The organism is Synechococcus sp. BMK-MC-1 (assembly GCF_014279955.1).
Lineage (GTDB): Bacteria > Cyanobacteriota > Cyanobacteriia > PCC-6307 > Cyanobiaceae > Synechococcus_C.
The window spans coordinates 1,072,125-1,126,018 of record NZ_CP047939.1; the positions used below are offsets into that span (position 1 = coordinate 1,072,125).

The window sequence follows — 53,894 nt, forward strand, 5'->3', positions numbered from 1 at the left end:
CAATCCCACCCCAACGAGTGCAAAAAGAGGTCTTGAAGACCCCATGAGCGCCAGGCCTGAAGCGAGGCTCACGAAGATCACAGCCATCCAAGCCAGGATTTGGACGTAAATGTCACCGAACGTGAGCGTGCAGCGAACGTGAAATGGGGTGTCGTTGCCTGACGTCATGATTCCAGGGCAGTGATCTCAGCTAAGCCGAAGGCGTGAGCTTTGTCCGCCGTTCATTGCGCAAGCGTTGCGTCAGGCCACGGATTCCAGCCGTTCCTCGGCCTGTTCCCGCTCCCAAAGACTGCGGTAAAGCCCCCTTTCTTGGATCAGCTGATTGTGATGTCCTTGCTGCACAAGGCGACCCTCTTCGAGCACGAGGATGCGATCGCATGCAGCAGCGGCAGAGAGCTGGTGGCTGATCATCACCACGGTTCTTTGGGTCTGACGGCGCACTGATGTGAGGATTTCAGCGGCTGTGTTGTTGTCCACGCTCGCGAGGGCATCATCCAGCACCAGCACAGGACAGTCCATCAGCAGGGCCCGTCCCAGGGCCGTGCGCTGGCGCTGGCCTCCACTGAGGGTGATCCCCCGTTCCCCGACCAGGGTGTCCATGCCGTCAGGGAAGCCGCGAACGTCGCTCATTAACCGTGCTTGCTCCGCTGCGGACTCCACCCTGTTCATGGAAGCCTGAGGCTCGCCGTAGCGGAGGTTGTCTGCCAGCGAATTGGTGAACAGATAGCCCTCCTGGGGGACGAGAGCGATCTGAGCACGCAGATCATCGAGGCGAAGTCTGGTCACGTCATGACCATCGAGGAACAGCTCTCCAGCTGGAACATCCACCATCCGGCCGAGGGCCCTTGCCAAGGTCGTCTTCCCGCATCCCACGGGACCCACCACAGCCACGAGTTCTCCAGCTCGAATGCGGAAGCTGAGGCCGTTCAACGTGTCCTTTGCACTGTCTTCGTATCGGATGTGCAGGTTGCGGGCCTCAAGCTCGCCACGCACTGGCTGTTGAAGTGGGGTCAGTTGGCCGCTGTCGCGAATCAAAGGTTCTCTTGAGAGGAGTTCCTCCACCCGCTCAAGGCTCACCTGACCGGTTTGAAAGGTGTTCAGAGTGAATCCCAACAACGCAGTTGGGAACACCAGCCGTTCCACATACAGAATCAGCGCCACGAGTCCGCCGATCGACAGCGTGCCCTGTTGAAGCTGCCCACTACCGAGGGCCAGCAGGAGGAGAAGGGAGATCGAGGAAATTCCCTCCAAGAGGGGAAACAAAGTGCTGCGGGTTTTGGCCAGTTGGATCGCGGAATCGCGGTAGCGGCGATTGCGAGAACTGAACGCATCGAGTTCCTGATCTTCCTGGTTGTAGATCTTGATCGCAGCGATGCCTGAGAGGTCCTCCTGGATCAGTTCGCTCAGTCCTGATAACGCCTCCTGTTGCCGGCGCTGCTGATGCATCATTCTTCGCCCGAACAGTCGGACGGATCCCAGCATCACCGGGTAAAGCGCAATGGCTGCCACGGTGAGTCCTGGGTCAATCGCCAACATGGCCGGCAGGGTGAAGGCGTAGGCCAACGCGGTGTTCGTGAGACTGAGCACGGCAAACCCCAGCAGCCGGCGAACGTTCTCCACATCACTGGTGGCTCTGCTGATCACTTCGCCGCTGCCGGTTTTTTGAACCCAGCCGGGCTCCTGTTGAAGCATCTGGTCAAAGAGCTTCTGGCGCAGCTCCACCTCCACCTGGCGCCCCACACCGAACACGAGTTGACGGGAAATCAACCGCACCACCGCCATCGAGCTCGCCAGGAGAACGATCCAGCCGGCCTGGGTCAGCACATCCGACAGCGCAAAATCGTTCTGAAGATCGTCCACGACCCGCCGGACTTCCAAAGGGATGGTGACGCTGAGAATGTTCACCACCACAAGAGCGATGGCGCCAAGCATCACCGTGCGTCGGTGAGGTTTCAGGTAGCGGCCGATCAGATCGAGGCGGAAGGCGGCCATCGGAGATCCTGAACAGACAACAACCTAGGCATCAGTCGATGCGTCAGGCTGCGGCCAATCGCGAGCGTGGCGTGTCCGATTCCGGTGATCAGAACCATCCTCTCGAGGCGATTGATCGCGACACCGTGGATCATCTGCTGGCTTGTGAACGCCCAGGCGATCAGGAAATCACAGACCTGGCGCGGCTTTTCATGCGTTATGAACCGTTCCCCGGTGCCGCTTCCCTTCGCAACGATCTCGATCGGGTTCTGACCTTCTGGGGGCTATCCCGCGAGGAGCTCAATAGCAAGGCGCGGGCGCTCTGGTCTGCAGGTTTCCGTCCCGGCCAATCCGAAGCGGACGGTGTGGGATCCGGTTTCGATGCTCAGCAATCCGACAGCCCGTAACGCTGAGACGAAGAGGCGCCGGAAGAACTGGCCAGCAAGCGCATTGTGGGTGATATTGGTTTATCCCCATCACCTGGCCCGGAGTGCTCAAGCACCCGGGTTTTTTTCTGCTCACGGGTCGCTGCAACGCGTCAGAGGCTCTGCTCCATGGTTTCTTCGCCCATGTCCTGGTCCAAGCGTCTTGATCACTTGCTCAATGGCGGTGTGTTCAGCCATGCCGAATCCACAGAGCTGATGGAAGCCTGGCTTGCGGAGGCGCTCACGCCTGTGCAAACGGGTGCCTTTCTTGCGGCCCTGCGCTCGAGGGGCGTGGATGGAACCGAATTGGGAGCGATGGCCGCAGTGCTGCGCCAGGCCAGCCCCCTCCCTTGCGAGCGACCGACTCTGCGCCTGGTGGATACCTGTGGCACGGGCGGAGATGGTGCGGACACCTTCAACATTTCCACGGCTGTGGCGTTCACGGCTGCCGCTTGCGGAGCCACCGTGGCAAAGCATGGCAATCGCAGTGCGAGCGGCAAGGTCGGCTCTGCTGATGTTCTCGAGGGCTTGGGTCTCCATCTCAAGGCTCCTGCCGCTCAGGTGGTAGACGCCTTGCCTGCCACACGGGTGACCTTTCTGTTTGCACCCGCTTGGCATCCCGCACTGGTGAATCTCGCTCCGCTGCGCAAGAGCCTGGGTGTGCGCACCGTGTTCAACCTGCTGGGCCCTCTTGTGAATCCCCTGCGTCCTGATGGCCAGGTGCTCGGCGTGGCGACGGATGACCTGCTCGATCCCATGGCCGAAGCCTTGCGCTCGCTGGGGCAGGACAGAGCTGTGGTGGTGCACGGATCAGGCGGTTTGGACGAAGCCTCCCTGGCGGGCCCCAACCCTGTGCGCATCCTGGAGAAGGGTCAGGTGCGCTCGGAATGGATTGCTCCGGAGGATCTGGGTTTGCAGCAGGCACCGCTCGATGCCTTGCGTGGAGGTGATCTGGTTTGCAATCAGACCATCCTTGAAGAACTGCTGAGCGGGCGCGGCAGCCAGGCGCAGAACGAGGTGGTTGCTTTCAACACAGCGCTTGTGCTCTGGGTTGCTGGTGTGGAATCCGATTTCAAGCAGGGTGCGCAGAAGGCTCTCGCAGCCCTGTCCCAAGGCTCTCCATGGTCTCGCCTGGAACAGCTGCGCACTGCGCTGTCCCCCGCCAAGGAAGAATGAACGTATCTGACGTGCTGAAGGGATCAGTTCGACAATGAATGCAGCCTCATCCGGGAACACGGCGATGCTGATGCTCGCTGATGGAACCGTGTTTCAAGGCCTGGCCTGCGGAGCTTTGGGGACTGTCGTGGGTGAGGTGGTCTTCAACACGGGGATGACTGGCTATCAGGAGGTGATGACCGACCCCAGCTATTCCGGTCAGCTGGTCACGTTCACTTACCCAGAGCTGGGCAACACCGGCGTGAATGCTCACGACCAGGAGGCTGATCACGCCCACGTGCGTGGATTGATCGCCCGCCAGCTGTCTCCGGTTTCCAGCAACTGGCGCTCCACCCAGAGTCTGCAGACCTGGCTGGAACAGCAGGGTGTGGTGGGTATCCAGGGAATCGACACGCGCGCTCTGGTGCGTCACCTGCGCGAAACGGGCGCGATGAACGGGATCATTTCGTCCTCAGGGCGCCATCCGGTCGATCTGCGCGAGGAGCTTCTCGCCGCTCCTTCCATGGAGGGGCTCAACCTTGCCGATCGGGTGTCTACGGCAGAGGCCTACACCTGGGAGAAGCCCTGCAGCGTGGCCTTTGACCGTCGTTTGCAACCCGGCCGACGCGATCACCCCTTCCGTGTTGTGGCGATTGACTTCGGCATCAAGCGAGCCATTCTCGATCGGCTCGTGGGCCACGGTTGTGCCGTCACGGTGCTTCCCGCATCGGTGGATCTGAACACCGTTCTGTCCCATGAGCCCGAGGGGGTTTTCCTGTCCAACGGTCCTGGTGACCCCGCGGCTGTCACGCATGGGATTGAGCTGGCCCGTGGCCTCCTCGCGCAGCAAACGCTGCCGTTGTTCGGGATTTGCCTCGGCCATCAGATCCTCGGTCTGGCCCTCGGTGGTGAAACGTTCAAGCTTGGTTACGGCCATCGCGGACTCAACCATCCCTGCGGCACCACTGGCCAGGTGGAGATCACCAGCCAGAACCATGGGTTTGCGCTCGACGCCGCAAGCCTTCCCCAAGACCAGGTGGACATCACCCATCTGAACCTCAACGACCGCACGGTGGCGGCGATGGCCCACCGCCATCAACCTGTGTTCAGCGTGCAATACCACCCGGAAGCCAGTCCTGGACCTCACGACGCGGATCATCATTTTTCCCGATTCGTCACACTGATGTCGGATCGCCGTTGATCCGTGGTCTGCACAGGTATGCATCCCTACACTTCGCACGACGCGATCCAAGGGGGTCTGTTCCCATCACTGAACTTCAGCGACTGACTGTTTCCCTTCGTGGCGGCTTTGAGCAGAAGGATGGGTGTCTGGTGTTTCACTTCACAGGACAGCTGGATGCCTATTCCGAGAAGCAGTTCCTCAGCTACGTCACTGACGTTCTCAAGGCCAATGCCTCCCCAACGGTTCTCGACCTGAGCAAGATCGATTTCCTTGATTCATCTGGTTTGGGGGCTCTGGTGCAGCTCGTCAAGCAGTGCAAAGACGCCAAACGCAGTTTCGTGATGGTGGGCAATGCCCGGGTCACCCAAACGGTGAAGCTGGTCAGGCTTGAAGAGTTTCTGCACCTGGTGAACGACCTGCAGACGGCCTTCACGCAGTTGGCTGCTTGAGCGACTGGATCCGGCTTCAGCAGGCCTTGCCTTCGCAAGCATCAGACCTTGGACCTCTCCAGCTCGCCTGGCTTGGTGATGCGGTTTGGGAACTCCATCAACGGCTGCGACATTGCCGGCGGCCTGGTCGTTCCGCCGACTTGCATCGTGCGGTTGTGTCGGAGGTTCGGGCTGATGCGCAGGCTCTTGCCCTGGAGCGCCTTCAGCCTCTGCTGACCGATTTGGAACGGGATCTCGTGCGTCGCGGTCGCAACCGTGCCGGTAAGGGGCCCCGTGGTGGGGACCCCGCGGCTTATGGGAAGGCCACGGGATTTGAGACAATGGTTGGCTGGCTCTTTCTTCACAGTCCCGCGCGGCTAGCCCAGCTTCTCGATCGCCTTGAAGAAACCGAATCATCCCTGTCATAACCATCGATCCCATGAGCTCACGCTTCGACCGCCGCCCGTCCCGTCCCCTTCGCGGCGGGGGTCCTGGGGGTGGGCGCCCGTCCCGAGGCGGACCGCGTGGCCGGTCGTCGCGACCGGATGAGGGAGGGACAGGACTGCGTCGTCGTGAGCAGCGCAGCGATGCGCGTGATGCGCGTGACGCCTCCCCCTGGCGCGGAGAGCGTGATGGTGGTGACGGCAGGCGCAGAGGTCCTTCGCGCAGTGACTCCCGCGATTTCAAGCGACCTGCAGGGCGCTCAGGGGCGCGCTCGCTCGACGGTGGTGGACGAGGCCGCCGCGATCAACGCACTGACGACCGACGTTTCCCTGAACGCAACCGCGCCTTGCCCCTGCGCAGTCGATCGCCGCGATCGGATCGGCAGGATCGTTCGGATCGCCCGGACCGTCGGTTTGAAGAGAAGCCCCGCGGCGAGTCCAGTTCCCATTCCGCCGATCCCGTCGCCGACGATCTCCTCTGGGGACGCCATGCCACCCAGGCTGCCCTTGAGGCCGGTCGCCCCATTCACCGCATCTGGTGCACCAGCGAGATGCGCAGTGCACCGCGGTTCATGCAGCTACTGAGAGACGCCAAGTCGTCTGGAGTGCTCGTGGAGGAGGTGACGTGGGCCCGCTTGGCGCAGATGACCGGTGGCGCGGTTCATCAAGGCATTGCCCTGCAGACCGCTGCTGCAGACACCCTGGACCTTGCTGATCTGATCGAGGGCTGTGCCGCCCTTCAGGAAGCTCCTCTGTTGTTGGCATTGGATGGTCTGACCGACCCTCACAATCTGGGAGCCATCGTGCGCTCCGCAGAAGCCCTCGGTGCCCACGGCGTGGTTCTGCCGCAGCGTCGGAGTGCAGGCTTGACCGGGTCGGTGGCCAAGGTGGCGGCCGGCGCTCTGGAGCACCTGCCCGTCGCGAGGGTCGTGAACCTCAACCGATCCCTGGAAACCCTCAAGGATGCGGGCTACCGGGTGGTCGGCCTGGCTGAGGAGGGCGACCAGACGCTGGAGGAGGCTGACCTCGAGGGTCCGCTGGTGGTGGTGACCGGTTCAGAAGGACAGGGCCTGTCGATGCTGACCCGGCGCCACTGCGATCAACTGATCCGCATTCCCCTGCGGGGCGTTACGCCCAGTCTCAATGCGTCAGTGGCGACCGCTCTCTGCTTGTACGAAGTGGCCCGTCGCAGCTGGATGAAAGGTCTGCGTGGACAGAACCCTTCACCCCAGATCGTGCGCCCCAATTTGCAGGCGGCACCGCAACCTGATGCCAGCGTTACGGCGCCGGAAACCGTGCTGGACCTTCAGCTTGAACGGTCCACCGAGCTGGCGACTCCGCGTTTCGATGGAAGTGTTGAACTCTGAAAGCCGACAGCTGTGCTGAATCGGGGCACAATGGCATCGACTTCATCGCTCCGCCATGAGCCCGCTGAACAGGCCGATGCGCTCCCTTGCCAACGGTCTTGGACTCGCCTGGTGGGCCAGGGTTCAAACGCAGAGCCCTGATGTCACCTACTGGTACGGCCCTTTCGTTCGCCGTTCCAGCCTTCAGGCAGCCCTTCCGGATTTTCTTGCAGACCTCGCCTCTGAGTCGCCTGCGGCCATCGAGCATTCCCTGATCCGTTGCCGTCGCACGGAGCCCTTCACGATTGAGTCCCAGTCCTGAGGGGATCACTGGTCTCTCGACTGGCTGATAGCGTCTCAACTGCACGAAAATCCTGACCATGGCGATCGCCGAATGGCGTCAGCAACTGGCGAACGGAGAGGTTTCAGCGCGGGAACTCACCGACCACCATCTGGCCAGGATTGAAGCGGTCGAACCCGGAATCCATGCCTTCCTCGAGGTCACCGCTGAGCGGGCCCGGGCTGATGCCGATCGCGTTGACGAAGCACGGGCCTCCGGTGAGGACCTGCCTCCGCTCGCAGGCATTCCTTTGGCGATCAAGGACAACCTCTGCACCCGCGGAGTGCGCACCACCTGCTCCAGCCGGATGCTCGAGCAGTTCGTGCCGCCTTATGAGTCCACGGTCACCGAACGTCTCTGGGCTGCCGGCGCTGTGTTGCTCGGCAAGACGAATCTCGATGAGTTCGCCATGGGTGGATCCACCGAGACGTCGGCCTTCGGTCCAACGGCGAACCCCTGGAACCCCGAGCATGTTCCCGGTGGCAGTTCCGGTGGCAGTGCCGCGGCTGTGGCTTCCGGTGAGTGCTTGGCATCCATTGGCTCCGATACCGGTGGTTCCATTCGTCAGCCGGCCTCGTTCTGCGGTGTTGTTGGTCTGAAACCCACCTACGGGCGCATCAGTCGTTACGGCCTTGTCGCCTTTGCCAGTTCCCTTGATCAGGTGGGCCCTTTCAGCCATTCCGTGGCCGATGCTGCTGAGCTGCTTCAGGTGATGGCCGGTGCGGATCCCCGCGACTCCACCTGCTTGAACGCTCCCGTTCCCGATTACTGCGCGGCCCTGGGGCGGCCTGTGGAGGGCCTGAAAGTTGGTCTGGTGAAGGAATGCTTCGAGCAGGAAGGCCTGGATCCTCAGGTGAAAGCATCCGTTCTCGCTGCTGCTCAGCAGCTTCAGGCTCTGGGAGCGGACCTCGTGGATGTGAGCTGTCCTCGCTTCAACGACGGCATTGCCACCTACTACGTGATCGCACCGTCTGAGGCTTCGGCCAACCTGGCCCGCTACGACGGCGTGAAATATGGATACCGGGCCGAAGATGCGGCCTCACTGGCTGCCATGACCGCCCGCAGCCGCGCTGAAGGGTTTGGCAGTGAGGTGCAGCGTCGCATCCTGATCGGCACCTATGCCTTGTCTGCGGGCTACGTGGATGCCTACTACAAGAAAGCCCAGCAGGTGCGCACGCTGATCCGGCGTGACTTTGATGCCGCGTTCCAGTCTGTGGATGTGTTGCTCACGCCCACAGCTCCCGGCACGGCCTTCAGGAACGGTGCCCATGCGGATGACCCCCTGGCGATGTACCTCTCTGATTTGCTGACCATTCCGGCCAATCTCGCGGGACTCCCAGCCATCAGCGTCCCTTGCGGTTTCGACACCGGTGGATTGCCCATTGGCGTGCAGCTGATTGGAAACGTGCTCGAGGAACCACTTCTTTTGCAGGTGGCGCATCAGTTCGAACAGGCCGCTGATGTGATGAAAACCCGTCCAGAAGCGGCGTTCATTCCCGGCTGAATGCACTAGATGCGGTGTCGGCATGTCGGCGCTTCCACTGCATGTTGCGCCGGCCCTTAGGCTGAGGGTATGGCTTTCGTCCCCCTTCACAACCACAGCGATTACAGCCTTCTGGATGGTGCATCCCAGCTGCCCCAGATGGTTGAGCGCGCCAAGGCGTTGGGCATGCCGGCACTGGCCCTAACGGATCACGGTGTGATGTACGGGGCCGTGGAGCTCCTGAAGCTTTGCAAGGGCGCGGGAATCAAGCCCATCATCGGCAATGAGATGTATGTCATCAATGGCTCCATTGATGACCCCCAACCCAAAAAGGAGCGGCGCTACCACCTGGTTGTGCTGGCGAAGAATGCCGTTGGTTATCGGAATCTCGTCAAGCTCACCAGCATCAGTCACCTGCGCGGCATGCGTGGTCGGGGAATTTTTTCGCGCGCCTGCATCGACAAGCACCTTCTTCAGCAACACAGTGAAGGCCTGATCGTGGCCACCGCTTGTTTGGGCGGTGAGATTCCTCAAGCGATCATGCGCGAGAGGCCCGATGTGGCCAGGGATGTGGCCCGTTGGTATCAGGAGGTGTTCGGCGACGACTTCTATCTCGAGATTCAGGATCACGGCTCTACAGAAGACCGCATCGTGAATGTGGAGATCGTCAAGATTGCCCAGGAACTGGGAATTCAGCTGGTCGCCACCAACGATGCTCACTACCTGACCAGCAACGACGTGGAAGCCCACGACGCCCTTCTCTGCGTGCTCACGGGCAAACTGATCAGCGACGAGAAACGCCTCCGTTACACCGGAACTGAATACCTCAAGAGTGAAGAGGAGATGGGTCGGTTGTTCGCCGATCACCTCGATCCTGCTGTGGTGCAGCAGGCCATTGCCAACACGGTGTCCGTCGCTGAAAAAGTTGAGGATTACGACATTCTCGGCCGCTACCAGATGCCCCGCTTCCCGATTCCGGAGGGGCATACGCCAGTCACTTACCTTCGCGAGGTCACCGAGCAGGGTCTGCGCGATCGGCTTGGACTGTCAGCTGACGGGACGATCGAGGCGACCTATGCCGATCGTCTCTCCCATGAGCTTCAGATCATGGAGCAGATGGGATTTCCCACCTACTTCCTGGTGGTGTGGGACTACATCCGTTTCGCCCGCGAGCAGGGGATTCCTGTTGGACCAGGCCGCGGCTCTGCAGCGGGTTCACTGGTGGCCTACGCCCTTGGGATCACCAACATCGACCCGGTGAGCAATGGCTTGCTGTTTGAGCGTTTCTTGAACCCTGAACGCAAGTCGATGCCTGATATCGACACCGACTTCTGCATCGAACGCCGGGGCGAGGTGATCGATTACGTCACGCGCCGTTACGGCGAGGAGAAGGTGGCACAGATCATCACCTTCAACCGGATGACGTCGAAAGCCGTGCTCAAGGATGTGGCCAGGGTGCTGGATATTCCTTACGGCGATGCCGACCGGCTGGCCAAGCTCATCCCTGTGGTGCGCGGCAAGCCAGCCAAGCTCAAGGCCATGATCGGCGATGAGTCACCGAACCCCGATTTCAAGGAGAAGTACGACAAGGATCCTGTCGTACAACGCTGGGTTGATATGGCGATGCGCATCGAGGGCACCAACAAGACCTTCGGTGTGCACGCTGCCGGTGTGGTGATTGCCGCGGACCCCCTCGACGAGTTGGTCCCCCTGCAGCGCAACAACGATGGTCAGGTGATCACCCAGTACTTCATGGAGGATGTGGAGTCGATGGGCCTCCTGAAGATGGATTTTCTGGGGCTCAAAAACCTCACGATGATCGACAAGACCCTTGAACTTGTCGCTCAGAGCAGTGGGGAGCGGATTGATCCCGACCAACTCCCTCCCCAGGATCAAGGCACCTTCGATCTTCTGGCCCGGGGTGACCTGGAAGGCATCTTCCAGCTGGAATCGACCGGGATGCGCCAGATCGTTCGCGATCTCAAGCCATCGTCGCTGGAGGATATTTCCTCAATCCTGGCGCTGTATCGACCTGGACCTCTCGATGCCGGTCTGATTCCCAAGTTCATCAACCGGAAGCACGGCCGGGAGGCGATTGACTTCGCCCACAGCACCCTGGAGCCGATTCTCAGCGAAACCTACGGAATCATGGTGTACCAGGAGCAGATCATGCGGATCGCGCAGGATCTCGCTGGTTACTCCCTCGGGGAAGCTGACTTGCTGCGCCGGGCCATGGGTAAGAAAAAGGTGTCTGAGATGCAGAAACATCGGGGCATTTTCGTGAAAGGTGCTTCCGAGCGCGGCGTCGACGAGAAGGTTGCCGATGAACTCTTCGACCAGATGGTGCTCTTCGCCGAGTACTGCTTCAACAAAAGCCACTCCACGGCGTATGGGGCTGTGACGTATCAGACCGCATACCTCAAAGCGCACTATCCCGTGGCCTACATGGCTGCGTTGCTCACGGTCAACGCCGGCGCCAGTGACAAGGTTCAGCGTTATATCTCCAACTGCAACGCCATGGGCATCGAGGTGATGCCTCCGGATGTCAACGCGTCAGGCACCGACTTCACCCCCCGCGATCAGCGCATCCTGTTCGGTCTCTCGGCAGTGCGCAATCTTGGTGATGGCGCCATCCGCGCCCTGATTCGTTCCAGGGAAGCGGATGGGCCCTTCGAATCCCTCGCCGATCTATGCGATCGCGTTCCCTCCAGTGTGATCAATCGCCGCAGCCTCGAATCCTTGATTCACTGCGGTGCCATGGATGCGCTTGAGCCAGAGGCCAACCGCGCCCAGTTGATCGCCGATCTTGATCTGCTGCTGGATTGGGCGACGTCCCGCGCTCGCGACCGCGCCAGTGGTCAGGGCAATCTCTTTGATCTGATGGCCGGCGCTGCCGGCGGCGAGGCTGATGCCCCCACGGATCTGAGCCTGGCGCCCAAAGCTGCACCGGTGAAGGACTATCACCCCAGTGAAAAGCTCAAGCTTGAGAAGGATCTGGTGGGCTTCTACCTCTCAGACCATCCGCTCAAGCAGCTCACCCCTCCGGCCCGACTGCTCGCTCCGATCGGGCTTGGTGGTTTGGAAGAGCAAGCGGATAAGGCCAAGGTGAGCGCGATTGCCATGGTGAGCGAAATGCGCCAGGTCACCACCCGAAAGGGAGACCGCATGGCGGTGCTTCAGTTGGAAGATCTCACAGGGTCATGTGAGGCGGTGGTTTTTCCCAAGAGCTACGCCCGGCTTGCGGATCATCTGCTCGCTGAGGCCCGTCTCCTGGTGTGGGCCGCTGTGGATCGCCGCGATGAGCGTGTTCAGCTGATTGTGGATGACTGCCGCGCCATCGATCACCTGCGCCTGTTGATGGTGGAACTGGACGCCGATCAGGCCAGTGATGTGGCGGTTCAACACAAGCTGAGGGAATGCCTCCAGGCGTATCGACCCGAACAGGATGAACTCGGCGTGCGCGTGCCGGTGGTGGCCGCCGTGCGACGGGGTTCTGATGTTCGGTATGTGCGCCTTGGGCCCCAATTCTGCGTTCGTGATGCCGCTGCGGCGCAGAAGCATCTCCTCGAGAGCTCCTTCAGGGTCAGTTGCAGTGACCCGTTATTGGTTTGATCACTCTGATTTCGTCCCCTACTGAGCGTCTGATTTCAGTTGAGCGTCTGAGTTCAGCTCTGCTTCTGCGCGCGGATTGAACTGCGCATTCTCTGCAGGTTGGGTTTGATGTGTTCGAGGCCCAGCAGCGTTCCGGGTTGGGGTTCCCAGCTCGCTGACAAAACCCCGTAGCTCAGTCCAACCAGGCCCAGAAGGAAAAACAAGCCTGAGGTGACCAGCGTTATTCCAGGCGGGATGTCCAGAATTCCGCGGCTCACCAGCAGATAGCTCCCCACAAACACGCCCATGCCCATCAAGGAGGGCAATCCGGTGGCGATGGCCACCCTGCGGGCCATGCGGTTGGCCACATCCTTGGGAATCGGCTGACTCGCCGAAGCGCTGCGTTCCGATCGCCGCGGTTCAAAAGGCAGGGGATCGCGTCGTTCGGCCATGGCTCAGAAAAAACTGGAACCGCGGATCAGCCGCGGATGCCCAGTTTGGCGATCAAATCGCTGTAACGCTTCTCGCTTTTGCCTCGCACGTAGCCCAGCAGGCGCTTGCGCCGGCCGATCATCTTCAGAAGTCCCTGACGGGAGGAGAAGTCGTGGATGTTTTGCTGCAGGTGGCTGCTGAGCTTCGAGATGCGCTCAGTGAGCATGGCCACCTGAACCTCGGCCGATCCGGTGTCGGTGGCGTGGGTCTGATGAGCGTTGATCAGTTCTTGCTTTTCGGTGGTATCGAGCGACATGCGCGGCGTCTGGCCCTGACAGTGCAAACAAACAATTTACTCTGCCGCCGGGCCCTAGGCCGATTGGCTTAACCACTTCAGGCTGGCCCGCAGCCAGGCGTCGCCGTCATCCTCCGCCGGAACGTCAGGACCTGAGGCCACCGCCCGCATGGCCCTGCGGATTTCAAGATCCTCATAACCCAGGGTCTCCAGCGTGATCTGCAGGTCCCGCAGGCATGGTTCGCCGAGGGGAATCGCCTTCACGTCGCTGCGGTCCACCAAAGAAAGGCTCGGTTCTTGCAACGGTGCCCAGTTGCCAAGGCGATCACGCAGTTCCACCGCGATCCGCTCAGCGGTGCGTTTGCCCACACCTTGCGCCTGGGTGAGGCGTTTCAGGTCGCCATCGACGATGGCAGCCACGAGCTCATGAACCCGGCAGCAATCGAGCAGGGCCAGAGCCATCTGGGGACCAACCCCATTGACGCCTATGAGCGTTCGGAACAGATCGCGCTCCTGTTGATCGCAGAATCCAAACAGCGTTGATCCATCGTCCCGCTGCACCTGGTGCACCCAGAGCGTGCAGGCGCTGCCAGTGCCTTGCCCGTTCTGATCCCGGGACGTGAGCTGCACTTCGTAGCCCACCCCGCCACAGGCGACCACCACGCCCCTGCGCCCGCCCTGCTCCCAGCTCTGGATTCGTTCTCCCTGCAACCAGCCGATCATGGGAGAGTTCCTGTTGAAGCCATGCTGCCTGATCTGTCGAGCCTGTCCTCCATGCACGTGCCGTTTCGTCGCTGGCTCCAGAGCGCGGTTTCAGTGCTGCTTTGTTTCGCGCTCAGCGCAGGCCTGTCGGCATGCGTTGCTTCCGATCAGCCTCCGCGCTCCGTTCTGCTCAGTGCCCTGAGCCAGCAGATTCAGCTCACGCAAACCTCGATCGCCCGCTCCCTGGATCTGGATGCCGCTGGCGTTCCCGAGGTCAGCCGGGTTCGGCTGGACGATCAGGACGCGATCCGCATCGGTGAGCAGAAAGGCATGCACCTCACCGGTCGCTTTGACTGGCGTCTGCCTGGTGATGCCGTGAAGGTCGACAGTGCATTTGAGCTGTATCTCGAACGGGGTGAACGGGGTGAAAGCTGGCGCCTGGCGATTCCCAGCGGCTCAGACGATGGGGCATCGCAGGCCTGGGTCACCTACCCCCTCGCCATCGACTGACGGGCACTCAAGCTGATCAGCGTGGCTCCAAGAACGCAGAGCGCACCAACAATCACAGTTCCGGTAACCGGCTCTGCGAAGAAGAGCACACCCCAGAGGGTGGCAAACACCACTTGGACGTAATTGATCGATGTGGCGCGCGCTGCCGGGAGTGCGGCCAGACCCTGGGTGAGCCAGACCTGCCCCACCTGCGTTAACAAACCAACCCCGATGAGCCAAACCCAGTCCATGGCACTCGGGAGAACCAGCTGGTTCACGAGAAGCGGCAGCGTGGCGGGCACAGACACCAGGGGGAAATAAAAAACGATCACCAGCGGATGCTCTCTGGCCGACAGTTGGCGCACGCTCACGTAGGACAAGGCCGTCATCAGGGCTCCGCCCAGTCCGATCAGCGCAGCCATGGCCGGCAGTCCTGCCACCGACTGCCCCATCCATTCGGGTTGGACCACCAGGATCACTCCGATGAGGCCGAGCACGATGGCCAAGCCGATGCGTTTGCGGATCGGTTCCTTGAGCAGCGCCCAGGCTGAGAGTGCTGTCAGCGTGGGGTAGGTGTATTGAATGAGCGTCGCTGCCGCGAGGGGCAAGCTGGCCAAGGCCTGGAAGAAGAGCAGCAATGCAATGGTGCCGAGCGCCCCGCGCACCAGGAGAAGTCCTTTCTGATGGCCCCAGGGGGAAATGTTCACTTGCGCCAGCATCGTGAGGGTGATCGCGATGCTGATCAGTGATCGGATCAACACAATCTCCGCCACGGGCAAACGGCCGCCGAGGTGCTTGACGCACACCGTCATCAGGCTGAAGGCCAGTGCTGCACCCAGCAGATAGGTGCAGGCTCTCCACTCCTGGGGCGACTGCGTTCCGCGGATCGCTGCCAACAGGCTCCGCATCAACACGTCCGCCATCACTGCAACAACCTTGCCACCCCTCGCGTCGACCGGTGTGAGGCGGATGTCTCGTCGCCAGCGCCTGGGTCTTTCACAATGGGTCCATGGTTAGTGCCCGCCTGCATCCCCGAACCATTGAGGCCGTCAAGGAGCGGGCCGACATCGTGGATGTGGTGGGTGAGCACGTGGTGCTCAAAAAAAAGGGCAGGGAGTTTGTTGGGATCTGCCCCTTCCACGACGACAGCAAGCCGTCGATGACGGTGTCGCCAGCCAAGCAGTTCTATTACTGCTTCTCCTGCGGTGCCGGCGGCAACTCCATCAAATTCCTGATGGAGTTTCAACGCCAGAGCTTCAGCGAAGTGGTGCTGGATCTGGCCCGCCGCTATCAATTGCCTGTGGAGACCGTGGACGGTCCCCAGCAGGAGCGGCTGAAACAACAGCTGTCGCGACGGGACACGTTGCATCGCGTGCTGGCGCTGGCGGCGGGTTGGTTTCGTAGCCAGTTGAAGGTCGCCTCCGGCGCCGAGGCGCTGCGTTACCTCCAGGACAAGCGTGGGCTCAGTGACGCCACCCTTGAGCAGTTTGAACTGGGCTATGCGCCTGATCAGTGGGACGGCCTGCTGAAGCATCTCCAGCAGGTAGAGGGATTGGATCCTCAGCATCTCGAGGCCGCAGGTCTGGTGGTGCCCAGGAAGGGCGGCAATGGTTTTTATGACCGCTTCAGGCATCGGGTGATGGTGCCGATCAAAGATCGTCAGGGGCGCGTGATCGGTTTCGGCGGCCGCAGCCTTGATGGCACCGAACCCAAATACCTCAACTCCCCCGAAACGGAGGTGTTTGAGAAGGGCAAGCACCTTTTTGGCCTTGATCGGGCGGCTTCAGCGATCCGCAAGGACGATCGTGCCGTTGTGGTGGAGGGGTATTTCGATGTGATCGCCCTGCACGCCGCCGGCGTGACCAATGCTGTGGCTTCTCTGGGCACGGCTCTGAGCAGCCAGCAGATCACGCAGTTGTGCCGCTGCTGCGATGGCAAGCGCATCGTGCTCAACTTCGATGCTGATGGTGCCGGTGTTCGCGCCGCCAATCGCGCCATCGGCGAAGTGGAACAACTGGCCCTTCAGGGGCAGCTTGAGCTGCGCGTGCTTCACCTTCCTTCCGGGAAGGATCCCGATGAATTCCTCAAGGGCCAAGGTGCCGGCGACTACAGGGCTCTTCTGGATCAGGCACCTCTCTGGCTCGATTGGCAGATCGAGCAGGTGCTGGAGGGGCGTGATCTCAGCAAGGCCGATCAGTTCCAGCGTTCCGTTTCGGCCCTTGTGGAACTGCTGGGCAAGTTGCCTCAGTCGGCGATTCGCACCCACTACATCCAGCAAGTGTCCGAGCGCCTCAGCGGCGGCCAGGGGCGCTTGGCTCTTCAGTTGGAAGAGGATCTGCGCCAGCAGGTGCAGGGCCAGCGCTGGCATGGGCGTTCAGCCCGTCATGAGAAATCAGGGGAAGCCAGTCAGCGAGAACGTTGCGAAGCGGAAATCCTGCGGCTCTATCTGCATTGCCCCTCCTACCGCGGTGCGATCCGCCAGGAGCTGCGCAAGCGTGAACTCGAGGATTTCGCCCTGCAGCATCACCGTCTGCTCTGGTCGTGCCTCACGGAGTTGGAGGAGGGAAACCTTGGCAGTGTGCGCCTCGAAGCGATCAGCCGCGGCGACGATCGCGGCGATGAATTGGCTGATCTGGATCTGCCCCGCCTGCTCACCGATCAACTGCTTCTGGAGAACAGTGCCCTGGTGACACGCCTCACCCCCTTGCTGGAACCCGGTGAGCTTCAGAAAGTGGCGCTGTCTCGGCCGATGGAACAGCTGCGGGGAACGGCCGCCATGCTCGAGCGTCAGAAAAGCAACAAGCGCTGCCGCCACCTGCTTGAGGCCTGGGCCGGGCAGCGGCTGCAGACGCTGGAACGTTGCATCGCCGTGCTGATCGATGAGGAGCGTGAGCAGCAGCAGCCCCAAACCGAGGACATGGAACAGCGCATTCAAGCCATGTTCGACGACCTCAATGCCGAAGCCTTGCGGTTCCAGGAGCTGTACTACAGCGAACGCCGTCACATCCTGCATCTTGATCAACAGCGCTGCGCTGGTTACGGCGACGGCGTGGCTCCTGGCGTCAGCGACAATCCCACCGAACTCCTCAAAGCCTGATGGGTGTTTTCGAGCGCTTTCTCAGTCTCTGGGTCGCCTTGGCGATCATTGCCGGCGTCGCCCTCGGTGCAGCGGTTCCGGCCTTGCCGGAGGCGATCGCATCGCTTGAAGTGGCAGGGATCAATCTCCCGATCGCCCTGCTGATCTGGGGAATGATCTACCCGATGATGCTGGCGGTGGATTTCTCCGCAATTGGAGGCCTCAGCCGTCAACCGCGCGGGTTGCTCATCACCGTTGCGGTGAACTGGCTGATCAAGCCCCTCACGATGACGGCGTTGGCCTGGCTGTTCATCCGCGGCCTGTTCTCTGCCTGGATTCCCGCTGAACTCGGTGATCAATACGTGGCCGGCATGATCCTGCTTGGTGTGGCCCCCTGCACCGCCATGGTGTTCGTTTGGAGTCGTCTCAGTGATGGAGACGCCAACTACACCCTGGTGCAGGTGGCAGTGAACGACCTGATCATGGTGTTTGCCTTCGCACCCATTGCCGCCTTGCTGCTTGGCGTGAGTGAGGTTCTCGTTCCATGGGACACCCTGATCGCTGCGGTTGGATTGTTTGTTGTGGTTCCGTTGGCGGCCGGCTGGCTCACTCGGGTTTTTCTGAACAACACAACGCGCATCAACAGACTTGAGCAGCGTTTGAAACCGCTCACCGTGGTCTGCCTCATCGGCACGGTGCTGCTGTTGTTCATGGTCCAGGCGGGATCGATCCTTGCGGACCCCCTGGCGATCGCGTTGATCGCCGTGCCCCTGATCGTGCAGACCTATCTGATCTTCTGGATCACGGCGCAGTGGATGCGTCTCTGGGGGCAGCCGCGTGTCATTGCCGCACCGGGCGCCATGATCGGCGCCTCGAATTTCTTTGAGCTGGCTGTTGCCGTTGCGATCAGTCTGTTCGGTTTGCAGTCCGGTGCTGCTTTAGCCACTGTGGTGGGCGTGCTGGTGGAAGTGCCGGTCATGCTGTCGTTGGTGGCGATCGCTAACCGCAACCGTCGTCTGTTTCCTGTTTGCGATGTCTGAATTTTTTGAGGCGATTTGGCACGGGGAGGGCATCGGTGATGGCGGTGACCTCGAGGAAGCTCTTCAGGCTTATGTGGCGGTGAAGCCCGACGACAACGACTGGATCAAGGCCTGTGCCGCCGAAGGCGCCGAGCCCCGCATCGAGCGTTTTGCATCGTTCGATGCCTACCTCGACAACAACGATGCCCTGGAAACCATTCCGGTGACGGCGCAGATGATTGTGGTGGCCATTGAGCAATTACCGGTCTGATGACGGGATCGTCCATTGATTTCAGTACCTGTGAACCTGTGAATGGTCTCTGGCCCTCACTGGTGGAGCGCTTGGGCCTTGAGAAGGCGCAGCGGGCCGCTCGTCAGGCTCTCGATCTGCAGCAGATGTCGGGCCATGGCGGCACGCTTCCGGTGCTCTTCTGCGAAACCTGTGGACTGGCGCTGGCCAGTACCGATCTGCTCCGGGAGCAGACAGGGCTCAATGCCCACGGGGAGCGCATGGTGCTTCTTTACAGCAGTCGCTCCCAGGAAGTGCAGCTGCTGCAGCAGGCTTGGTAACAGTGATTCTGACGATCAAGCTGAGCTATCGGCCATCCATGAGGGTGGCTGCTTCTGGAGTGAAAATATCACAGTCTCGACATCTTTCGGATCAAGCGTTGACACCGCTATCTCGATTCTCTAAAAAAATAGAGATTGATCCTTGATCCAAGGCATGAGCTTTTACTTCACTCCTAACCAGATTTCTGGATTCAAAGCGAATGCAAATTCGATTACGCTGAATAATCCCTCAGGGTTGATTTTCACACGGGTTGATTCTGGGCAAAATTCATATGAAATTTTCTTATCACCAGGAAAAGAGAAAATAAAGAAAGATGATGTGAAAAATTTGAATCCCATTGTCTTGGAGAGTCGTGGCGCAGATAGGTATTCCATTGCTCAAGCTAATTTTTCATTGGATAATTGGCTTGAAACCGAGGGTCGATCCATATCAACTTCGCAAATTGCTTTCAATGATGATACTGTTAATACTATTTTTGACCCTGGTGATTACACACTGATAATCAGAAAAGAAGGCACCTCCGAAATTATTAGAGCCAAAACATATGAATCAAGTGCCAATACTCTACTAGCTACTTTCGAAAACGGAGTTGAAATTCAGCTTTCATCTTTAAATACTGTCATTCAGCTTTCATATAAAGATGCTCTAAGCAAATCATGGGCAAGCGACCTGAAATATTCAAATGCCAATTATCTTACTGCTATTAATACGCTCAGCAGCAATGCCATCAACGTATCCAAAAATTGAACTGAGTCAGCCAATAACAGATACAAAGGGGCGTATCAAGGTTGCTTATCAATTCACAAAAGATGATGTTATCTTTGGCATTAATGGCATCAATCCAATTATTAAAACTGACGAGAAAAATCGTGCTATTCCCAAAACCAGCGATGAGATTTTAAGGAGTGCAAAAATCCCTTCCTATCATGATGTTCTCAAAAAAGATCCATCCCAAACTGGTGCCTTCCCTTGGTACGCTGCAGTTATCAATGATCCCACTTCAACAGCTGAGAATCAACAATCAGCATCATTCTTTTACTTAAATGGCAGCCTGAGGAAGGGTTTACCCGATCAATCTGATCAGTATGACTTGAATTTAGTCAATGGAACCAATAACAACGTAGACCCTTATGGTCGTTATCCAGATACTGTTGGAGTGCCTGGAGCAAAATTTACCGACTTCCAATTTGTTGTCACATTATGGGTGCCAGAAAGTTCAGTCTTTCGCCCTAAAGGAGGTGGCTTTAATCCTAATAATCCGTCTGACACAGACTTTCAAAAGCCTAGTAATACCCAATCCGGCGCTCTTGAAGGATTTGCAAAGCAAAAAGACGGTAAATTTAAAGGTAAATATACCTTCACAATCCCTGAAGGTAAAGATATCGAGTTCTACAATCCAGAGATAGGCGAAGGATTGCTCAACACAGTTTATCCTAAAGCAAAGGGCCAATCAACGCTGAGCTTCAGCGATTGGTACAAAAATTGGTGGGAACAAAATACTTTGAATGATGTGTTCCCGTGGACTGGTAATGGTTACACCTATGATTGGTATTATCCGACTGACAAGGATTGGTTTGATGATCCGCAGCTTGGGCCTGGAGTTGGTGAACTTGTGCAATCCTGGGCGCCAGTTAACCCCAAAGATATCAACGATTGGATGTATGAAGTTGTGGATGTCCAGACAATCCCTGAGGCTATGGGTGCAGAGTCAACGGCAGTTGGAGCGAATTGGCAATTAAATATCAAAAAATTGGGCGTTCTCGATGCCACTGTTCACATTTATGAAGCTGACTCTATAACTGGCGCGTTAAAAGATAAAGATATGAATCAATTTTATCCCGATCAAGATATCTATTTTAGTAAAGCCATCGAAAATGCTAAGCACACATTCGACCCGTCCAAGCTTCCTGCCTATGGTGGTGAAAAAACTTACGCTTTAGAGGAACTCGAAACAAATAAAAATTATGGCTTTGTTGTCGAAGTCAATGGAAATATTTTCGGAACTTATGGACCCACGTCAAGTCATTTTGTCGGCTTGTCCTCGTTAAACTCCGACAGTTCACTTTCTATTGGCTTTGAGGATACTGTTAATGGGGATAATGACTTCAATGACTTGATTTTTACTGTTTCAAATTTGATAGCTTAAAAAATTAAAAACTGGTGATTTTCTTGGCTTGCTAGTAAGTTGCTACAGGTTACTTCTGGTAATTATGTCTCTCTCGTTCTTCCGTTTAGCCCTACTTCGACTGTTTGGATCTCTTTCAATGTGCACCTGCATGCAAGCGATGATTCCCAATTTATGACACCTCTGGATTATTGGTTCACAGTTAAAGTCGAACCTATGTTGAGGCTTGAATAAGCCATCTTTGATGCCAGGCCATCCCCGCCGTGACCGTTCTTCAGCCGACGATGGTCTTTATCTCGTTCCCTATTGGGTGCAAGGTGGACGCCTGTGGACCTTGATCCTGGCTGGGCTCCTTGGTGGAGGCGTGATCTTGCCGATTTCAGCAGCCTGGTTCGGGCGTCGTGCATTCTCCAGCGGTTTCGGCTACGGAGCGGCGACCACCTTCTGTTCGCTGGTCAAGGATGGCAAGGTGTTGTCCCCTGAGGCGGCAGCATCCCAACTTCAGGCATTGAAAGTCAGTTTCGCCAGAACCGATGTGATCGATGTCAGCCTTTTTCAAGATGGAGTCAGCGAGGTGGTCGCCTCTCTCGAAGACTGTGCATTCCTCTCCCCTCGCTGACGTCATGTTCAGGCCCGACCACCGGCACATTGCCAGCTCGGATGTTGGCCTATGGCAGCCCATGAATGGTTTCCACCCATGCCGCAGCTGATCCCCTTGGGTCACTTCACACCATAGGACGCTTCACTGGGAACGTGGCTTACAGTGATGATTTAATCCACTGAATGGTTGATGGATGGTAGCGCGTTAATTGAATCCACAAGGGAAAGTCTGCACAAGCTTGCCAGCCTTGTCGTTGACTCTCGTTTGATGATTGTGGCTGGTGACCTTTCACCGGGCTTCATGGTTGTTGCTTATGAACGAATCAATCCAGGACTCCGCCTTGTGTCTTTGTGCACATGCGCATCAGAAGCTCATGATTTGATTCTGGAGCATCAACCTAGTCATCTGATTATCTGCAGTGATCTCGAATCCGGAGATGGATCTCAGCTTGCAGCAGAAATCAAACGTCAGTATGCTTCGAAACGCGTCATGCTGATCCAGCGTTCTCCCCATATAGGTGGGAGCAGAGAAGCATGGACGGCCGGTTGTGAAGTGATTGTTTTACGACGGAAGACAGGAGGTGGGCGACTATATGATGCCTACCGTGCCCTTTTTACCGACGGAGCCTACTGTGATCCTGATCTCCAGCGACAACTGCTTCGTAGTGACTGCCATCCTCAAGCAGAAAGAATAGAAAGCTTGACCACGCGGGAGGAGGAAGTTCTCGTCGAAATTGTCTACGGTCTCACGAATGGACAGATCAGTGAACGTTTGGGTATCAGTGAGGCGACGGTAAAACGGCATGTGTATAATCTGATGCAAAAGTTGAACGTCAGCAACAGGGCTCATCTTGCGACACGCGCCTTACGTACTGGCCTATGTAGTTGGGGACTGGCTGATAACGGCCCGCCGCGAATGTCACTAACATCAAAATAAAGCAATGGCCTTAACTTGGCACTCGTAAATATTCAGATACAGGGCCTACAACTTTTGATGGATGTCTCAGTACGACTCCAGTCGGACAATGAGGAGGCATGTACATCCTGTGTTCATCATTGAACGACCATTCGAGGATCTTGGCTGGTACCTCCGACTCTCAGCCACCAGTGCTATCGGCCTCAGAGAAGAGTTTCTGGAGTGGCAGAAGCGGCATTGGCTTCTCAGTGGATTCCTTGGGCCGATGGGATGACCAGGCGCGGCTGGAGTCAGCCCTGCAGGAAATCACTCGACTCGGGTTCGACACGATTCGCACCTGGGACACCAATGCCTACACGGGTCGAATCCTTCAAGCTATCGTTGATCTGGGCCTCAACCTGAAAGTTCAAGCAGGCATTTATCTCCGCAAAGATAGCGATGCGGAGCAGAAGATTGTCACTGCCTTGCAAACAATCAACTCCCACCCTGACCTGGTCATCGGAGTCAGCCTAGGGAATGAACAACTGGCCGACTGGAACAATACGGGCTTAACGGTTGCCGATGTGATTCAACACATTAATTTGTTCAGAGAGTTCAGCGAAATTCCGCTGACGTATAATTTTTCGGGAGAAACGCTTCGAGGTAACAGTAGCTTTTGGGCGCAGAATGGCGAAGAGTTGTTGAGAAAGCTTGACTATATTAACGTTCACTCCTATGCAGGCTTTTTTGATAATCGCTGGAACCCAGAGTGGACTCCAGGCAGGCAGATTGAAGTGCTGAAGTTGGACGAGGCTTTGTTTCGCAAGACTCTCGATAACTTTGGCTTGCATAGCACCCCTCTCATTCTCGGTGAGACCGGGTGGCAAAGCGTTGGAGGTGCCCAAAGTGTTACCAATGCTGAAAATATGGAGACTTACTTTCAGAGCACGAGAGACTATATTCAAGGAGATCTGGCACGCTTTGATGCCATGTTTTACTTTAACTTGAGTGATGAATCCTGGAAGGGTGGCGATAATCATTGGGGTTTGTTTGAAGAAGGAGGAAGTGACAGTCTTGGAGCGGCGAAGTTTGACATTGATCTCGACGTTGTCCCTGAGAGCCAGTTACTGCTGGTTGCGGATTCCGGCTCAGCACGCCTGCTTGTGGATGACACCACAGGACTCGCCTTCATCCAGCAGAACGCTTCTGATCAGCCCCTTCTGATTCGCCGCAACGATTCTTACTGGCAGGGGGATATTCCACTCCAGCGCGGCGATGCCGCACTTGTTTCCGCTGCCGTTGATGAAGACGGACAGCTCCGCGTTCTCGATCGCGGGCCCTGGGGCGACTTCAGCTGGATTCTCGATCCCTCTGGTCTGTTCATCGGAGAAGATGCTCCAGGTGTGCTTTCAGTACCGGAAACAGAAGAGCTCTTTCAGATTGACCTCGACGCAGACGGGATCATCCCTGCTCCCCCCAGCCCCGAGTCAGATGCACAAGACGAACGCGATCTCCGTGTGGTTGCGGATTCCGGCTCAGCACGCCTGCTTGTGGATGACACCACAGGACTCGCCTTCATCCAGCAGAACGCTTCTGATCAGCCCCTTCTGATTCGCCGCAACGATTCTTACTGGCAGGGGGATATTCCACTCCAGCGCGGCGATGCCGCACTTGTTTCCGCTGCCGTTGATGAAGACGGACAGCTCCGCGTTCTCGATCGCGGGCCCTGGGGCGACTTCAGCTGGATTCTCGATCCCTCTGGTCTGTTCATCGGAGAAGATGCTCCAGGTGTGCTTTCAGTACCGGAAACAGAAGAGCTCTTTCAGATTGACCTCGACGCAGACGGGATCATCCCTGCTCCCCCCAGCCCCGAGTCAGATGCACAAGACGAACGCGATCTCCGTGTGGTTGCGGATTCCGGCTCAGCACGCCTGCTTGTGGATGACACCACAGGACTCGCCTTCATCCAGCAGAACGCTTCTGATCAGCCCCTTCTGATTCGCCGCAACGATTCTTACTGGCAGGGGGATATTCCACTCCAGCGCGGCGATGCCGCACTTGTTTCCGCTGCCGTTGATGAAGACGGACAGCTCCGCGTTCTCGATCGCGGGCCCTGGGGCGACTTCAGCTGGATTCTCGATCCCTCTGGTCTGTTCATCGGAGAAGATGCTCCAGGTGTGCTTTCAGTACCGGAAACAGAAGAGCTCTTTCAGATTGACCTCGACGCAGACGGGATCATCCCTGCTCCCCCCAGCCCCGAGTCAGATGCACAAGACGAACTCAACAGCAACACAGTCAGCGCTTTTGAAGCAACCGGATTCAACCAGGGTGAATTTGTTTCAACAATCGCCTTCAGCCACCGGGCGACGGTTGATCCGATTGTGGCGCCTGGAAACACAAAGTTCATGCATGCCCATGACTTCTTCGCAAATCCAACAACCGGCGCGTCGTCCACGGTGGCATCCCTGATGGATGCTTCCGACACAGCGGCAATTCCGATCAATAATATCTCCACCTATTGGACACCTAGTCTGATTGATGAGGGCTCCGACGGCGTTGGCGGTGAACAGACCTATGTCACTCCTAAGGCAACATCCATCGCTTACTACAGCGTCCTGAAGCCGAACGAACCCAGTGAGCTCGTGAACATGCCTATCGGCCTGAAAATGATCGCTGGTTCGGCTCGCCCTCAGAATCGCCAGTCGAGGGCCCAGGTGTTCTGGAACTACATCGGCGAATTAGCTTCCTATGACCACATCCCCCTTGGCGATGAATGGCGAGATCTACCTTTGCAGGCAGTGATCATTTTTCCGGAATACTGGACTGGTCAATCCCTGGATAGCCCCGACCACAAAAGCCATGTCGCCTACGGAGATGGATCTGGGGTTGGCCCCAATGAACATCCTTTGCTGATTCCCCAGCTTCAACTCCAAATTCACTACGGCAGAATCAACAACAACCTTCACCTAGTTAGTTCCGACTACATGTCATTGCCAGAAGCAGGCGGTGACCTGGATCTGAGGTTGCAACGCGGCAATCCAGACGATCTCAGTTTCCGAAACGGTGAATCGGGATTTGCGCCGGGATGGAGCATGCATGCTGATCAGATCCATCTTCCGTGGGAAGAGGTTGCACCGAATGGTGAAACGGTGGATGGCTTCGCCAGACGCGAAACTGATGCACTCATGCTGCCATTATTCGCTGGAACGGACGGCAACTCTGTGCGAATTATCCCAACAGGTATCCAACAACCCTATTCGGCGGAGCGATCTCCTATGCCGATGCTTGGTAGCCCTGGCAATGACGTTCTGACTGGCAGCAGCTCTGATGACCGACTGGAATCACTGGAAGGAGATGACATCCTGATTGGAGGTGGAGGTGCCGATCGCTTGGTTGGAGGCGATGGTGCCGATCGGTTTGTGATTGAGTCAATCAATGAATCTACACTGCTCCGCCCCGATGTGCTCGTCGGTTTCGCTCCTGAAGATCGGCTGGATCTGAGAGGTCTGAATCTCAAGCGCGACGATCTCATTCTCCAATCCACTGGCCCAAGCTCCTGGTTCTTGACAGCATCAGACACTGATCTAGGTATCGTGGTCCGTACCGATTCAATCACCTTCGAACAGATCATGATTGATGGAGGTCATCTGTCTTGATGACGCATCATCGGGATGAATGGAAGATAAAGGTGCTCGTTCAACGCATCAGGTTGAATCAAGGTTCACGCCTCTACCCTTGCCTGGTATCAACTGCGTAGGGGCTTCCCTGGATAGTTGCACCCCATCAAGTTTCATCGCTGATGGGTTGCAACCTGATGCCTTGATCACCTGTGGTGCCTGTCTGCTGCTTGCTGGAGCTTCTTTTTGTCTTTGTCGCGGCTTTATGAGCGCCGCCCGTTTCTACTGAGAGGGAGTCAGCACGGTCACGTCCACCGTCGTTGCCCTTCAAGGTGAAGCTGGCTCAGGCCTGCACGATCGGCACATCACGCAGTCGGGTCGTGGCGGCCCGGCCCAGCCGTTCCCGCTGCATCGCCCAGCTCGGATCCAGGCCACAGGCGGCCCATTGCACCGTGCCACGGCCATAGCGCCGGTTCAGCGCATCGATCGTGGCCATCAGCGCCTGCCGACGCTCTTGCTCGGCGGCGCTGCAGGGCACCAGCAGGTGATGTTGGAGCTGGTCGGTGCTCTGCAGGTGCTGCATCAGCACGCCGGCTTTGGCGAGTTGGCGGTGCGGCTGAAAAATCCGCTCCACCAGAGGTAAAGCTGCGTTGAGCAGGGCCTGGGTGTCGTTGCTGGGTAGGTCCAGACGGGTGCTGGCGGTGTTGCTGTAGAAACCGGGGACGAAAGGACTGGTGCGGGTGTAAACGCTGAGGGCAGCGGCGCGCTGATGCTGCTGGCGCAATTTTTCCGCGGCGCGCACCACGTAGGTGGCCACCGCTTCGCGCAGTTCCTCCAGGTCGGTGATCGGCCGGCTGAAGCTGCGGCTGACGCAGGTTTCCTGTTTGGGTGCCGGGGTGAGATCGAGGGGGAGGCAGGCGTGACCCTGCAGTTCCCGTTGCAGGCGCAGCCCCACCACACCGGCTTTGGCCCGCAGCGGGCCGCTGGCCATGGCGGCACGCTGCCGGTGCTGTTCTGCGAAACCTGTGGACTGGCGCTCGCCAGTACCGATCTGCTGAGGGAGCAGACAGGGCTCAACGCCCATGGGGAGCGCATGGTGCTCTTGTACAGCAGCCGCTCCCAGGAAGTGCAGTTGCTGCAGCACGCTTGAGCTCAATCCAGCTTGACCCCCAGCTGCATGGAAACGCTGTTGTTGATTGTTGGACTCTGCAGTTCGTTGTAGATCGTCTGGCCATTCAGTGACGTGAACAGCCGTTGATTCCCCATGGGAAAGATCTTCAGGGCAACCGAAAAGGTGTTGTTCGTGGCGATGCCATTGACGTAGGCGCCTGTGTAGCTGTTGGTCACCGTGATGCTGGCGAGCGAGCTTGGTTTCCATTCCAGCTCTGCTCTGGCGGTTCCTGCCGCAAAGGCTTGTCCGCAGACTGGATCCGCTTCACAGCCTGGCCCTCCCCAGATCTGCTGAAAGGAGGGGCCCAAAGAGACATTCAGGGTTGTGGTTTTGTTCTTGATCAGGTCGTAGCCCAAGCCAGCGGACCCCACAAACACGTCGGTTCCGATGGTGTTGAGCGTGTCGTAATTGAAGTTGGTGGCTGCGTAGGCATTCAGGCGACTCCCCAGCCTGCGCGTGTAGCGCAGTTCGCCATTGCCTTCGTTGGTGTCTGTTGTTGAGGCGGTTTCTCCTTGATCGCGCGACACCTCATAGGTGGCACGTCCTTTCAAGGCCACCTTGTCAGCACCCTCGCTGTAGCTGGTGTCGAGCTGAAAGGTTCCACCAGCAGAGAGGTCATCGTCTGTGTTGTTGGCAGAGAGTCCTCCGGACACACTCAGCTTCCATGGTTTTGCTGGTGGTTGAGGGATCAGGGCCGTGGCAGGGATCCGTAAGCGACCGAGCACCGGATGCAGAAGAATCGTGACGGCCTCTGTGCTCTCGTCGGGAACCAGCACGCCTTTCAGCGTGTCGCCGTTCTTCAGTTTGAGCGTGATCTGCTGCGCGCTGGCCGCTGGCGCAGCAATCACTGGAGCCGCTACGACTTGTTGACCAACCAGAAGCAGCGCTGCAGTGAATAACCGTTGGCGCAGCACTCTCTTACCTAAATTTGCGAGTGCCGATCCTGTCACAACACAGCTGTTCTGCTGTGTTTTCTGATGCCTGACGATCCCCGCCGAGACCGTTCACCCGCTGATGACGGCCTCTACCTCGTTCCCTACTGGGTGCAAGGTGGACGCTTGTGGACCTTGATCCTGGCTGTGCTTGTTGGCGGAGGCGTGATCCTGCCGGTTTCAGCAGCCTGGTTCGGGCGTCGTGCGTTCTCCAAGGGTTTTGGCTACGGAACGGCGGCCAGCTTCTGTTCGTTGGTCAGAGACGACAAGGTGCTGTCCCCTGAGGCAGCAGCGTCCCAACTGCAGGCGCTGAAGGCCAGCTTCGCCAGAACCGGCGCGATCGATGACCGTCGTTTTCAAGCTGGAGTCAGCGAGGTCGTCACCTCCCTTGGTGATTGCGCGTTTCTTTCCCCGCGCTGACATCCGGTTCAGGCTTGCACGATCGGCACATCGCTCAGGCGGGTGGTGGCAGCGCGGCCAAGCTGCCCACGCCGCATCGCCCAGCTTGGATGCAGGCCGCAGGCGGCCCACTGAATGGTTCCCCGCCCATGCCGCTGGTTGAGCTGATCGATGGTGCGCATCAGCACCTCCCGGCGTGCCTGATCCACCGCGTTGCAGGGCACCAGCAGGTGGTGTTGCAGTTGCTCGGTGCCCTGCAGGTGCTGCATGAGAACTCCAGCTTTCGCCAGTTGCCGATGGGGTTGAAAGATGCGCTCCACCAGGGGAAGGGCTGCCTGCAGCAGCACCTGGGTGTCGTTGCTTGGCAGGTCGAGCGAGGTGCTGGCGCTGCGGCTGTAGAAGGCGGGCACGAACGGACTGGTGCGGGTGTACACACTCAGGGCCGCGGCCCGTTGATTCTGCCGGCGTAGTTTCTCGGCTGCTCGCACCACATAGGTGGCCACGGCTTCGCGCAGCTCGTTCACACAGGTGACCGGTCGACTGAAGCTGCGGCTGACGCAGGTTTCCTGTTTGGGAGCCGGGGTGAGATCGAGGGGGAGGCAGGCGTGACCTTGCAGTTCCCGTTGCAGGCGCAGCCCCACCACACCGGCTTTGGCCCGCAGCGGGCCGCTGGCCATGTCGCGCAGCTCCCGCGCATTGCGGACTCCCCGCAGGCGACACCAGTGGGCCAGCTTGCGGCCGATTCCCCACACATCCTCAATGGCGATCGTCTCCAGCCAGTGATCCCGGTCGTTGCAGTCTCCGAGATCGAACAAGCCGGCATGGCTGGCCTCCACCTTCGCCAGGCGGTTCGCGAGCTTCGCTTGGCCTTTGCTCGCTCCTAGCCCGATGGCGATCGGCAGCCCCAGATTGCGCCGTGCCAGGGCTCGCAAGCGTCGGCCCCAGGGGCGTAAATCGCCAGTCGCAGGACGGCTGATGCGAGCGAAGGCCTCATCGATGGAATACACCTCGAGTTCTTCCACCTGGCTTTCCAGCAGGCTCATCAGCCGCTGGCTCATGTCGGCATAGAGGGCGTAGTTGGAGCTGCGCACCACAACGCCCTGGGCCTCCAGGGTCTGTTTCGCCTTGAAGTAAGGGGTGCCCATGGCGATGTCGAGGGCCCGGGCTTCGGCGCTGCGGGCCACGATGCAGCCGTCGTTGTTGGACAGCACGACGACTGGGCGTCCCAGCAGGGATGGATCGAGGCTCTGTTCACAGGAGGCATAGAAATTGTTGGCGTCGATCAGGGCGGTGACCCGGCTCATGGTGTTTAGAGGGGGTGAATCACATGGATCGCCACCCCCCAGATCTGCACATCACCGCAGCGGTGCAGATCGAGGGGTGGATAGTCGGGATTGGCGGCCTCCAGTCGCAGCTGGCCGCGATGGCGTGCCAGGCGTTTGAGTGTGAAACCGCCATCCAGCACGGCCACCACGACCCGACCCGGCCTGGGGTCGAGGCTGCGGTCCACCACCAGAAGGTCGCCGTCGTGAATCCCGGCACCGGTCATGGAATCGCCGCTCACGCGTAGAAAGAACGTGCTGGTGGGATGGCGGATCAGCTGGTCGTTGAGATCAATTCCCGCCTCCACGTAATCGTCCGCGGGGGAGGGAAAGCCTGCGGCCACCCGCTCGCCGGCCAAGGGCAGGTGAAGCGGAGGGCGCTGGCAGCGCAGGGGCAGCGGTACTGGGCTGAAGGAGTGATCGAACGCCACAGAGACGAAACGCACAAATCAGACTTCTAGACTAGTACGGATGTTCTAAGTGTCTGTGCTTGTGTGTTGCCCCAGGGTCTGGCGGATGCATGCAGCAAGCCCGGCGGCAATCAGCGCCTGCGACTGGGCATCGAAGTGCACGCCATCCAGGGTCGAGGGATTGGCGACGGGCTGCACGTCGAAACAGGCCACGTCGAGTTCAACGGCCAGTCGGCGGTAGTGCTCTGCCAGTGCCTGGGATTTGAGCTCAGCCCCCTCGAACCCCCAGGTCAGCGACTGGGGAGTGATCCGGATGGCCGGTGGTGTCATCAAAATGATCTGAGGAGACGACGGCGTGTCGAGGCGGGGACCGCAGTTCAGTGCTCTGCGGGTGTCATGGATCAGGATGCGAGCGCCTGCCGTGATCTGCTGGGCGGAGAGATTGAGATAGCCCTTGCAGTCATTGCAACCCAGCGCAAGGATCACCACATCAATCGGTTTGTGGCTGTGGAGAGCGGTCATGAGGCTTGATCGGCCGCTGCAGCTGTAGTCGCCGCCGTAGTTCGCGGAACCGATGGCATCGTCGTGCAGCCAAGTACGGGAATTGAGTCCTTCCTCGACGGTCCGCCAAGGCAGGTCGGGCTTGGTTTGGTTGAGTGCACGCTCCAGCTGATTCGGCCACCGTGTTGGCTGCGGAAAGCGTCCGCTGCCATCCGGGTTGAATCCCCAGGTGTTGGAATCGCCGAAACAGAGAATTGTTCGGGGGTCCTGGATGATTGCTGTCATGGAGGGCGAGGACACGCGTTGCGTCAGTTCAACGACACCCGAGAGGCGGTGCCAATGCGGTTCCAATCAGTGAGGATGCCTGGATTGCGGGCATACCCATGGCTGAGTCTCCCTATCTCATAGCTCTGGCTCTGATTGAACAGGGAGGGTCCAGAGCTCTCCCCCTTGCGGGTCGTTCACTCAAGGCCGATGAAGCCGTTGCCGATCAGCCAACACAAGCAGCCCACGGCCTGGCTCTGGAGCTGTTGCTGCGGGTCTGGCAACGCAGTGACAACGGCCCCTTGAAGCGAGCCTGCGGGGTGGAGAGTCTGCTGCTGGTGGAGCTGGCGATGGAGCGTTTGCCCGAGGATCTTCCAGCGTTGAAAGCAGCCTGGTTGAACAGCGGCGATACCGAGGCGTTCCGCGCCGGTTTACGGGCGATGGCTGGACGTGCCTGGACGATGAGCATCGCCAAATTCCAGCCGGTGACTCTGACGCCCTGGACTGTTTAGTTGCCACGGATCTGCTGGGGACCATTCATTCCCGGTGGTACGGGCTCCCTTGAAGAATGGCCTGCGCCCGGAACAGCTGCTCGAGCAGCAGCAGCCGGGCCAGTTCATGGGGAAAGGTCATGGGTGAGAGGCTCAGTTGCCAGCGTGCAGCAGCTTTGAGCTCATCGGTGAGTCCATCGGCGCCGCCGATCACAAAGGCCAGGCGTTCATTGCCGAGACGCTCGAGCCGTTGTGCGAAGGGAATGGAGGCCAGCGGCGTGCCCTGCTCCATCAACATCACCGGCCATTCGTCCGCGCGCAGCGTGGAGCGGATCGCTTCCGCCTCTTTTTCCGGTGTGCTGTCTTTGAGTTCCACCACCTGCAGGCCCTGGAGCCGTTTGAGGTAAAGGGCCACCCCTTCCTGCACCCAACCTTTGCGCACCTTGCCAACAGCGATGATTCGGCAGCGGGAGACGTTCATGCCGCCACGTCGAGAATCCAGGTGTCCTTGAGGCTGCCGCCGCGGTTCAGATTCACGATCGAAGAGCCAGGAGGTGCCACGCGGGTGAGTGCTCCTGGAAGCACCTGGGGCGTGTCTCCGAGCAATGAGACGGGCCGAAGATCAACGGCGCAGGGCTGGAGCCGTTCCCCAACCAACGTCGGCAGGGTGTGCAGCACCTGCGCTGGTTGGGCGATGAAACGCTCAGGTTGGGCCTGCAGAGAGGCGGTCATCGCATTGCATTCAGCTGCGGAGGCGGTTGGACCATGGAGCATGTCGAGTCCCCCGGCACCATCCACCGGCTTCACCACCAACTGATTGAGATGCTGAAGCACATGCTCCAGTTCTTTGGGATCTCGGCAACTGAACGTTGGCACCTGCTCGATCAGAGCCTCTTCACCGAGGTAGTAGCGGATCATGGCGCCAACGTGTCGATACAGGGCCTTGTCGCTGCCGATCCCGGCCCCGGGGAGATTGGCGATCTGCACGTTTCCCTCTGCGGCCACCCGTTTCAGGCCTGGCACGCCAAGCCAAGCACTGGATCCATCGGGCTCCATGCCGATGCGATCCTCGTTGCGGCGATAGATCACATCCACCGGCAGCTTCTGTTCGTGTTGAAGGAGCAACACCTGGTTTTGATCGCAATGCAGATCCTCTGGGCGCGCCAGGGCAATCCCCATCGCTGCAGCTAGATAGCGGTGCTCACTGATCTCGGTGCTCACGGTGCTGGGGGTGAGCAACACGATCAGCGGATCATCCTGGTGAGGGCAGAGCTGATGCAGCGCAGCGCGCAGCTGCTGCAGACCCTCCTGAACTGGACGCGGTTGATGCGCTGTGTTCTTCGCGAGTCCGGCCGCCCAGGAAGCCTCTCGGATGCTCGCGGCGTAGCCATGACCTCCGACCCGGCGGAGGTTGTCTTCCAGAACCCGCCAGCCCTGTTGGCTGCCACCGATCAAATCCAACCCGTTGATCAGACACCAGCAATGGTCAGGAGCAAAGAGACCGTGCAGGTCTGGCTGCCAGAGCGGTGACTCTTCAATCTCCTGCTTGGAGATGACGCCGTCCTGGAGGATCAGCTGGCGGCTGTACACGTCAGCCACAAAGCAATTAATTGCCTGGTGACGCTGCGAAATGCCTGCGCAGAGTCTGTCCCAGTCCGTTCCATGGATCACCCTGGGCCAGGGGTCATAAGGAACCACACGGTTCTGGATCTGCACCCCATGCCTGGCGAGGTGGTCATGGCCAGACGCCTGCAGCTCCTGCCATTGCGTCAACGCGATCTGCTGGAAGGGGGTGTGGATGGCCTCAGCCGGCGTCATCGTCTTCGAGCAGGAGCTGCCCGAAGGCCACATACAGGCTTTCCTCTTCGCTGCCGGGTGCCACGGCGGGCCGTTGCGGGCGGGTGTTTTTTCCGGGGCCAGCGTTGCGGGTCGGCGTTGGAGCCAGCGGGAAACTCGCCTCTTGGCGGGAGGGGCTCTGCGCTGGACCCCGCGGTTGTTGCCGCCGTTCCGCTTCAGCTTTGTTTTCGGCTTGGCGAAGGCGATCCATCAGGTGCTCGGGGACCGAGCCATCGGCGCTGACCTTCATCAGCTCATGGAACAGAGCCTGGGGGTTCTCTTCGGTTTCCACCTTGTGACGCCGCTCGCTGGCGCGAGGGGAATCTCTGGTCTTTTCTGTTGGGGTCGGCAGCGCTTGCGGCAATTCCCGCCCCAGTTTCTTCAGCCGTTCGAGGCTGCGTGGGTCAAAGCTCATCAGCAGCCCAGGGTGTCGCGGGTGTCCCGTCCGGTCACGGGGTTGGTGCCCTCAGCCGCTGCACAGAGGGTTTTGAGAACATCCCCTCTCAGGGGCACATTCGTGAAGTCAGCGCCGCTGATCGTCACGTCGATGAAACGGGTGTTGAACGCAAAGGCGTCTTCCAGAACGGCATCGGTGAGGTCCGTCCCGTTGAGCACAGCGGAATCCAGCGTGGCGTCGCGGAGATTGGTGCGGCTGAGGTTGGCGTCCTGGAGCTTGGCGCCGTACAGGCTGGCTCCTTGCAGGTCACTGCCCGAAAGGTCAGCCTCGCGCAGATTGGTGAGGTTGAACGTCACCCCCTGCATGTCCCGATTGGAGAAATCAGCTCCGATCAGCACCTGTTTGGCGTAATCCATCGCTGCCTCTGCGGAGGGAAGCAGCAGGCCGAACACCAGCAACAAGGCAAGCAGTGGAGCCAGCAGACGGCGGTGCATGAGTCAGAAAGGGGCTCAGCATCAGCCTAAGCGGACCGAGGCCAAGACCCTTCACGCCCCGATGGCTTGTTCAATCCGGTCAAGGCGCTGCTCACGGGACCCCCAAAGCTCGATCAATTGCGGTGCGTTTCGCGTGGGCATCACATTGAACCGCTTGTCGCGGTAGATCTGTTTGAAGATGGCATCAACGTCACTGCGGTAAGGAAGATCAATGGGACGGATTCCGTCGTCTTCCATGTTGACGGGCCATTGATCACTGATCGGTATGAAAACGATCAGATCGAGGTTCTGAAGTGTATTTCTCACCCTGGGAACCATGGCTTCAACGAATGCATCGTTGATGTCAGTGGTGCCGTAGTCGGCGGTGTATTGCGAGTATGCGATGTAATCCACTGGCGCGCGATCGAAGATCACGCATGCGTCGCTGGATTGATAGGCATTCACTCGGCTGGCGTTGTAATACATCTGAATGCCGTTATGCAGGCGATTGCATTCCTGGCGAAATTGAATCTCATAGCCCTCGCTGCGCAGCGCTCGAAAGGGCTCCTCTTCGCGCGTGCATTGGCTGCCTTTTGGCTTTTCTAGCGCTGAATCGCAGATGAGGCCGTTTCGCATCTCTCGTCTGCCACGGGAGATTCGTTCAGTTGTTTGGATCAGTGGCTTTTCTCGGTCAGCAACTGCTCTTCCAGCAGCATGTTGAATCCAAGCAGTTGTTCGTCACTGAGCTGCTGGCGGGACCCTACCTGGAAGTTGCTTTGGAGAAAGTCGCGGGCTTGCTGTTGCTGCCAATTGAGGCGCTTCAGGATTTCATCGCACTGGTTCACAAGATCTGAGCGCCGCAAGGGAATCGCTGCTGTTCGGGCGTCACTCGAGGCTGGAAGGTCCCGCAGGCGCTTGAGATAAGCCACGAGATCACTGAAGCGTGTGAGTCGATGTCTGCTGCTGTGCCCAAAGGCTCGCTCCAGATAAATGGATTCATGGGCTCGATCCCAGCCGATGCGTTGCAACTCAAGGTCGATAGCAGTGAGTTCTTCGCTCCAATCGTCTGGATCGGTGGGTGCTTCGTTCACCGCGTTCGTGGGAGCGTCTGGCTCTGGAGCGCTGACCGCCGGTGGAGAGGCTTGATCCCCCGCATGTTGGCTGGGTTCGATCGCCTTGGGTGGTTTCTGATCGGAAGCCGGTCTTGCGTTCTGTGCAGTCTGATCCTGGTTCTGGCTGCTGCGCCGCACGAGCTCCTTGTGGCTGGCTGCTGTTGCTTTGGGCGTGTCCAGTCGTTGCAGCAGCCTGGCGATGGCCTGATCTTCTGCATCCGTTGCCGTGGGCGCTTCGCCCAGGGCACTGCCCAGTGACCTGTCGCCGTCAAAGGCTTCCACGCGAACAATGCAGCGCTGGTCGTTGTGATGGCAAAGCTGGACTTGCGTTTTCATGCCACTGGTCGGCGCGTCCCATTTCTAGGCTGCGTTGATGGATACAGCTGCACTGACGTCCCTAACTCCCTGGCTTGATGGAGTCGATCAGCTCGGTGAGCTGCTTCCGTTGTTGCCGGTGCTTGTCAGTTTGGAACTGCTGCTTTCAGCAGACAACGCCATTGCTCTGGCTGCAATCGCCCGCAGACAGGATGACCCTGAACTGGAGCGCCGGGCTCTCAATTTGGGCGTGTTGATGGCGTTTGTGCTCCGCGTCGCTCTCATCTTGATGGCGCAATGGGTGCTGGCTTTCCCGCCGCTCCAATTGCTGGCCGCTGGTTACCTCCTGTGGCTCTGTTACCAGCACTGGCGCCCCGCTGCGCCCGAGGATGATGCCCTGGTTTCGCAGAACGCTCTGCCTCCGTTGAGTTTTCGGCGCACGGTTCTCACCCTTGCCCTCACCGATCTCGCCTTTTCGGTCGACAGCGTGGCTGCGGCGGTGGCCATCAGTGATCAACTTTTGCTGGTGATCAGCGGTGCACTCATCGGTGTGATTGCCCTCCGTTTCACGTCAGGATTGTTCATCCAATGGTTGAAGATCTATAGCCGGCTCGAGTCAGCCGGTTATCTGGCCGTGGCTTTCGTCGGCTGCAAGCTGCTGATCCAGCTGGTGTTCCCCACGATTGATATTCCTGAGTTGGTGACGCTCTTTGTGGTGACCCTGTTGATGATCTGGGGGTTTTCGTTGCGTCTGCCCCCCGTCGTCGAGGAGGCCTGAGTTGTGCTGATCGAGATTCGGCAGTTCGGCAGCGAGCAGCCGATCGACCGAGTGGAGATGGAAGACCCACCCCATCCAGGCCGTTGGTTTTCGGTTGATGCCAGAAGTTTTCTGGTGATGCAGAGACGGCATCGGTACCGGTTGTGCTCCGGACGCTACGAACTCCGTTCGGTGGTTCTTCTGGTGAAGACGCAGAAGCAACCAGAGGATGCCCGTTGGTTCCGTCATGGCTGGGTCATTGGAGATCCAAGTTGCCGCTTCAATGCCCTCAGCCCACTCCTGCGCTGCGCGGTGCTCCCAGAGGGTCCCTGTGAACGCTGCGTGCACCGTGAGGTCGCTCCGTCGCTTCAGCTTTCAGAATGAGGCGGTGAAAACAGCGTGGATCGATGAAACGCGAGCGATGCTGGGTCTGGTTTCGCGGTGGGTTGAACGAACGGCCGCATTGGGTGAGTGGCTTTTATGGCTCCACCGATGATCAGGAGGGCATCCTGATCCAGCATCCGAGCTATCGCGATTGCAGGTTGCCTGCCTGGAGAGTCACGCAGCAGGAACCCAGTGATGCCCATGCGGCACCCGACATACCCGACAATGCGGTTTGGCAATTGTTCTGAGGCCTCTGGGATGCAGCACTCCGCTCCACGGGTCAGAGCTGTGCTGCTGGAATTTCTCAAATTTCGTGTGCTTGCAGCTCAGCAGACTTTTTTCAGTGATGAGACCCCAGAGCACCGCCGCGCCTGGCTGGCGCGCGTTCACCCTCAGGCGCTTGTGCTCAGTGACCAACAGCTCGATGCGGTTTGGAACCAGGCGCAGCAGCTTTACGCCGACCATTAGAGCCGAAGGGTTGGCCCCGTAGGGTGAGGCTTGCGGCGGCACCACAATCAGCGCAGTTTCTGTCTCCACTGATCCTCAGGTCCTGTTTTCAGATCTGGGATTGGGTGAACCCTTGTTGGAAGCACTCCAGGCCAAGGGCTACTCCCACCCATCCCCGATTCAGGCGCAGGCGATTCCGGCAGTGATCGATGGCAGGGATGTGATGGCAGCTGCACAAACGGGTACGGGGAAGACAGCTGGTTTCACCCTGCCGGTGCTGGAGAGATTGCGCCATGGCAAGCGCGCAGGACGGGCCCAGATTCGCGCTCTTGTGCTGACGCCCACCAGGGAACTTGCTGCTCAGGTTCTGGAGAACGTGAAGGCCTACAGCAGGCATCTGCCTCTCCGCAGCGATGTTGTGTTTGGTGGCGTGAAGGCCAACCCACAGATTGATCGCTTGCGTGGGGGGGTTGATCTGCTTGTGGCCACCCCAGGGCGCTTGCTTGATCTTCACCAACAGGGGGCTCTGCGCTTTGACCAGCTCGAATGTCTCGTGCTGGATGAAGCGGATCGCATGCTCGATATGGGCTTCATCCATGACATCCGACGCCTGATCAGGCTGATGCCTGTGAAGCGTCAAACGCTTCTGTTTTCCGCCACGTTCAGTGCGCCGATCCGCAAGTTGGCATCTGGCCTGCTCCATGATCCTGTGCATCTTCAGGTCACGCCTGAAAATCAAACGGCGCGATCGGTGGAGCAAGTGGTGCACCCCTGCGACATGGCGCGCAAGAGCGATTTGTTAAGCCACCTCATTCGCACGGGCGAATGGCGTCAGGTGCTTGTGTTTTCACGCACGAAGCATGGCGCCAATCGGGTGGCCGACCGTCTCAACAAGGAGGGGCTTGCGGCGGCAGCCATCCATGGCAACAAGAGTCAGGGGGCGCGAACCCGTGCCTTGCAGGGTTTCAAGCAGGGAAGCGTCCGCGTGCTTGTTGCCACGGATATCGCCGCCAGAGGCATTGATATCCAGCAGCTCCCCCATGTTGTGAACCTCGATCTGCCGAATGTGGCAGAAGACTATGTGCATCGCATCGGCCGCACCGGCCGTGCCGGGGAAACGGGGCATGCCGTGTCCCTTGTGGCCGCCGAAGAAGCGCTACTGCTGAAAGCGATCGAGCGGCTGACGGGAGAAGAGCTGACGCGTCAGACCGTTGATGGCTTTGAGCCCACCGTGCTCAAAGCTCCCCCCCTGGATCTCAGCGGAGGCCGCAGGCGCTCACCTGGGAAACCCAGAGCGCGCAGGGCACCCTCACCCGTTCGTGGTCGTCATCGTTAAGGCTTCGCGGCCAGCCCCAAGATGTCTCCAGGCTGCGCTTGCAATTGTTGGATGAGAGCCTGGCCATGGCTGCGAGCTTTCCCTTCCAGTTGGGCTTCGCGAATCAGAATTGGGCAGCCATGGGTACTGACCACCAGTCCTGAATCGGCGCTGTGAAGCACCTGGCCGGGGGGATGCGCACCGGTGTTCCAACGCCCGACCAAGGCCCGCGCCTCATCAGACAAGTCATCGGCAAGACGTTCGATCAGGGGTTCTGTTGCCAGCACTTTCAGGCGCCGGTCTTTCCAGACCGTCACAGCTCCTGGATACAGACCCATCACCTTCCGATGAATCGTCAGGGCGGAATCACCCCAGTTCAATTGAAAGTCTTCTTTGCTCAGCATGCGGGCGTAGGTGCCCTCCTCTGGCTGATGGCGCACCTGGAGGCGCGACCATCGCTCCGCCTCGAGTCCTGGGCCTGCCGCCTCAATGGCAGGCATGGCTTGCAGCATCAGATCAGCAGTGAGCCTGCTGAGTCGCTCTCCCAGTTGATGGGCATTCTCGAGAAGGTTGATCGACAACCGTTGCTCCAGGAGTACGGGCCCTGTGTCCAACCCCTCCTCCATGGCCATGATCCCCACGCCGGTTTCTGGGTCTCCTTCAAGGATTGACCATTGAATCGGGCCCGCCCCTCGCCAACGGGGGAGCAGAGACCCATGCCCGTTCCAGCATCCCAAAGGCGGATGTTGAAGGATGTCCTTGGGCAGGATCTGGCCGAAGGCAACCACGACAGACACATCGGCATCCAGAGCATTGAGCTGTTGCTGACAGTCCAGGTCTCGTCGAATCCTCTCCGGGGTGAACACTGGGCAGCCGAGCTCCTGCGCCCTGGCCTTTACAGGCGAAGGCATCAATTGCTTACCCCGCCCACGGCGCCGATCGGGTTGGGTCACCACACCGACGATTTGATGCCCGGCTTCATGGAGTGTGTCGAGGGTTGGTACGGCGTAGGCCGGTGTGCCCCAGAACAGGATCTTCAAAGCCAAAGCGGTCGTGCGGTGAGTGACTCAGGCTTCGCCGGTGATGGCGAGACCATCCACCCATACATGGGGACACACCCCTTCATGGGTGACGATTGGATCGGCTTCGATCTGAACGATGGATCGAAGGAGCTCTCGGATGTCGCCAGCAACCGTTGCTGCCTCAACGGAAATGCGCTCACCTCCATTCACCAGCCAGCCGTCGAAGGGGAGAGAAAACGAACCCTGACTGGCCTTGACGCCGGCATGGAGAGCGTTGAGGCTCTCAATCAGCACGAAGGAGTCGCTGGTTGTGCGGTGATCTAGTTGATCGCCTGGGAGCGTGGCCCCTTCACTGCGATGCACCTCAAACCAGTCGGGACCGACGGACACCTTGGCGCCCAAACCGGCATGACCGGTGGGTTGCACACCGAAAGCACGAGCGGTGGCTTCCGAGTGCAGAAAACTCTCCAAACGACCATCACCGATCAAGCGCAAGGCTCGGGTTGGTGTTCCCTCTCCATCAAATGGCATCGCTCCCACATGGGCGGGGTGAAGACCGTTGTCAATCAAGTTGAAGAAGGGAACGGCCAGTTGCTGGCCGATGGTGTCGGGCTTGCTCAGGCTCACACCGTCCAGAACGGCGCGGGCATTGAACATGCTGCTGAAGGATCCGATGAGATCGAGAAAGGCTTCAGGTGTGAAGCACACCAGATAGCGACCCGTATCAATCGGTTTGTAGTTGAGATGGCTGATGGTGCGCTCGGCAGCCTCGTCGATGCATCCGTTGAGGTCCAGCTCAGCGCTGCCGAGCGCCAGTCGCACCGCTCCTCCGCTTCGGGGTTTTCGCCCTGCCTCTTCCGCGCGGGCGAACAAATAAAGGCTGGCTTGGGTGCGTTGTGCCTGCCGCAGAGCACCATCGCTGTTGAGGTAGATGCGCTCGCTGCTTCCCTCGTTGAGTCCGTTGTAGGGAACCGTTTCGATGGCGGGATGCCGACTGAGGAGTTCTTTTTCAGCTTCAAGAAGATTCTTGAGCAGGGATTGAATGCCTTCGGAGTTTTTGAGTGGTCGATCGAGAGGATCGGTGGGCGCCTTCGCCAGAGGGGAGAAGTGGGGGACGTCATCAGCGTTTCCAAAGGCGCTGGCTTGATGGGCGCCCATCAGCGCCTTTTCCAAGCCAGCATCCGACAGATCGGAGGTGCTGGTGATGCCGACCAGGCCATCCCGATTCCAAACACGCACGGTGATGGAACTGCGTTGTGAAGCCTTCAACTGTTTGGCTGCACCGCGATCTACCTGAACAGAAGCACTGTTGCTACGGCTGGCTCCAAGATCCCATTGCGTAATTCCTTCGCGCGAGGCGAGTTGGTGGAGCCGATCACGGAGAGCCGACACGTTCAGTGGTGCATGTCCCATGATCAGCGGCCTCCAACGGTGATGGAATCAACTTTGATGTGGGGTTGTCCAACGGTGACGAACACGCTTCCGCTCACGGAACCGCAATAGCCGGCTGCAAGATCGAGATCGTCGGCACACATCGAGATCCTTGGCATCACCTCTTTAGCCTCACCGATCAAGGTGGCACCTTTCACGGGCTTACCCAGGCTTCCATTTTCGATGAGATAGCCCTCTTCAACCGAAAAGTTGAACTGGCCGGTGGGACCGACACTGCCGCCTCCCATGGATTTGCAGTAGAGACCACGATCAACGGATCCGATGAGGTCATCGATGCTGTGAGGGCCGGCAGCGATATAGGTGTTGCGCATCCGACTCGCGGCAGCGAATCCATGGCTCTGACGACGTCCGCTGCCGGTGCGGGCATGGCCGGTGCGTAATTCACCGGCACGGTCACTGATGAACCGCTTCAGGACCCCATCTTCGATCAGAACGGTGCGCTGCGGTTCCATCCCTTCGTCGTCCATCGACAGGGAGCCAAAGGCTCCAACACTCAAGCCTTCATCGATGGCCGTGACGGCTGGGTGGGCAATGGATTCACCAATGCACTCCGCGAATGGTGTCGTCCCGCGTTCGATCTGGGTTGTTTCCAGCAGATGGCCGCAGGCTTCATGGAAGATCACGCCACCAAATCGGTTGGCGAGCACCACTGGCATCTGGCCTCCATCCACGTAGTCGGCGCAAAGCATCGTGGAGGCACTGCTGCACACCTCCTGCGCAGACGCCTCGATCGCCCAGTCGCAGAGATCATTCGGTTTGTCGGTGCTTCCGTAGCGGCGCGCGATGCTGGCGCGGTGGTCACCATCGGCAGCCAGCACACTGAGACCACTGGATTGGTGCAGCCTGATGTCTCGGGCGAAGGTTCCGTCGCTTGCTGCGACAAGCACTTCCTGCCAATCACGGGAGAAGCTGCTGCGCCGCACGTCGAGGTGCTGACCAAGACGTTCCAGGCATTGCGTGCCTTCAAGCAGTCGCTGGGTGATCACATCGAGGTTGGGTGTGCGATCCAACCAATCGTGCTTGGTTGCTGCGAAATTTTTCAGAGCGCTGAGACCCTGAAATGCGCTGGAGCCAGAGAGAGTGGAACGTTCCAGTTGAAGCATGGCCAAAGCCTGATCTAGTGCTTCGGCCAAACCAGCGTCACTGAGATCGTTGGTGCTAACGAAACCATCACGCACACCCCTGAATACCCGGATGCCGGCCCCCATGCCGAAGGCCGGAGAAACGCTGGTGATCGTGTCTTGCTCGGCGAGCACACCCAGGTGGTCGGTGCGCTCGAGGAAGACCTCAACGAGATCGGCGCCGGCTCCCAAGCCGGCGTTCAGAAGGGTGTTGAGACGCTGTTCCCAAGGCGTACAACTGGGATCAAGGTTGAGAATCCCAGCTGCGGAGATCGTGTTGGATTGCATCAGCGCACGCTGGGCTGAAATGACTCGCTGCGCACGGGTGCCATCAGGAAGAGCGACGCCATCTGCGCCCCGTTGGCGATCCAGTGGGGAAGTTTCCGCAACACTTTGATCGGTGCAGGTGAAGCACTGGCATCAACGGCATCCAGGGCTGCGTTGTTGGTCACGAGGTTCTCAAGACCGGCGTAGAACTTCGGATTTTTCACATCCAACACAACCGGGAACACCCTCGCGGTTGTTTCGTTGGTTTTGTCGATGACCAACCGGTCGTAGTCGCGCGCATCGAGACCCAGCGCTTCGTAAAACTCCTTGCGGGCGACATCGCGCACATACATGGTGGCGAAGACAGCCAACAGGAAGAAGCGGCACCAGAGGCGTGCCCGGAATCCCCGCACGGTGTCGGGTTGTGCCTTCATCAAGGCATCGAAGAAATCGCCATGGCGGTTTTCGTCCTGGCACCAGTTCTCGAAGAAATTGAAGATTGGGAAAATCTTGCTGTCGGGATTCTTCTCGAGGTGGCGGAAGATGGTGATGTAGCGCCAATAACCAATCTTTTCAGAAAGATAGGTGGCGTAGAAGATGAACTTCGGCTTGAAGAACGTGTAACTCTTGTTGGCGGTCAGGAAGCCCAAGTCGAGCTGCAAGCCGAAATCACTCATCGACTTGTTCAGGAAGCCGGCGTGACGGGCTTCGTCACGGGCCATGTGAGCAAAACACTCAGCCAGAAGGGGGTTTCTGGTTTTGATGCGACGGCTGAGTTCTTTGTACAGCAGGAAGCCTGAAAATTCTGATGTGCAGCTCTGCTCGAGGAACTCAACGAAAACACGACGGGTTTCCGGATCGAGTTTGTCTGCAGCACCCTCAAATTCGTCGTTGCGGACAAAGTGATGGCGGTTGTAGTCCTTGCGGAACTCTTCGCAGATGGCCTCCAGTTCTGCTTCGTTGGGCCGCAGATCCATTGCGGCCATGGCTTCGAAGTCCGTTGTGTAGAAGCGCGGCGTGAGGATCGTGTCTTTGGCCGGGTCCTTGACGGATACGGCTGATCCTGCTGCAGGTGCGTCGTTGACAGCGGTTGGAGGCACCATCTGTTTCGTCTAAGTGATCACCATCGTAAGTGGCACCGTGAGGTTGCCGGGGTTTCTGTGACGTGAGTCGTTCAGTTGCCCCCCAGCCATTTCTGCCCGTTGAGCCGCTGGAGCAGTCTCGATTGCAGCAGTGCGAGGGTGATTCTCTTTTCGTCGATCAGAAACGACTCCAGCAGACTGGGTTCCGTTCCCGACTCGGCTAAGGCAATGGTTTTGCCGGAGGTGATCGCATCGGATTCGAAACAGAGCCAGAACCTGCGCTCGCCGCTCAGCTCTCCTTTCACCATCCAGCAGGAACCCCCAACCACGGGTCTCTCTCCCTCAATGAGGGACAGGCTCACGGCCCTTTGACCTCGATCGTCCAGGGCTTTCGTGAGCGACGGAAGGAAGTCCTCCTGCATGAAGGAGGCAAAGGGTTTGTCCTCGAGCTTGGGTTTGGCGGCAGGTTTTGCTTTGCCTTCACCAGCGGGTTTGGTCTCGCCTTTCGGCTTGGCAGGGGTTTCGCTCACCGGATGTCGGTCACTGGCCGGACTGTAGACAGCTCCGGTGTTGCCTCACCAGTCGCCGGTTACCAGTCCTCGCTGAGGGGCTGATTCCAGTCATCTGCTGCCTCTGCGTTGGATGCTCCAGTGGTCGTGGTCGTGGTCGTGGTCGTTTCCGGAGCCGACGCAGTCACGGTTTCGGCTTTGGAGCCGCCCCGCCGGATCACGCGAAAGGGCACCGAGACCGTCGGCGCCGGATCGCGCACATCCCGCTCAGGCCACGTGACGGTCGCAGCATCGGAAGGAGACGTGGGAGGTTCAATCGGTTCTGAATGCTCAGGTGGCCATGCGAACGGTCGTCGAACTTCGCGCTGCAGCGTTGGTGCTTGAGGCGTTGCTGCCAAGGCTCCTCCTGAGCCCAATGCAGCGCCTGTTGCGGCGGCAATGGCCATCCAGGCTCCAATGGGCAGGGTGGGTAATTGCCAGGTGAGGATTCGTAGCGTTCCTCCCTTTCCGAGATTCAGCCCTGCCACCAGCAAGGTGAGCAGCAAAGGGGACAGGCAGGGAATCAGCAGCAGCCGTTGCAAAGGGGTCATGGGCGTCGTCCCTGCCAACGGTTCTGGTCTGTTAGCGACTCGCCCAGGCCATCAAACAGACGCATGACGAGAAAATCGATCATGTCATCGAGGGACTCCGGCTGGGTGTACCAAGCTGGAATGGGCGGCGCAATCCTGGCTCCAGCTTCTGCAAGCGTTGTGAGGTTGCGCAGGTGTATCAAGTTCCACGGCATTTCCCTCGGGGCAATCACGAGGGGTCTGCCTTCCTTGAGGTGCACATCGGCACTGCGCTCAAGAAGATCCCCTGCCAATCCAGCCGCCAGACGCCCCACGGTTCCCATCGAGCAGGGAACAACCACCATTCCCCTGGTCACCACACTGCCACTGGCCACCACCGCGGCTTGATCATCCCAGCGATGACAGACCAGTTCGCCGCTTTGCACATCGAGATGGTCACGCCAGAACCGTTGCTGCTGATCGGGGTCCACCGGAACGGCGATGCCCCGTTCAGCTCTCCAAACTTCATGGGCTCCCCGGCTCACGATCACGTGCACGCTGTGACCCCCGCGGAGAAGCCATTGCAGGCTGCGTTCAGCGAGTTGTTGGGCCGATGCGCCGCTGATGCCGATCACGAACGGATCGCTCATGAGTCTGAGACGGCCACAGGCAGGGGTGCTGCCTGCTCGTCAGACTCTTCCGCGGGCACCACTTCAAGGTCGATCTGGTTGCGCAGCACATCCACTTTCAACACCTTCACCTTCACTTCATCGCCGAGCTGATAAACCCTGCGACTGCGTCGTCCGACGAGTCGATTTTGGCGCGAACGGTATTCGTACCAGTCGTCATTCAATGAGCTCACATGCACTAACCCCTCCACCATCGATGGAGGGATCTCCACAAAAAACCCATAACTCTGCACACCGCTGATCACTCCGGTTTGCTCCTGATTCACCATGGGTTCAGCGCTTCTGGCTTGCGCCATGGCGACCACGTCTTTGCGCAGCTCTGACACCTGCCGGCGGCGTGTGTTCAAGCGCTGGATGATGCGCTCCCGAAACAGCTCTGACAGTTTTTGATCCTGCGAGGCCGTGAACAGCGGCCAGGTGATCTGATCGCCTGCTCCTCGAGACCCAATCCCCACCTTGGTTTTGTGCCGCACGCTTGGACGGTCCTTGCCTTCATTGAGCAATTGACAAAGAACCTGTTGATTCAAAAGATCGGCGTAATGCAGCGTTGGGCAACACCAGGGAGCCAGGGATTGAGCGCCAACCGAACCGGGACTCTCCGCTCGGCTGGTCTGCTCGTCAACATCGTCTGATGTGGTGGTTTCAGAGTCTGGATCGGTGGTGTTGTCAGCATCGGGCTGCGGGTTTCCGGCGGTCGCAGCAGCCTCATTGAGGCGATAAAGGCTGTCAGGCAGTGCATGACGAAGCTGGAGATTGAGCACGCGGCTTGATTGACAACCGGCAACAGCCTTGGCGAGTTCATCGGCGGACGGTGTTCCGTCTTCATCGAGTTCGAGAGGAACATCCAGGGCAATGGCTGCCTTGGCCACGTCCATCAGAGCGGAGTCGTCGGCTGGGGGTGCTCCCAGCAGAACGGACGGGAGTTTCAAATCTTCGCTCTGCGCATGCCAGACCCTGTGAGCCGTGCGCAACAGCACCGCCATCACCGATTCCGGTGAGCTCGGATTCAGCGGCTCTGCCCAGTTGGCTGCATCACCATCGGGGGCCAGTGGGTTCAAATCCCCAAGCATGTCGAGCTGAGGCCTGGGCAGGTCGAGTTCGATCAAACCGGCAGATCGTTCGCTTTCATGAGCACTCTTGGCACTGAAAATCAAAGTTTCCAGTTGGCTGATCTGCTCTTTGATCGCTTTCAAGGCCGCTGGAATCGCCCTTGATTTCGGTTTGCGTCCTGCGAGAGCTTCCAGATGTGTTTGGGTGATCTCTGCAACCGGACGGATTCTGGTTAGGGAGAAGTCCCAATCCTTCCATTCACCGTCAGCACTGAGATCCAGCCGAAGCGTGACCGCATCCTGCACTTCGTCAACGCGAAATGCGCTGGCCTTTGTCAAGGCAGGGCTCAGAAGCGGCAACCAATGTTGGCCGAGGCAGATACTCTCCGATTGATTCAACAGCCACTGGTCGAGACTGTTTCCAGGGGCCAGCCGTTCGGCGACTGCCGGAGCATGGATCCAAAGGCGCGTCCCTCCTTCGTGGGGAATGACGTGCAGTGCCGGCAGGGAGACAGCGTCGGTTGCAGACCAGCCTGTGAGCAGGAGTGCAGGTTGATCTGTGCAGTCCACTCGCTTTTTGGCTGCCGGTGCCTTCAGCGAAGCGCGAGGTGGGGTGGGCCGCTGATGGAAATTAGCTTTCGTCAACATCAGGTCCCGATCCGCTTCGGGGCCGCCATTGAGAGGCAGGGAGCGGGAGACATGGCCCTGGGCTGAGAACTGGGCGACGGGATAGCGGTCAAGAATGACCTCGGCAACCGCTTCATTCGCGGGTGTGTCCGCATGGCCTGCATCCTCGGAGGCAAGCTCGATGGTCGCCAGAATCCTGTCGTCGAGGGGGATCGCCACCAGCTTGTCCTCTTGCTGTTCCACGACCGCAAGCAGACTCGTGGTGGCCCGTTCCAGGATGCATTGCACACCTCCTTCTGGAGACCGACGGCGACCCCCTTCCCGGGTGATGCGCACCAAAACGCGATCACCGTTCCAGGCGTGATTCAACTGATGGTCGCGGATGTAGATGTCATCACCGCCGTCATCGCGGATTGCAAAACAAAAGCCTTTGCTACTGCAACGCAGGCGGGCTTCCACCAGGTCGTCAGTGATGCAGCGTTGAACCGCTCCGCTGTCATCGGTGCTCAGGATCCCAAGACGTGAGAGCGCCTGCAGTGCCAGCCCCAGAGACTGCTTTTCCGTTCGATTCGACAGCCTTAGGATCTTCTCGAGTTTTGCTGGGTCCAGGGATCCATCAGCGGGAACCTGGTCGAGCAGATCGGCGACCGTGAATTTCATCAGAACGGAATCGGGAACCGGCCTTCAGGACCGGGAGAGAAACAATGCAGGCTCGCAAGCAGCGGGGGATGCGTGCCCTTCTTGATCTTTTGGATCTTACGAGCCGATGCCTTGCTGGGGTGTGGGTCAGTCCTGTTCCGGGATGATGCTGCCGTCCGTTTTCAGCATCGGCCAGAGAAGACGCAGTCCGATGACCAGGAAGCCGATGGAGGCCAAGAGCTGAAGCCAATCGGCGGGAATCACTGCCGACAGAGAGCCTCCCGCGACCGCTCCGATCAGGCTTGCAATCACCAGGGCGCTGGATGATCCCAGAAACACCGCAAGTGGCCGATCCGATGTGCCGCTGATCGCAACCGTTGCCAACTGCGTTTTGTCGCCGAGTTCAGCCAGAAACACGGTGACGAAGGTTGAGAGCAGCAGCGTGATGTTCATCGATGGGTTGGCGCGATGGATCGGAGAGTTGAGCGTTCTCGGTCTCGCTCAGAGCAGATGGCCGTGCAGCACTGATTGCAAAGCCTGAGATCCGAGCCACAGACCCAGTCCAACCATCAGCAAGCCAGCCATTTGTTCCAGGCGTTCGGGTTGCAGGACCGACGAAAGCCAGCGGCCGACGAGCACTCCTACCAGGCTGGAACAAATCAGTGCCAGAGCGGCACCACCGAAGACCAGCCAAGGCTGTCCCGATTCAGCGGAGAGCAACAGCGTTGCCAACTGGGTCTTATCGCCCAGTTCCGCCAGGAACACGGTGGTGAACGTACTCACCAGAACGGTTGTGAACCCTGGACGCTGAGAGCTTCCGGCGTCGGTCATCGCGATGGAGGCGTGGATCGAATCAGCCGTTCGAACTTACGCAGTTCCAGACTGCGTCCGCCGTGAACCGATCGAATCTGCTGGCGGCAGCAAGCGATGGCGAAGGCATCAGCGCGGTCTTCAGGAATGTTGAAAAGGCTGCAGAGGCTCGCGACACGACAGAAATCCGGGCGCTCGGCGTAGATCCGACAACGTCTGGCACCGCTGTCGAAGTGAATGCACCACCCATCGGGCCCAACCATGGCGAGATATTGGCTCTGCTGTTCAGGTGTCAGGGCTTCGATCGCTTCCTGACGTTCCTCCGGGGCAAGCCTGCAACAAGCTCCGCAATGCTGCAGACAGGCCCAGTTCTGGGAGTGACGACTCATGATGGCGGTCCGTTTTTGGGTTGCTTTCACCCCGAGCTGTGACGCGTGTTGCTGTGACAAGCCGTCACAGAGACCAGGACGGATTGAAGTGTTTCTGGCGGGAGGCTCGTAGCCTGGCGGCGGCAAACTGTTGCTTACCTGCTTTCGACCCATGGGAATCGATTTCCACCTGATCGCCAATTTCGGCGCACTGGCCTTGATCACCCTGGCTGGCCCGGCAGTGATCTTTATCCTCTTCTACCGCCGCGGCGCACTCTGATTCTTGAGCTTGCTCAAGCCGTGGTACACCGGGTCCCTGCACACCAGGCGCCCGGTGTAGGAGGCCAGAACAGCTGCAAGCACCACCCCGGCGAACAATTGCTGATCTCCAGCGAGACGCCACGCGAAAATGATGGAGACCAGAGGGAGTTGGGTTGCTCCTGAGAGTCCTGCAGCCAGACCCAATCCGATCCCCAATTGACCGCTGTAACCAGCGATTGCGCAGACGGTGTAGCCCAGCACAGCGCCGAAGGTGAGGGATGGATCGATCAAGCCACCTGGAACGCCAGGGCTGAGAGCCAGCATCGGAGCGATCACTCGCACAACGGTGATCCAAAGGCTGGTGAAGCCTGTTAACCACTGACTCTCGTTTTCAACCGGATTGGGCATGCCCTGCTCAATCAGCTGCCTCACCAGCGATTCACCATCAGAGGTGGATGTTCCCCAGCTCATCAGAGCCAGCAGGCTCAAACCGCCTCCGAGATAGAGGCCTGTGCGCAGGGGCCGTTGCCTTACCGACGTCGACAGCCGCTGGGTGAGCCAGACAAGCCCCTTGTTAAACAGACCGCCAACAACACCTGCGACAAGACCAACCGGGATCGCCATCATCAGCTGTTCCCACTCCGGTGTCACGATGTTGAGAACGCCAAGGCCGAACATCGGTTGTCCACCGATGTTCGACAGTCCTGCTGCCGCAACGCTGATCACGAGAGCAGGCCAGATGGTGACGATGGCGTAATCAGCCGTGAGCTCCTCCAGCATGAAAACGGCCCCGAGCAAAGGCGTGTTGAAGCCCCCGGCCAGGCCGGCACCTCCGCCGATGGCCACCATCTGCCGTTCGCTCAGCGACGGCAGCCATCCCTTGAAACGCCGATGGCAGGCTCTGGCCACGGCAGCACCGAACTGCACAACAGGTCCTTCCCTGCCCAGGGGAAACATGGCCACGGTGGCGATCGACCAAAGAAGGCCCCGTTGCACCGTTCCTGGAGCTGCCATCGCCCGCGGCAGCAGCGACGGATCTTTCAATCCATTCATCGTGGAGGGAATGCCAGACCCTGCTCCCTCATGCCATGGACCTCGCTGCAGCAGCAGGAGAACAGGCATCACGACCAGCGGCGCCAGTGCCACAAGAACACCGGGCAACGTCCATGGACTGGCTGCATTCGTTGGCAGCAAGACATACAACCGTTCCTGAATGCGGTCCACCAGGTTGAGTGGCAGACAGGCGACGCCGATCAGCACGCCAACGATCACCAGGCTGATGAAATGACGTGCGATGTCCCCCAACTGGCGTTGGGAGGGCAAAGTTCCTGGAATCAGTCCGCTTTCCTGGCGACGATCCGGACTCATGGGCAAAGGCCGAGACCCACGCAGGCCTCTTGCAGCAGACCCGCAACGTAGGGGTGCTGGGCCCGGCTGTCGTCACTCTCCAGCACACCGATGGCGTTGATTGTGCAGATCATGGACTCACCGGCAGGGTTCAGCACTTGCAGGGCCTTCGGGCCGACACGCTCCATCCTGTAGATGCCAGCTCCGCGTTTGAGTTCCATCACGGCATGATGCGTGCGCAGGGCCTGCACCTCCAGCTGAAAACGGGTTTCTCCACGCCAGTGATTCTGGGTGAGTCGGTAGGCCAGATCAATCGTCTGCGCAATCGCAGTGGCAGCTGGCCAGCGCCAGATGATCGCCTGACGTTCCGTGCCGTTCTGCTCCAGGGTCAAGCGTCGATGCCCACCGCGCAGCGACTGTTGATCGGCAACACGGCACCCCCTCGACCAGAACAACGGCTTGGGATGACCTGCGCCGAAGGGTTCCAGCTTCTGCAGGCCTGCCCAAAGGTCATGGTTGATCTCCTCGAGGGTCAGCAGGGCCTCCGGTTCCACCAGCAAGCCCTCCCCCCTCTGCTCGATCCAGGTTGCGGCCAGCTCGTTAAGACCGGCGTGGAGCTCCGTCACGGCTGAGGCGTGAACCGTGAAGCCTCCCGCTGCAGGGTGGCCTCCAAAGCGTTCCAGCAGATGACCGCAGTGCTTGAGCGCTTCATCCACGGCAAACCCCTCGGGGGCACGGACGGATGCCCGCATCAAACCATCCCCATCCGCCGCCAGCAGGGCCGCCGGCCTCTGATAGCGCTCAACCAAACGGGCGGCCACGATTCCAATGACGCCGTGATGCCAATGGCCCTGTGCCAAGAGCAGGAAGGGCGGCAGGGGGGATGGATCACTCTCCAGCAAGGCAATCGCTTCCGCTTCGATGGCATCGCAGAGCTCGCGGCGTTGGCGGTTGAGAACATCGCAGCGTCGCCCCAGTTCGTAGGCCTGGTCTTGATCCTCTGCGGTCAGAAGGTCCACCACCAGCACAGGATCCCCGATGCGGCCGACCGCATTGATCCTCGGTGCCAGCTGGAAACCAATGTCATCGGCGACGAGGGGACGTTCCCCTAGACCAGCCAGTTGCTGCAGGGCCTGCACACCCGGACAGCGGCTGCGGTGCAGGTGTTTCAACCCTTCCTTCAGCAGGCTGCGGTTGGCACCTGTCAGGGGTGCCATGTCCGCGACGGTGCCGATGCAAAAGAGATCCCGGGAGCTGGCAATCGCTTCGGGCCGGTTCATCTCTAACGCCAGGGTGCGCGCCACGATGTAGGCAAGCCCGACCCCCGCAAGACCTTGATAGGGCGAGTCTTCAGGGGTTGTGGCCGGATGAATCAGGGCCATGGCCTTCGGCGGCTGATCCGGAAGGGTGTGGTGGTCCGTGAGAATCACATCCACCGCGAGGTCATCGGCACGCTGCAGTGCTTCCGTTGCGGCAACACCGTTGTCGACGGTGATCAGGAGCCTGATGCCTTTCGCATGCAGCTGTTCCACCATCCCCGGGTTTAACCCGTAGCCGTCATCCATCCGGCTTGGAATGGCTGCTTTCGGATTGGCACCAAGCACGCGAAAGGCCCGCAGCAGCAGGGCGGTGCTGGTCATGCCGTCAGCGTCGTAATCACCGCAAACGGCCAGAGATTCACCTGTCTGGCATGCCGTTTTTAAGCGCGCTATTGCTGCTGCGAGCTGGGGAAAGTGGTCGTGGGGAGAGGGCGGTGCCTGATCGCTCAGGAGCACTTCCACGTCTGCGCTCGTCGACATGCCGCGCCGTACAAGCACAGCTCTGAGTGGTTCAGGTAAAGCAAGACCTTCGAGGGGGAGGCCAGCGATGGGCCGCGGTAAGCGCCACTGCTGCTGACGGGCGACCTCCACCATCCCTCTCCTCCGCTGGCTGCATTGTGGGAGAGATCAGCTCCGATGGTGTTCCATCAGGCTGAACCCATGCTGAATCGCTGCAATGTCTCGACTGCAAGCCGTCTTTTGGGATGTGGACGGAACCCTTGCCGATACGGAGATGGACGGCCATCGCGTGGCCTACAACCGTGCCTTTGCTGAGCTTGGTGTCGACTGGCACTGGGATCAAGGCCTGTACGCCGAGCTCTTGACCATTCCCGGGGGCACCGCGCGCATGCAGCGCTATGCGCAGAGGCGGTCTGTGTTGCTCACACCCGATCGGCTGAAACGCTTGCGCGAAGCGAAGCAACGCCATTACCTCGCCCTGATTCGCTCCGGTGCCGTGCAGTGGCGCCCAGGCGTGTTGCGGCTGCTCAAGGAGCTTCAGCAGGCCGGTGTTCAGCAGTGGATTGTCACCAGCAGCGGACTCGCTTCTGTTCAGGCTCTCCTGGACGGTCTCCACGGATTCAGCACAGGCCCTTTCCGCGGTTGGGTGACAGCAGACGATGTGCGTTGCTCGAAACCTGATCCAGAGCCTTATCAGCTCGGGCTGCGACGCAGTGGGGTCGATCCAAACGCCGCGATCGCTTTGGAGGATTCAGCGCAAGGGTTGCGTTCGGCCCGCGCGGCCGGACTGCGCTGCCTGCTGACCCCATCTCCCTGGGACCCTGAACTGCCAGCGGAGGGGGGGGCTGCGACGGCCGTTGTGGATCACTTCGGAGCTGATACCCCGTGCCGGGTGCACGTGGGCCCCCCTTGTGATGGCGGCCAGGTCACGCTGAAGTACCTGGAGATGCTGCTTGATCTGGAGCAGGGATGACGCTGCACGTCACGCGATTTGACCGGCTTCAGCGCCGGGTGGGAACCCATTTCTCCCAGGCGCTGGTTGGCCCTTGGCGGCGCAGGAGCGTTGGACTGCTCTCCTTACTGCTCGGGTTCATCGTGGGCAGCAATGTCACAATGTATTGGTATCAGAAATCGGGTCAGGATCGCCCCATCGCCGTTTTGACGATGGTTCTGATCCTCGAGGTGCTGGTTCGATTGCGCAGCAGGGTGCGGACCGATCCGTGGCCACTGGGTTGGCTCGCTCTCGACAATCTGCGCATCGGCACCGTTTACGCCGTTGTGTTTGAGGCCTTCAAACTTGGCTCCTGATCGTCGACCGGACGCTCCACGCGGAGTCAATGCCCTGCTGGGCCGGTTGGGTTGGCCCGACCCGGAGCGTTGGTGGCAGCACTGGCAGGACCGTGGCGGTTTGAGCCTGGAGCGCGATCGATGGACCGTTCCTGTCGATGACGCCTGGATTGCGTCCCTGGCGCTTCCGCTGTTGACGCGTGTCGAACAGGCCCATGCCGCCGACGTTCCGAGTCTGATCGGGGTCAGCGCGTTGCCAGGTTGTGGCAAGACCACCCTGTGCAGCTGGATCAAGCAGGCTGCCGATTCTCTTGGCTGGTCGGTGG

General features: G+C 59.2%; 60 protein-coding genes and 1 pseudogene (2 of these 61 cut by a window edge). 30 read left to right on the forward strand and 31 right to left on the reverse strand.

The features are described 5' to 3' along the window. Both SynBMKMC1_RS06090 and SynBMKMC1_RS06095 read right to left on the reverse strand, forming a co-directional pair. Window positions 1-168 carry the 5' portion of a hypothetical protein gene (locus tag SynBMKMC1_RS06090; protein ID WP_011932965.1) on the reverse strand. 90 nt of this gene lie to the left of the window's left edge, so 168 of the gene's 258 nt are visible here — the first part of the coding sequence; the start codon lies at window positions 166-168; its stop codon lies beyond the left edge, outside the window. 72 nt (window positions 169-240) lie between these two features. Further along, complete coding sequence (locus SynBMKMC1_RS06095) at window positions 241-1,992, reverse strand: ABC transporter ATP-binding protein (RefSeq protein ID WP_186473079.1); 1,752 nt, start codon at window positions 1,990-1,992, stop codon at window positions 241-243. 38 nt (window positions 1,993-2,030) lie between these two features. Between SynBMKMC1_RS06095 and SynBMKMC1_RS06100 the strand changes: the two genes are divergently transcribed. The 9 genes from SynBMKMC1_RS06100 to SynBMKMC1_RS06140 all read left to right on the forward strand — a co-directional run bounded on the left by SynBMKMC1_RS06100 (window position 2,031) and on the right by SynBMKMC1_RS06140 (window position 12,386). Next, window positions 2,031-2,378 carry a DUF3288 family protein gene (locus SynBMKMC1_RS06100; RefSeq protein ID WP_186473080.1) on the forward strand — a complete coding sequence of 116 codons (348 nt, stop codon included), beginning with the start codon at window positions 2,031-2,033 and terminating at the stop codon, window positions 2,376-2,378. Between the two features lie 147 nt (window positions 2,379-2,525). Then, the gene (trpD, locus tag SynBMKMC1_RS06105) at window positions 2,526-3,572 is read left to right on the forward strand and encodes an anthranilate phosphoribosyltransferase (protein ID WP_186473081.1); all 1,047 of its coding nucleotides are present in this window, start codon (window positions 2,526-2,528) and stop codon (window positions 3,570-3,572) included. 34 nt (window positions 3,573-3,606) lie between these two features. Beyond that, window positions 3,607-4,752, forward strand: a complete 1,146-nt coding sequence (gene carA / locus SynBMKMC1_RS06110; RefSeq protein WP_011932969.1) for a glutamine-hydrolyzing carbamoyl-phosphate synthase small subunit — start codon at window positions 3,607-3,609, stop codon at window positions 4,750-4,752. Between the two features lie 83 nt (window positions 4,753-4,835). After that, entirely contained in the window at window positions 4,836-5,183 is a 348-nt protein-coding gene (locus SynBMKMC1_RS06115) for an STAS domain-containing protein (protein ID WP_186473352.1), read from the forward strand. Further along, the gene (locus tag SynBMKMC1_RS06120; protein ID WP_011932971.1) at window positions 5,180-5,590 is read left to right on the forward strand and encodes a Mini-ribonuclease 3; all 411 of its coding nucleotides are present in this window, start codon (window positions 5,180-5,182) and stop codon (window positions 5,588-5,590) included. Before SynBMKMC1_RS06115 ends, SynBMKMC1_RS06120 begins: the two co-directional genes overlap by 4 nt. Before the next feature lie 11 nt (window positions 5,591-5,601). Beyond that, window positions 5,602-6,972 (forward strand): 23S rRNA (guanosine(2251)-2'-O)-methyltransferase RlmB, encoded by a 1,371-nt coding sequence (gene rlmB / locus SynBMKMC1_RS06125; RefSeq protein WP_186473082.1) that lies wholly within the window; start codon window positions 5,602-5,604, stop codon window positions 6,970-6,972. 55 nt (window positions 6,973-7,027) lie between these two features. Further along, complete coding sequence (locus tag SynBMKMC1_RS06130) at window positions 7,028-7,273, forward strand: DUF1816 domain-containing protein (RefSeq protein WP_041428468.1); 246 nt, start codon at window positions 7,028-7,030, stop codon at window positions 7,271-7,273. 58 nt (window positions 7,274-7,331) lie between these two features. Then, window positions 7,332-8,795: an Asp-tRNA(Asn)/Glu-tRNA(Gln) amidotransferase subunit GatA gene (gene gatA, locus SynBMKMC1_RS06135; protein WP_011932974.1), complete on the forward strand. Its 1,464-nt coding sequence runs from the start codon at window positions 7,332-7,334 to the stop codon at window positions 8,793-8,795. Window positions 8,796-8,864: 69 nt separating this feature from the next. Then, entirely contained in the window at window positions 8,865-12,386 is a 3,522-nt protein-coding gene (locus SynBMKMC1_RS06140) for a DNA polymerase III subunit alpha (protein ID WP_186473083.1), read from the forward strand. Window positions 12,387-12,439: 53 nt separating this feature from the next. On the opposite strand, the gene SynBMKMC1_RS06145 is transcribed toward SynBMKMC1_RS06140, so the two are convergent. From SynBMKMC1_RS06145 to ruvA, 3 genes are read right to left on the reverse strand one after another with little or no spacing between them, the layout of a single operon-like run. Further along, complete coding sequence (locus tag SynBMKMC1_RS06145; RefSeq protein WP_186473084.1) at window positions 12,440-12,817, reverse strand: PAM68 family protein; 378 nt, start codon at window positions 12,815-12,817, stop codon at window positions 12,440-12,442. 26 nt (window positions 12,818-12,843) lie between these two features. Continuing rightward, window positions 12,844-13,113, reverse strand: coding sequence for a 30S ribosomal protein S15 (gene rpsO / locus SynBMKMC1_RS06150; RefSeq protein ID WP_011932977.1), 270 nt, complete (start codon window positions 13,111-13,113; stop codon window positions 12,844-12,846). Between the two features lie 54 nt (window positions 13,114-13,167). Next, window positions 13,168-13,815, reverse strand: coding sequence for a Holliday junction branch migration protein RuvA (gene ruvA, locus SynBMKMC1_RS06155; protein WP_011932978.1), 648 nt, complete (start codon window positions 13,813-13,815; stop codon window positions 13,168-13,170). Window positions 13,816-13,836: 21 nt separating this feature from the next. Here ruvA and SynBMKMC1_RS06160 point away from each other — a divergent pair, with 21 nt between their 5' ends. Beyond that, complete coding sequence (locus SynBMKMC1_RS06160) at window positions 13,837-14,304, forward strand: hypothetical protein (protein WP_186473085.1); 468 nt, start codon at window positions 13,837-13,839, stop codon at window positions 14,302-14,304. Here SynBMKMC1_RS06160 and SynBMKMC1_RS06165 read toward each other — a convergent pair. Beyond that, entirely contained in the window at window positions 14,283-15,191 is a 909-nt protein-coding gene (locus SynBMKMC1_RS06165; protein ID WP_255486341.1) for a DMT family transporter, read from the reverse strand. The genes SynBMKMC1_RS06160 and SynBMKMC1_RS06165 overlap by 22 nt on opposite strands. A 101-nt stretch (window positions 15,192-15,292) precedes the next feature. Here SynBMKMC1_RS06165 and dnaG point away from each other — a divergent pair, with 101 nt between their 5' ends. The 8 genes from dnaG (at window position 15,293) to SynBMKMC1_RS06205 (ending at window position 22,611) form a co-directional block, all read left to right on the forward strand. After that, window positions 15,293-17,380 (forward strand): DNA primase, encoded by a 2,088-nt coding sequence (gene dnaG, locus SynBMKMC1_RS06170; RefSeq protein ID WP_186473087.1) that lies wholly within the window; start codon window positions 15,293-15,295, stop codon window positions 17,378-17,380. Further along, window positions 17,380-18,399 carry an ACR3 family arsenite efflux transporter gene (arsB, locus tag SynBMKMC1_RS06175; RefSeq protein ID WP_186473088.1) on the forward strand — a complete coding sequence of 340 codons (1,020 nt, stop codon included), beginning with the start codon at window positions 17,380-17,382 and terminating at the stop codon, window positions 18,397-18,399. The genes dnaG and arsB overlap by 1 nt, the downstream gene beginning before the upstream one ends. Beyond that, window positions 18,392-18,649, forward strand: coding sequence for a hypothetical protein (locus SynBMKMC1_RS06180; protein WP_011932984.1), 258 nt, complete (start codon window positions 18,392-18,394; stop codon window positions 18,647-18,649). Before arsB ends, SynBMKMC1_RS06180 begins: the two co-directional genes overlap by 8 nt. Beyond that, the gene (locus SynBMKMC1_RS06185; protein WP_186473089.1) at window positions 18,649-18,948 is read left to right on the forward strand and encodes a hypothetical protein; all 300 of its coding nucleotides are present in this window, start codon (window positions 18,649-18,651) and stop codon (window positions 18,946-18,948) included. The genes SynBMKMC1_RS06180 and SynBMKMC1_RS06185 overlap by 1 nt, the downstream gene beginning before the upstream one ends. A gap of 154 nt (window positions 18,949-19,102) precedes the next feature. After that, window positions 19,103-19,696: a hypothetical protein gene (locus tag SynBMKMC1_RS06190; protein ID WP_186473090.1), complete on the forward strand. Its 594-nt coding sequence runs from the start codon at window positions 19,103-19,105 to the stop codon at window positions 19,694-19,696. Next, window positions 19,671-21,095, forward strand: coding sequence for a DUF4114 domain-containing protein (locus SynBMKMC1_RS06195; protein ID WP_186473091.1), 1,425 nt, complete (start codon window positions 19,671-19,673; stop codon window positions 21,093-21,095). Before SynBMKMC1_RS06190 ends, SynBMKMC1_RS06195 begins: the two co-directional genes overlap by 26 nt. 223 nt (window positions 21,096-21,318) lie before the next feature. Next, entirely contained in the window at window positions 21,319-21,693 is a 375-nt protein-coding gene (locus SynBMKMC1_RS06200; protein ID WP_186473092.1) for a hypothetical protein, read from the forward strand. A 171-nt stretch (window positions 21,694-21,864) separates the two neighbouring features. Continuing rightward, window positions 21,865-22,611 (forward strand): response regulator transcription factor, encoded by a 747-nt coding sequence (locus SynBMKMC1_RS06205; protein WP_186473093.1) that lies wholly within the window; start codon window positions 21,865-21,867, stop codon window positions 22,609-22,611. 527 nt (window positions 22,612-23,138) lie between these two features. Here the strand turns inward: SynBMKMC1_RS06205 and SynBMKMC1_RS14530 are convergent. Beyond that, a complete protein-coding gene (locus tag SynBMKMC1_RS14530; protein ID WP_222930387.1) occupies window positions 23,139-23,609 on the reverse strand; it encodes a hypothetical protein in 471 nt (156 codons plus the stop codon). Between the two features lie 6 nt (window positions 23,610-23,615). On the opposite strand from SynBMKMC1_RS14530, the gene SynBMKMC1_RS06210 reads away from it, so the two are divergent. After that, window positions 23,616-26,225, forward strand: a complete 2,610-nt coding sequence (locus tag SynBMKMC1_RS06210; RefSeq protein ID WP_222930388.1) for a DUF1996 domain-containing protein — start codon at window positions 23,616-23,618, stop codon at window positions 26,223-26,225. 304 nt (window positions 26,226-26,529) lie between these two features. Here the strand turns inward: SynBMKMC1_RS06210 and SynBMKMC1_RS06215 are convergent. Next, a pseudogene (locus tag SynBMKMC1_RS06215) lies at window positions 26,530-27,177 on the reverse strand (DUF4113 domain-containing protein); the annotation flags it as partial. A gap of 161 nt (window positions 27,178-27,338) precedes the next feature. Further along, complete coding sequence (locus SynBMKMC1_RS06220) at window positions 27,339-28,271, reverse strand: DUF481 domain-containing protein (protein WP_255486342.1); 933 nt, start codon at window positions 28,269-28,271, stop codon at window positions 27,339-27,341. A 63-nt stretch (window positions 28,272-28,334) separates the two neighbouring features. Here SynBMKMC1_RS06220 and SynBMKMC1_RS06225 point away from each other — a divergent pair, with 63 nt between their 5' ends. Next, a complete protein-coding gene (locus tag SynBMKMC1_RS06225; protein WP_186473095.1) occupies window positions 28,335-28,709 on the forward strand; it encodes a hypothetical protein in 375 nt (124 codons plus the stop codon). A gap of 8 nt (window positions 28,710-28,717) precedes the next feature. On the opposite strand, the gene SynBMKMC1_RS06230 is transcribed toward SynBMKMC1_RS06225, so the two are convergent. The 3 genes from SynBMKMC1_RS06230 to SynBMKMC1_RS06240 are packed head-to-tail and all read right to left on the reverse strand — an operon-like array spanning window position 28,718 to window position 31,206. Continuing rightward, on the reverse strand, window positions 28,718-29,992 hold the full coding sequence (locus SynBMKMC1_RS06230) for a Y-family DNA polymerase (protein ID WP_186473096.1): 1,275 nt from the start codon (window positions 29,990-29,992) through the stop codon (window positions 28,718-28,720). A gap of 5 nt (window positions 29,993-29,997) precedes the next feature. Continuing rightward, window positions 29,998-30,441 (reverse strand): LexA family transcriptional regulator, encoded by a 444-nt coding sequence (locus SynBMKMC1_RS06235; RefSeq protein ID WP_186473354.1) that lies wholly within the window; start codon window positions 30,439-30,441, stop codon window positions 29,998-30,000. 45 nt (window positions 30,442-30,486) lie between these two features. Continuing rightward, complete coding sequence (locus SynBMKMC1_RS06240; RefSeq protein WP_186473097.1) at window positions 30,487-31,206, reverse strand: SGNH/GDSL hydrolase family protein; 720 nt, start codon at window positions 31,204-31,206, stop codon at window positions 30,487-30,489. 98 nt (window positions 31,207-31,304) lie between these two features. Between SynBMKMC1_RS06240 and SynBMKMC1_RS06245 the strand changes: the two genes are divergently transcribed. Beyond that, window positions 31,305-31,697, forward strand: a complete 393-nt coding sequence (locus SynBMKMC1_RS06245) for a hypothetical protein (protein ID WP_186473098.1) — start codon at window positions 31,305-31,307, stop codon at window positions 31,695-31,697. A 25-nt stretch (window positions 31,698-31,722) separates the two neighbouring features. On the opposite strand, the gene SynBMKMC1_RS06250 is transcribed toward SynBMKMC1_RS06245, so the two are convergent. From SynBMKMC1_RS06250 to SynBMKMC1_RS06275, 6 genes are read right to left on the reverse strand one after another with little or no spacing between them, the layout of a single operon-like run. Then, entirely contained in the window at window positions 31,723-32,157 is a 435-nt protein-coding gene (locus SynBMKMC1_RS06250) for a 23S rRNA (pseudouridine(1915)-N(3))-methyltransferase RlmH (protein WP_186473099.1), read from the reverse strand. After that, window positions 32,154-33,494: a circularly permuted type 2 ATP-grasp protein gene (locus tag SynBMKMC1_RS06255; protein ID WP_186473100.1), complete on the reverse strand. Its 1,341-nt coding sequence runs from the start codon at window positions 33,492-33,494 to the stop codon at window positions 32,154-32,156. The genes SynBMKMC1_RS06250 and SynBMKMC1_RS06255 overlap by 4 nt, the downstream gene beginning before the upstream one ends. Further along, a complete protein-coding gene (locus tag SynBMKMC1_RS06260; RefSeq protein WP_186473101.1) occupies window positions 33,481-33,927 on the reverse strand; it encodes a hypothetical protein in 447 nt (148 codons plus the stop codon). The genes SynBMKMC1_RS06255 and SynBMKMC1_RS06260 overlap by 14 nt, the downstream gene beginning before the upstream one ends. After that, the gene (locus tag SynBMKMC1_RS06265) at window positions 33,927-34,403 is read right to left on the reverse strand and encodes a pentapeptide repeat-containing protein (protein WP_186473102.1); all 477 of its coding nucleotides are present in this window, start codon (window positions 34,401-34,403) and stop codon (window positions 33,927-33,929) included. Before SynBMKMC1_RS06265 ends, SynBMKMC1_RS06260 begins: the two co-directional genes overlap by 1 nt. A gap of 51 nt (window positions 34,404-34,454) precedes the next feature. Next, on the reverse strand, window positions 34,455-35,018 hold the full coding sequence (locus SynBMKMC1_RS06270) for an AAA family ATPase (RefSeq protein WP_255486343.1): 564 nt from the start codon (window positions 35,016-35,018) through the stop codon (window positions 34,455-34,457). Window positions 35,019-35,056: 38 nt separating this feature from the next. Beyond that, entirely contained in the window at window positions 35,057-35,830 is a 774-nt protein-coding gene (locus SynBMKMC1_RS06275) for a hypothetical protein (protein ID WP_186473103.1), read from the reverse strand. Window positions 35,831-35,867: 37 nt separating this feature from the next. Between SynBMKMC1_RS06275 and SynBMKMC1_RS06280 the strand changes: the two genes are divergently transcribed. From SynBMKMC1_RS06280 to SynBMKMC1_RS06300, 5 genes are all read left to right on the forward strand, one after another. Continuing rightward, complete coding sequence (locus SynBMKMC1_RS06280; protein ID WP_186473104.1) at window positions 35,868-36,587, forward strand: DUF475 domain-containing protein; 720 nt, start codon at window positions 35,868-35,870, stop codon at window positions 36,585-36,587. Window positions 36,588-36,590: 3 nt separating this feature from the next. Then, entirely contained in the window at window positions 36,591-36,950 is a 360-nt protein-coding gene (locus SynBMKMC1_RS06285) for a DUF6464 family protein (protein WP_186473105.1), read from the forward strand. Window positions 36,951-36,973: 23 nt separating this feature from the next. Beyond that, complete coding sequence (locus SynBMKMC1_RS06290) at window positions 36,974-37,198, forward strand: hypothetical protein (protein WP_186473106.1); 225 nt, start codon at window positions 36,974-36,976, stop codon at window positions 37,196-37,198. Window positions 37,199-37,208: 10 nt separating this feature from the next. After that, a complete protein-coding gene (locus SynBMKMC1_RS06295) occupies window positions 37,209-37,418 on the forward strand; it encodes a hypothetical protein (protein ID WP_186473107.1) in 210 nt (69 codons plus the stop codon). Window positions 37,419-37,518: 100 nt separating this feature from the next. Then, entirely contained in the window at window positions 37,519-38,733 is a 1,215-nt protein-coding gene (locus SynBMKMC1_RS06300) for a DEAD/DEAH box helicase (protein ID WP_255486345.1), read from the forward strand. Here the strand turns inward: SynBMKMC1_RS06300 and fmt are convergent. From fmt to SynBMKMC1_RS06355, 11 genes are all read right to left on the reverse strand, one after another. Then, window positions 38,730-39,752, reverse strand: a complete 1,023-nt coding sequence (fmt, locus tag SynBMKMC1_RS06305; RefSeq protein WP_186473356.1) for a methionyl-tRNA formyltransferase — start codon at window positions 39,750-39,752, stop codon at window positions 38,730-38,732. The genes SynBMKMC1_RS06300 and fmt overlap by 4 nt on opposite strands. A gap of 27 nt (window positions 39,753-39,779) precedes the next feature. Beyond that, window positions 39,780-41,147 carry a TldD/PmbA family protein gene (locus SynBMKMC1_RS06310; protein WP_186473108.1) on the reverse strand — a complete coding sequence of 456 codons (1,368 nt, stop codon included), beginning with the start codon at window positions 41,145-41,147 and terminating at the stop codon, window positions 39,780-39,782. A 2-nt stretch (window positions 41,148-41,149) separates the two neighbouring features. Then, on the reverse strand, window positions 41,150-42,595 hold the full coding sequence (locus SynBMKMC1_RS06315; RefSeq protein WP_186473109.1) for a TldD/PmbA family protein: 1,446 nt from the start codon (window positions 42,593-42,595) through the stop codon (window positions 41,150-41,152). After that, the gene (gene acsF / locus SynBMKMC1_RS06320; RefSeq protein WP_186473110.1) at window positions 42,595-43,677 is read right to left on the reverse strand and encodes a magnesium-protoporphyrin IX monomethyl ester (oxidative) cyclase; all 1,083 of its coding nucleotides are present in this window, start codon (window positions 43,675-43,677) and stop codon (window positions 42,595-42,597) included. The genes SynBMKMC1_RS06315 and acsF overlap by 1 nt, the downstream gene beginning before the upstream one ends. A 71-nt stretch (window positions 43,678-43,748) precedes the next feature. Then, entirely contained in the window at window positions 43,749-44,186 is a 438-nt protein-coding gene (locus SynBMKMC1_RS06325) for a DUF2996 domain-containing protein (protein WP_186473111.1), read from the reverse strand. 59 nt (window positions 44,187-44,245) lie between these two features. After that, on the reverse strand, window positions 44,246-44,755 hold the full coding sequence (locus tag SynBMKMC1_RS06330; RefSeq protein WP_186473112.1) for a hypothetical protein: 510 nt from the start codon (window positions 44,753-44,755) through the stop codon (window positions 44,246-44,248). Then, a complete protein-coding gene (locus SynBMKMC1_RS06335) occupies window positions 44,752-45,363 on the reverse strand; it encodes a flavin prenyltransferase UbiX (protein WP_186473113.1) in 612 nt (203 codons plus the stop codon). The genes SynBMKMC1_RS06330 and SynBMKMC1_RS06335 overlap by 4 nt, the downstream gene beginning before the upstream one ends. Continuing rightward, complete coding sequence (locus SynBMKMC1_RS06340; RefSeq protein WP_186473114.1) at window positions 45,360-47,738, reverse strand: RNB domain-containing ribonuclease; 2,379 nt, start codon at window positions 47,736-47,738, stop codon at window positions 45,360-45,362. The genes SynBMKMC1_RS06335 and SynBMKMC1_RS06340 overlap by 4 nt, the downstream gene beginning before the upstream one ends. Window positions 47,739-47,864: 126 nt before the next feature. After that, window positions 47,865-48,170, reverse strand: coding sequence for a TMEM165/GDT1 family protein (locus tag SynBMKMC1_RS06345; protein ID WP_011933015.1), 306 nt, complete (start codon window positions 48,168-48,170; stop codon window positions 47,865-47,867). Window positions 48,171-48,218: 48 nt separating this feature from the next. Continuing rightward, window positions 48,219-48,548 (reverse strand): TMEM165/GDT1 family protein, encoded by a 330-nt coding sequence (locus tag SynBMKMC1_RS06350; protein WP_011933016.1) that lies wholly within the window; start codon window positions 48,546-48,548, stop codon window positions 48,219-48,221. Next, on the reverse strand, window positions 48,545-48,916 hold the full coding sequence (locus SynBMKMC1_RS06355) for a YkgJ family cysteine cluster protein (protein ID WP_186473115.1): 372 nt from the start codon (window positions 48,914-48,916) through the stop codon (window positions 48,545-48,547). Before SynBMKMC1_RS06355 ends, SynBMKMC1_RS06350 begins: the two co-directional genes overlap by 4 nt. A gap of 130 nt (window positions 48,917-49,046) precedes the next feature. Between SynBMKMC1_RS06355 and psb30 the strand changes: the two genes are divergently transcribed. Beyond that, complete coding sequence (gene psb30 / locus SynBMKMC1_RS06360) at window positions 49,047-49,175, forward strand: photosystem II reaction center protein Ycf12/Psb30 (protein WP_255486347.1); 129 nt, start codon at window positions 49,047-49,049, stop codon at window positions 49,173-49,175. Here psb30 and SynBMKMC1_RS06365 read toward each other — a convergent pair. Next, complete coding sequence (locus SynBMKMC1_RS06365; protein ID WP_186473116.1) at window positions 49,154-50,524, reverse strand: chloride channel protein; 1,371 nt, start codon at window positions 50,522-50,524, stop codon at window positions 49,154-49,156. The genes psb30 and SynBMKMC1_RS06365 overlap by 22 nt on opposite strands. After that, window positions 50,521-52,416: a single-stranded-DNA-specific exonuclease RecJ gene (gene recJ, locus SynBMKMC1_RS06370; protein WP_186473117.1), complete on the reverse strand. Its 1,896-nt coding sequence runs from the start codon at window positions 52,414-52,416 to the stop codon at window positions 50,521-50,523. Before recJ ends, SynBMKMC1_RS06365 begins: the two co-directional genes overlap by 4 nt. 82 nt (window positions 52,417-52,498) lie before the next feature. Between recJ and SynBMKMC1_RS06375 the strand changes: the two genes are divergently transcribed. The 3 genes in view from SynBMKMC1_RS06375 to SynBMKMC1_RS06385 are tightly spaced (each overlapping or abutting the next) and all read left to right on the forward strand, a layout consistent with a single transcriptional unit that may run on beyond the window. After that, complete coding sequence (locus tag SynBMKMC1_RS06375) at window positions 52,499-53,254, forward strand: HAD-IA family hydrolase (RefSeq protein ID WP_186473118.1); 756 nt, start codon at window positions 52,499-52,501, stop codon at window positions 53,252-53,254. Beyond that, window positions 53,251-53,589 carry a DUF565 domain-containing protein gene (locus SynBMKMC1_RS06380; RefSeq protein WP_186473119.1) on the forward strand — a complete coding sequence of 113 codons (339 nt, stop codon included), beginning with the start codon at window positions 53,251-53,253 and terminating at the stop codon, window positions 53,587-53,589. The genes SynBMKMC1_RS06375 and SynBMKMC1_RS06380 overlap by 4 nt, the downstream gene beginning before the upstream one ends. Then, window positions 53,579-53,894, forward strand: partial view of a kinase gene (locus tag SynBMKMC1_RS06385; protein ID WP_186473120.1) — the 5' end (the start) only. The gene runs 617 nt beyond the window's last position; 316 of the gene's 933 nt are visible here — the first part of the coding sequence; it begins with the start codon at window positions 53,579-53,581; the stop codon falls past the right edge of the window. The genes SynBMKMC1_RS06380 and SynBMKMC1_RS06385 overlap by 11 nt, the downstream gene beginning before the upstream one ends.

What these genes read in the sequence shown, in the direction of transcription:
- SynBMKMC1_RS06095 (WP_186473079.1), bottom strand. Translation starts at nt 1,992, where the DNA reads ATGGCCGCCTTCCGCCTCGATCTGATCGGCCGCTACCTGAAACCTCAC.
- SynBMKMC1_RS06100 (WP_186473080.1), top strand. Translation starts at nt 2,031, where the DNA reads ATGCGTCAGGCTGCGGCCAATCGCGAGCGTGGCGTGTCCGATTCCGGT.
- trpD (WP_186473081.1), top strand. Translation starts at nt 2,526, where the DNA reads ATGGTTTCTTCGCCCATGTCCTGGTCCAAGCGTCTTGATCACTTGCTC.
- carA (WP_011932969.1), top strand. Translation starts at nt 3,607, where the DNA reads ATGAATGCAGCCTCATCCGGGAACACGGCGATGCTGATGCTCGCTGAT.
- rlmB (WP_186473082.1), top strand. Translation starts at nt 5,602, where the DNA reads ATGAGCTCACGCTTCGACCGCCGCCCGTCCCGTCCCCTTCGCGGCGGG.
- SynBMKMC1_RS06130 (WP_041428468.1), top strand. Translation starts at nt 7,028, where the DNA reads ATGAGCCCGCTGAACAGGCCGATGCGCTCCCTTGCCAACGGTCTTGGA.
- gatA (WP_011932974.1), top strand. Translation starts at nt 7,332, where the DNA reads ATGGCGATCGCCGAATGGCGTCAGCAACTGGCGAACGGAGAGGTTTCA.
- SynBMKMC1_RS06140 (WP_186473083.1), top strand. Translation starts at nt 8,865, where the DNA reads ATGGCTTTCGTCCCCCTTCACAACCACAGCGATTACAGCCTTCTGGAT.
- SynBMKMC1_RS06145 (WP_186473084.1), bottom strand. Translation starts at nt 12,817, where the DNA reads ATGGCCGAACGACGCGATCCCCTGCCTTTTGAACCGCGGCGATCGGAA.
- rpsO (WP_011932977.1), bottom strand. Translation starts at nt 13,113, where the DNA reads ATGTCGCTCGATACCACCGAAAAGCAAGAACTGATCAACGCTCATCAG.
- ruvA (WP_011932978.1), bottom strand. Translation starts at nt 13,815, where the DNA reads ATGATCGGCTGGTTGCAGGGAGAACGAATCCAGAGCTGGGAGCAGGGC.
- SynBMKMC1_RS06160 (WP_186473085.1), top strand. Translation starts at nt 13,837, where the DNA reads ATGCTGCCTGATCTGTCGAGCCTGTCCTCCATGCACGTGCCGTTTCGT.
- SynBMKMC1_RS06165 (WP_255486341.1), bottom strand. Translation starts at nt 15,191, where the DNA reads ATGCGGAGCCTGTTGGCAGCGATCCGCGGAACGCAGTCGCCCCAGGAG.
- dnaG (WP_186473087.1), top strand. Translation starts at nt 15,293, where the DNA reads ATGGTTAGTGCCCGCCTGCATCCCCGAACCATTGAGGCCGTCAAGGAG.
- arsB (WP_186473088.1), top strand. Translation starts at nt 17,380, where the DNA reads ATGGGTGTTTTCGAGCGCTTTCTCAGTCTCTGGGTCGCCTTGGCGATC.
- SynBMKMC1_RS06180 (WP_011932984.1), top strand. Translation starts at nt 18,392, where the DNA reads ATGTCTGAATTTTTTGAGGCGATTTGGCACGGGGAGGGCATCGGTGAT.
- SynBMKMC1_RS06185 (WP_186473089.1), top strand. Translation starts at nt 18,649, where the DNA reads ATGACGGGATCGTCCATTGATTTCAGTACCTGTGAACCTGTGAATGGT.
- SynBMKMC1_RS06190 (WP_186473090.1), top strand. Translation starts at nt 19,103, where the DNA reads ATGAGCTTTTACTTCACTCCTAACCAGATTTCTGGATTCAAAGCGAAT.
- SynBMKMC1_RS06195 (WP_186473091.1), top strand. Translation starts at nt 19,671, where the DNA reads ATGCCATCAACGTATCCAAAAATTGAACTGAGTCAGCCAATAACAGAT.
- SynBMKMC1_RS06200 (WP_186473092.1), top strand. Translation starts at nt 21,319, where the DNA reads ATGCCAGGCCATCCCCGCCGTGACCGTTCTTCAGCCGACGATGGTCTT.
- SynBMKMC1_RS06205 (WP_186473093.1), top strand. Translation starts at nt 21,865, where the DNA reads ATGGATGGTAGCGCGTTAATTGAATCCACAAGGGAAAGTCTGCACAAG.
- SynBMKMC1_RS14530 (WP_222930387.1), bottom strand. Translation starts at nt 23,609, where the DNA reads ATGATTATCGCCACCCTTCCAGGATTCATCACTCAAGTTAAAGTAAAA.
- SynBMKMC1_RS06225 (WP_186473095.1), top strand. Translation starts at nt 28,335, where the DNA reads ATGCCTGACGATCCCCGCCGAGACCGTTCACCCGCTGATGACGGCCTC.
- SynBMKMC1_RS06230 (WP_186473096.1), bottom strand. Translation starts at nt 29,992, where the DNA reads ATGAGCCGGGTCACCGCCCTGATCGACGCCAACAATTTCTATGCCTCC.
- SynBMKMC1_RS06240 (WP_186473097.1), bottom strand. Translation starts at nt 31,206, where the DNA reads ATGACAGCAATCATCCAGGACCCCCGAACAATTCTCTGTTTCGGCGAT.
- SynBMKMC1_RS06245 (WP_186473098.1), top strand. Translation starts at nt 31,305, where the DNA reads ATGGCTGAGTCTCCCTATCTCATAGCTCTGGCTCTGATTGAACAGGGA.
- SynBMKMC1_RS06250 (WP_186473099.1), bottom strand. Translation starts at nt 32,157, where the DNA reads ATGAACGTCTCCCGCTGCCGAATCATCGCTGTTGGCAAGGTGCGCAAA.
- SynBMKMC1_RS06255 (WP_186473100.1), bottom strand. Translation starts at nt 33,494, where the DNA reads ATGACGCCGGCTGAGGCCATCCACACCCCCTTCCAGCAGATCGCGTTG.
- SynBMKMC1_RS06260 (WP_186473101.1), bottom strand. Translation starts at nt 33,927, where the DNA reads ATGAGCTTTGACCCACGCAGCCTCGAACGGCTGAAGAAACTGGGGCGG.
- SynBMKMC1_RS06265 (WP_186473102.1), bottom strand. Translation starts at nt 34,403, where the DNA reads ATGCACCGCCGTCTGCTGGCTCCACTGCTTGCCTTGTTGCTGGTGTTC.
- SynBMKMC1_RS06270 (WP_255486343.1), bottom strand. Translation starts at nt 35,018, where the DNA reads ATGCGAAACGGCCTCATCTGCGATTCAGCGCTAGAAAAGCCAAAAGGC.
- SynBMKMC1_RS06275 (WP_186473103.1), bottom strand. Translation starts at nt 35,830, where the DNA reads ATGAAAACGCAAGTCCAGCTTTGCCATCACAACGACCAGCGCTGCATT.
- SynBMKMC1_RS06280 (WP_186473104.1), top strand. Translation starts at nt 35,868, where the DNA reads ATGGATACAGCTGCACTGACGTCCCTAACTCCCTGGCTTGATGGAGTC.
- SynBMKMC1_RS06290 (WP_186473106.1), top strand. Translation starts at nt 36,974, where the DNA reads ATGAAACGCGAGCGATGCTGGGTCTGGTTTCGCGGTGGGTTGAACGAA.
- SynBMKMC1_RS06295 (WP_186473107.1), top strand. Translation starts at nt 37,209, where the DNA reads ATGCAGCACTCCGCTCCACGGGTCAGAGCTGTGCTGCTGGAATTTCTC.
- SynBMKMC1_RS06310 (WP_186473108.1), bottom strand. Translation starts at nt 41,147, where the DNA reads ATGGGACATGCACCACTGAACGTGTCGGCTCTCCGTGATCGGCTCCAC.
- SynBMKMC1_RS06315 (WP_186473109.1), bottom strand. Translation starts at nt 42,595, where the DNA reads ATGCAATCCAACACGATCTCCGCAGCTGGGATTCTCAACCTTGATCCC.
- acsF (WP_186473110.1), bottom strand. Translation starts at nt 43,677, where the DNA reads ATGGTGCCTCCAACCGCTGTCAACGACGCACCTGCAGCAGGATCAGCC.
- SynBMKMC1_RS06330 (WP_186473112.1), bottom strand. Translation starts at nt 44,755, where the DNA reads ATGACCCCTTTGCAACGGCTGCTGCTGATTCCCTGCCTGTCCCCTTTG.
- SynBMKMC1_RS06335 (WP_186473113.1), bottom strand. Translation starts at nt 45,363, where the DNA reads ATGAGCGATCCGTTCGTGATCGGCATCAGCGGCGCATCGGCCCAACAA.
- SynBMKMC1_RS06340 (WP_186473114.1), bottom strand. Translation starts at nt 47,738, where the DNA reads ATGAAATTCACGGTCGCCGATCTGCTCGACCAGGTTCCCGCTGATGGA.
- SynBMKMC1_RS06345 (WP_011933015.1), bottom strand. Translation starts at nt 48,170, where the DNA reads ATGAACATCACGCTGCTGCTCTCAACCTTCGTCACCGTGTTTCTGGCT.
- SynBMKMC1_RS06350 (WP_011933016.1), bottom strand. Translation starts at nt 48,548, where the DNA reads ATGACCGACGCCGGAAGCTCTCAGCGTCCAGGGTTCACAACCGTTCTG.
- SynBMKMC1_RS06355 (WP_186473115.1), bottom strand. Translation starts at nt 48,916, where the DNA reads ATGAGTCGTCACTCCCAGAACTGGGCCTGTCTGCAGCATTGCGGAGCT.
- SynBMKMC1_RS06365 (WP_186473116.1), bottom strand. Translation starts at nt 50,524, where the DNA reads ATGAGTCCGGATCGTCGCCAGGAAAGCGGACTGATTCCAGGAACTTTG.
- recJ (WP_186473117.1), bottom strand. Translation starts at nt 52,416, where the DNA reads ATGGTGGAGGTCGCCCGTCAGCAGCAGTGGCGCTTACCGCGGCCCATC.
- SynBMKMC1_RS06375 (WP_186473118.1), top strand. Translation starts at nt 52,499, where the DNA reads ATGTCTCGACTGCAAGCCGTCTTTTGGGATGTGGACGGAACCCTTGCC.
- SynBMKMC1_RS06380 (WP_186473119.1), top strand. Translation starts at nt 53,251, where the DNA reads ATGACGCTGCACGTCACGCGATTTGACCGGCTTCAGCGCCGGGTGGGA.